General features: G+C 65.7%; 51 protein-coding genes (1 of these 51 running past the window's edge). 32 read left to right on the top strand and 19 right to left on the bottom strand.

All coding sequences use genetic code 11. The features are described from left to right. The 4 genes from PHN51_07980 to PHN51_07965 form a co-directional block, all read right to left on the bottom strand. Positions 1 to 2534 carry the 5' portion of a hypothetical protein gene (locus PHN51_07980; GenBank protein MDD2818718.1) on the bottom strand. Its footprint begins 208 nt before the window's first position, so the window shows 2534 of its 2742 coding nt (coding positions 1-2534); the start codon lies at positions 2532 to 2534; its stop codon lies beyond the left edge, outside the window. Between the two features lie 77 nt (positions 2535 to 2611). Continuing rightward, positions 2612 to 3331: a hypothetical protein gene (locus tag PHN51_07975; protein MDD2818717.1), complete on the bottom strand. Its 720-nt coding sequence runs from the start codon at positions 3329 to 3331 to the stop codon at positions 2612 to 2614. Positions 3332 to 4337: 1006 nt separating this feature from the next. Next, positions 4338 to 5993 (bottom strand): HEPN domain-containing protein, encoded by a 1656-nt coding sequence (locus tag PHN51_07970; GenBank protein MDD2818716.1) that lies wholly within the window; start codon positions 5991 to 5993, stop codon positions 4338 to 4340. Between the two features lie 99 nt (positions 5994 to 6092). After that, positions 6093 to 7316 carry a hypothetical protein gene (locus PHN51_07965; protein ID MDD2818715.1) on the bottom strand — a complete coding sequence of 408 codons (1224 nt, stop codon included), beginning with the start codon at positions 7314 to 7316 and terminating at the stop codon, positions 6093 to 6095. Positions 7317 to 7392: 76 nt separating this feature from the next. Here PHN51_07965 and PHN51_07960 point away from each other — a divergent pair, with 76 nt between their 5' ends. Continuing rightward, positions 7393 to 7737, top strand: a complete 345-nt coding sequence (locus tag PHN51_07960; protein MDD2818714.1) for a helix-turn-helix domain-containing protein — start codon at positions 7393 to 7395, stop codon at positions 7735 to 7737. 224 nt (positions 7738 to 7961) lie between these two features. Here the strand turns inward: PHN51_07960 and PHN51_07955 are convergent, their stop codons facing one another. The 9 genes from PHN51_07955 to PHN51_07915 all read right to left on the bottom strand — a co-directional run bounded on the left by PHN51_07955 (position 7962) and on the right by PHN51_07915 (position 18398). Next, complete coding sequence (locus PHN51_07955) at positions 7962 to 9683, bottom strand: copper resistance protein CopC (protein ID MDD2818713.1); 1722 nt, start codon at positions 9681 to 9683, stop codon at positions 7962 to 7964. Beyond that, a complete protein-coding gene (locus tag PHN51_07950; protein ID MDD2818712.1) occupies positions 9680 to 10417 on the bottom strand; it encodes a YcnI family protein in 738 nt (245 codons plus the stop codon). The genes PHN51_07955 and PHN51_07950 overlap by 4 nt, the downstream gene beginning before the upstream one ends. Positions 10418 to 10483: 66 nt before the next feature. Beyond that, entirely contained in the window at positions 10484 to 11074 is a 591-nt protein-coding gene (locus PHN51_07945) for a DUF5134 domain-containing protein (protein MDD2818711.1), read from the bottom strand. 334 nt (positions 11075 to 11408) lie between these two features. Then, positions 11409 to 13664 carry a heavy metal translocating P-type ATPase gene (locus PHN51_07940; GenBank protein ID MDD2818710.1) on the bottom strand — a complete coding sequence of 752 codons (2256 nt, stop codon included), beginning with the start codon at positions 13662 to 13664 and terminating at the stop codon, positions 11409 to 11411. Further along, complete coding sequence (locus tag PHN51_07935) at positions 13661 to 15649, bottom strand: cytochrome c oxidase assembly protein (protein MDD2818709.1); 1989 nt, start codon at positions 15647 to 15649, stop codon at positions 13661 to 13663. Before PHN51_07935 ends, PHN51_07940 begins: the two co-directional genes overlap by 4 nt. 73 nt (positions 15650 to 15722) lie before the next feature. Then, the gene (locus tag PHN51_07930) at positions 15723 to 15950 is read right to left on the bottom strand and encodes a heavy-metal-associated domain-containing protein (GenBank protein ID MDD2818708.1); all 228 of its coding nucleotides are present in this window, start codon (positions 15948 to 15950) and stop codon (positions 15723 to 15725) included. Between the two features lie 77 nt (positions 15951 to 16027). After that, complete coding sequence (locus PHN51_07925; protein MDD2818707.1) at positions 16028 to 16750, bottom strand: M56 family metallopeptidase; 723 nt, start codon at positions 16748 to 16750, stop codon at positions 16028 to 16030. A gap of 88 nt (positions 16751 to 16838) precedes the next feature. Further along, positions 16839 to 17222, bottom strand: a complete 384-nt coding sequence (locus tag PHN51_07920; GenBank protein ID MDD2818706.1) for a BlaI/MecI/CopY family transcriptional regulator — start codon at positions 17220 to 17222, stop codon at positions 16839 to 16841. A gap of 597 nt (positions 17223 to 17819) precedes the next feature. Next, positions 17820 to 18398 (bottom strand): DJ-1/PfpI family protein, encoded by a 579-nt coding sequence (locus PHN51_07915; protein ID MDD2818705.1) that lies wholly within the window; start codon positions 18396 to 18398, stop codon positions 17820 to 17822. 124 nt (positions 18399 to 18522) lie between these two features. Here PHN51_07915 and PHN51_07910 point away from each other — a divergent pair, with 124 nt between their 5' ends. The 5 genes from PHN51_07910 to PHN51_07890 all read left to right on the top strand — a co-directional run bounded on the left by PHN51_07910 (position 18523) and on the right by PHN51_07890 (position 23478). After that, positions 18523 to 19536, top strand: coding sequence for an ABC transporter substrate-binding protein (locus tag PHN51_07910; GenBank protein ID MDD2818704.1), 1014 nt, complete (start codon positions 18523 to 18525; stop codon positions 19534 to 19536). Further along, complete coding sequence (locus tag PHN51_07905) at positions 19533 to 20594, top strand: iron ABC transporter permease (protein MDD2818703.1); 1062 nt, start codon at positions 19533 to 19535, stop codon at positions 20592 to 20594. Before PHN51_07910 ends, PHN51_07905 begins: the two co-directional genes overlap by 4 nt. Continuing rightward, complete coding sequence (locus PHN51_07900) at positions 20591 to 21388, top strand: ABC transporter ATP-binding protein (protein MDD2818702.1); 798 nt, start codon at positions 20591 to 20593, stop codon at positions 21386 to 21388. The genes PHN51_07905 and PHN51_07900 overlap by 4 nt, the downstream gene beginning before the upstream one ends. After that, on the top strand, positions 21385 to 22239 hold the full coding sequence (locus tag PHN51_07895; protein ID MDD2818701.1) for a DJ-1/PfpI family protein: 855 nt from the start codon (positions 21385 to 21387) through the stop codon (positions 22237 to 22239). Before PHN51_07900 ends, PHN51_07895 begins: the two co-directional genes overlap by 4 nt. A gap of 402 nt (positions 22240 to 22641) precedes the next feature. Beyond that, positions 22642 to 23478, top strand: a complete 837-nt coding sequence (locus tag PHN51_07890; protein MDD2818700.1) for an AraC family transcriptional regulator — start codon at positions 22642 to 22644, stop codon at positions 23476 to 23478. Here the strand turns inward: PHN51_07890 and PHN51_07885 are convergent. Then, positions 23433 to 23861: a sulfate permease gene (locus tag PHN51_07885; protein MDD2818699.1), complete on the bottom strand. Its 429-nt coding sequence runs from the start codon at positions 23859 to 23861 to the stop codon at positions 23433 to 23435. The genes PHN51_07890 and PHN51_07885 overlap by 46 nt on opposite strands. A gap of 150 nt (positions 23862 to 24011) precedes the next feature. Then, entirely contained in the window at positions 24012 to 27560 is a 3549-nt protein-coding gene (mobF, locus tag PHN51_07880; protein ID MDD2818698.1) for a MobF family relaxase, read from the bottom strand. Positions 27561 to 28267: 707 nt separating this feature from the next. Between mobF and PHN51_07875 the strand changes: the two genes are divergently transcribed. Together PHN51_07875 and PHN51_07870 are read left to right on the top strand one after the other, a co-directional pair. After that, positions 28268 to 28708: a hypothetical protein gene (locus PHN51_07875; GenBank protein ID MDD2818697.1), complete on the top strand. Its 441-nt coding sequence runs from the start codon at positions 28268 to 28270 to the stop codon at positions 28706 to 28708. Between the two features lie 668 nt (positions 28709 to 29376). Beyond that, entirely contained in the window at positions 29377 to 29790 is a 414-nt protein-coding gene (locus tag PHN51_07870; GenBank protein ID MDD2818696.1) for a hypothetical protein, read from the top strand. A gap of 73 nt (positions 29791 to 29863) precedes the next feature. Here the strand turns inward: PHN51_07870 and PHN51_07865 are convergent, their stop codons facing one another. The 3 genes from PHN51_07865 to PHN51_07855 are packed head-to-tail and all read right to left on the bottom strand — an operon-like array spanning position 29864 to position 31538. After that, the gene (locus PHN51_07865) at positions 29864 to 30427 is read right to left on the bottom strand and encodes a hypothetical protein (GenBank protein MDD2818695.1); all 564 of its coding nucleotides are present in this window, start codon (positions 30425 to 30427) and stop codon (positions 29864 to 29866) included. After that, on the bottom strand, positions 30427 to 30975 hold the full coding sequence (locus PHN51_07860) for a hypothetical protein (GenBank protein MDD2818694.1): 549 nt from the start codon (positions 30973 to 30975) through the stop codon (positions 30427 to 30429). The genes PHN51_07865 and PHN51_07860 overlap by 1 nt, the downstream gene beginning before the upstream one ends. Continuing rightward, on the bottom strand, positions 30972 to 31538 hold the full coding sequence (locus PHN51_07855) for a hypothetical protein (protein MDD2818693.1): 567 nt from the start codon (positions 31536 to 31538) through the stop codon (positions 30972 to 30974). The genes PHN51_07860 and PHN51_07855 overlap by 4 nt, the downstream gene beginning before the upstream one ends. 191 nt (positions 31539 to 31729) lie before the next feature. Here PHN51_07855 and PHN51_07850 point away from each other — a divergent pair, with 191 nt between their 5' ends. From PHN51_07850 to PHN51_07800, 11 genes are all read left to right on the top strand, one after another. Further along, positions 31730 to 32968: an IS256 family transposase gene (locus tag PHN51_07850; GenBank protein ID MDD2818692.1), complete on the top strand. Its 1239-nt coding sequence runs from the start codon at positions 31730 to 31732 to the stop codon at positions 32966 to 32968. Positions 32969 to 33086: 118 nt separating this feature from the next. Beyond that, complete coding sequence (locus PHN51_07845) at positions 33087 to 34061, top strand: AraC family transcriptional regulator (GenBank protein ID MDD2818691.1); 975 nt, start codon at positions 33087 to 33089, stop codon at positions 34059 to 34061. A 225-nt stretch (positions 34062 to 34286) separates the two neighbouring features. Continuing rightward, complete coding sequence (locus tag PHN51_07840; protein MDD2818690.1) at positions 34287 to 35369, top strand: ArdC-like ssDNA-binding domain-containing protein; 1083 nt, start codon at positions 34287 to 34289, stop codon at positions 35367 to 35369. Next, a complete protein-coding gene (locus PHN51_07835; GenBank protein MDD2818689.1) occupies positions 35369 to 36277 on the top strand; it encodes a bifunctional DNA primase/polymerase in 909 nt (302 codons plus the stop codon). Before PHN51_07840 ends, PHN51_07835 begins: the two co-directional genes overlap by 1 nt. Then, positions 36274 to 36960 carry a DUF2637 domain-containing protein gene (locus PHN51_07830; GenBank protein ID MDD2818688.1) on the top strand — a complete coding sequence of 229 codons (687 nt, stop codon included), beginning with the start codon at positions 36274 to 36276 and terminating at the stop codon, positions 36958 to 36960. Before PHN51_07835 ends, PHN51_07830 begins: the two co-directional genes overlap by 4 nt. Beyond that, entirely contained in the window at positions 36957 to 37391 is a 435-nt protein-coding gene (locus PHN51_07825) for a hypothetical protein (protein MDD2818687.1), read from the top strand. Before PHN51_07830 ends, PHN51_07825 begins: the two co-directional genes overlap by 4 nt. 78 nt (positions 37392 to 37469) lie before the next feature. After that, positions 37470 to 38336 (top strand): hypothetical protein, encoded by an 867-nt coding sequence (locus tag PHN51_07820; GenBank protein MDD2818686.1) that lies wholly within the window; start codon positions 37470 to 37472, stop codon positions 38334 to 38336. After that, entirely contained in the window at positions 38333 to 39409 is a 1077-nt protein-coding gene (locus PHN51_07815) for a ParB N-terminal domain-containing protein (GenBank protein MDD2818685.1), read from the top strand. Before PHN51_07820 ends, PHN51_07815 begins: the two co-directional genes overlap by 4 nt. A gap of 76 nt (positions 39410 to 39485) precedes the next feature. Continuing rightward, complete coding sequence (locus tag PHN51_07810) at positions 39486 to 40181, top strand: hypothetical protein (protein MDD2818684.1); 696 nt, start codon at positions 39486 to 39488, stop codon at positions 40179 to 40181. A gap of 6 nt (positions 40182 to 40187) precedes the next feature. Beyond that, positions 40188 to 41369 carry a M23 family metallopeptidase gene (locus PHN51_07805; GenBank protein ID MDD2818683.1) on the top strand — a complete coding sequence of 394 codons (1182 nt, stop codon included), beginning with the start codon at positions 40188 to 40190 and terminating at the stop codon, positions 41367 to 41369. Continuing rightward, positions 41369 to 41635, top strand: a complete 267-nt coding sequence (locus PHN51_07800) for a DUF6112 family protein (GenBank protein ID MDD2818682.1) — start codon at positions 41369 to 41371, stop codon at positions 41633 to 41635. Before PHN51_07805 ends, PHN51_07800 begins: the two co-directional genes overlap by 1 nt. A gap of 8 nt (positions 41636 to 41643) precedes the next feature. Here the strand turns inward: PHN51_07800 and PHN51_07795 are convergent, their stop codons facing one another. Continuing rightward, the gene (locus PHN51_07795) at positions 41644 to 42012 is read right to left on the bottom strand and encodes a hypothetical protein (protein MDD2818681.1); all 369 of its coding nucleotides are present in this window, start codon (positions 42010 to 42012) and stop codon (positions 41644 to 41646) included. A 142-nt stretch (positions 42013 to 42154) separates the two neighbouring features. On the opposite strand from PHN51_07795, the gene PHN51_07790 reads away from it, so the two are divergent. The 13 genes from PHN51_07790 (at position 42155) to PHN51_07730 (ending at position 57632) form a co-directional block, all read left to right on the top strand. Beyond that, complete coding sequence (locus tag PHN51_07790) at positions 42155 to 42424, top strand: DUF6112 family protein (GenBank protein ID MDD2818680.1); 270 nt, start codon at positions 42155 to 42157, stop codon at positions 42422 to 42424. A gap of 30 nt (positions 42425 to 42454) precedes the next feature. Further along, positions 42455 to 43828: a conjugal transfer protein TrbL gene (locus tag PHN51_07785; GenBank protein ID MDD2818679.1), complete on the top strand. Its 1374-nt coding sequence runs from the start codon at positions 42455 to 42457 to the stop codon at positions 43826 to 43828. Positions 43829 to 43831: 3 nt separating this feature from the next. After that, the gene (locus PHN51_07780; GenBank protein MDD2818678.1) at positions 43832 to 45301 is read left to right on the top strand and encodes a PrgI family protein; all 1470 of its coding nucleotides are present in this window, start codon (positions 43832 to 43834) and stop codon (positions 45299 to 45301) included. Positions 45302 to 45317: 16 nt separating this feature from the next. Further along, positions 45318 to 46100, top strand: coding sequence for a hypothetical protein (locus PHN51_07775; GenBank protein MDD2818677.1), 783 nt, complete (start codon positions 45318 to 45320; stop codon positions 46098 to 46100). Beyond that, entirely contained in the window at positions 46097 to 47575 is a 1479-nt protein-coding gene (locus PHN51_07770) for an ATP-binding protein (GenBank protein ID MDD2818676.1), read from the top strand. Before PHN51_07775 ends, PHN51_07770 begins: the two co-directional genes overlap by 4 nt. 180 nt (positions 47576 to 47755) lie before the next feature. Beyond that, a complete protein-coding gene (locus PHN51_07765) occupies positions 47756 to 48769 on the top strand; it encodes a DNA-protecting protein DprA (GenBank protein ID MDD2818675.1) in 1014 nt (337 codons plus the stop codon). A 69-nt stretch (positions 48770 to 48838) separates the two neighbouring features. Further along, the gene (locus tag PHN51_07760; GenBank protein ID MDD2818674.1) at positions 48839 to 51850 is read left to right on the top strand and encodes a hypothetical protein; all 3012 of its coding nucleotides are present in this window, start codon (positions 48839 to 48841) and stop codon (positions 51848 to 51850) included. A gap of 151 nt (positions 51851 to 52001) precedes the next feature. Further along, the gene (locus tag PHN51_07755) at positions 52002 to 52592 is read left to right on the top strand and encodes a hypothetical protein (GenBank protein ID MDD2818673.1); all 591 of its coding nucleotides are present in this window, start codon (positions 52002 to 52004) and stop codon (positions 52590 to 52592) included. Next, entirely contained in the window at positions 52589 to 54406 is a 1818-nt protein-coding gene (locus PHN51_07750; GenBank protein ID MDD2818672.1) for a type IV secretory system conjugative DNA transfer family protein, read from the top strand. The genes PHN51_07755 and PHN51_07750 overlap by 4 nt, the downstream gene beginning before the upstream one ends. A gap of 46 nt (positions 54407 to 54452) precedes the next feature. Beyond that, positions 54453 to 54917, top strand: a complete 465-nt coding sequence (locus PHN51_07745) for a single-stranded DNA-binding protein (GenBank protein ID MDD2818671.1) — start codon at positions 54453 to 54455, stop codon at positions 54915 to 54917. 9 nt (positions 54918 to 54926) lie between these two features. Further along, positions 54927 to 55535 carry a hypothetical protein gene (locus PHN51_07740; protein ID MDD2818670.1) on the top strand — a complete coding sequence of 203 codons (609 nt, stop codon included), beginning with the start codon at positions 54927 to 54929 and terminating at the stop codon, positions 55533 to 55535. A gap of 50 nt (positions 55536 to 55585) precedes the next feature. Then, a complete protein-coding gene (locus PHN51_07735) occupies positions 55586 to 55723 on the top strand; it encodes a hypothetical protein (protein ID MDD2818669.1) in 138 nt (45 codons plus the stop codon). Positions 55724 to 55883: 160 nt separating this feature from the next. Then, on the top strand, positions 55884 to 57632 hold the full coding sequence (locus tag PHN51_07730) for a recombinase family protein (protein MDD2818668.1): 1749 nt from the start codon (positions 55884 to 55886) through the stop codon (positions 57630 to 57632). The last annotated feature ends 39 nt before the right edge of the window (positions 57633 to 57671 follow it).

Genomic DNA, 57671 nt, shown 5'->3' with positions numbered 1-57671 from the left:
TAAACAGCGGTCAAGCCTTTGCCGAGTGACTGGCACGCGGCGCTCCGCTCCGTCACGATCCGGCGCGCGGCCTCGGCCACGGTCGCGCGCCTACCGTCGTTCGGGTTGGTCGGCCACGGGAACGTGTCGAAGCAAGTGCTCGGCGTGTATCGCAGGTCGCCCTTGAGAGTCGACCCATTGGCGCGCGCCCATAGGTCGTGTGGCCGGGAGGCAAGCACTCCGAAGGAGTAGTCGTCGTCGAACGCGAAGGCCGCGAGCGCGTGCGACGGGCGCCACCCTGGCTGACCCCACGCGACGATCCAGCGCTTCCCCGTGAGGCCTGCCAGCGCGTATCTGGTGAGGGGCGCGAGGGCCGCCGTCATGCCTGGGCGCGTTTCGGCGAACTGCCACCAGCGTTCGCGGTGAGCCTTGCGGCTGACTCCATCTCGGAACGGCTTTACCTTCTCGCGAACGATGTCAAGGGCAGCGGGAAACGCCCCAGCCTCTTCGAGAGCCCTTCTCCCGAAGTCGATGATCCATCGGCTGGGGTCGGACGAAACCCGATCGACGATGTCCTCGCCATTGATGAAGGGGAACACAACGGTCGAATAGTCGGCATCGGTCCCGCCGAGCAGCGAAGCTGCCTCGTCCTCGTCAAGGACGAACCCCATTCCGTTTGGGAAGTACCCAACGAATCCGACGCCCGCGTTCCCGGCGAGCTTCACGGCTGCACGATGCTCTGTTCCTGCCGTCAACGACGGCGTGATGCCCTCAACTTCGCGACCATCGAGTAAGTAGGGAGGGGGCGGGACGACGCCCTTCTCCCAGCACACGATCGACACATGCACCTTTGCGTCGCCGGACCACGGCTTGGTGCTGGTGGCCTCGAAGATCGTGCCGCCATTTGCGACGATCCACACCAAGGAAGCGTCACGGTTCTTGGCCTGACTGATCGTGTTCGTCGCGACAAGTCCGGCACGTTGACCCTTGCTAAGGTGCGTATGCGCCTTGCGGAAGAAGTAAACGCAGTGGTCCTTCACGCCGACACCGAACTCGGACTTGAGCCCGTCGATGTACGCGTCCCCCACAACCTCACGCAGACGACGGTCACCGTGGAAAGGCGGGTTCCCAATGATCGCGTCGACTTTCGGCCACTCGATCTTGAGGCTATCGGCGCAGTCAAGTGTGTCGAGAGACTGCAACGGCAAGGGGTCCTCGGCTGCTCCGTACTGGCGTGCCATGAGTGCATGAGTCATCCACAGGGTCGCCTTGGCGATCTCGACTGCAAAGGGATCGATCTCGATGCCGTGGATGTTGCGGAGGGGGTAGCGAGGAAGCGTGGGAGGGAACATACCGGCGGCTGTGTAGAGATCGGAGATCCTGTCGGACAATCGTCGCTCGAGCTTGCGCAGCTCGCGGTAGGCGATTGCAAGGAAGTTGGCGCAGCCCATCGCGGGATCGAGTACATGGAACTGGGTCAGTTCGACCAGTAGCTTCACAGCCTTCTTAGGGTCGTCGACAGCCTCGATCCGCGCTGCCCACGGGTGCACGATGACCGGACGGACAATCGAGAGGATGTCCTCCTCGTTCGTGTAGTGCGCGCCGAGTTCCCATCGATGATCATGTCCGAGGCAGCCCTCGAGGAGGGATCCAAAGACCGTCGGGTTGACCCAGCGCCAGTCGTAAGCGGCCGCGGCCTGCAAGTGGCGTAACTCTCCCGGGTTGAGCGGTACCTCTGGAGTCGCAGCAAACAACTCGCCGTTCACGTACGGCACTGCCACGCTACGGCCCCGATCTCGTCGCTCAGCGTCCGGTTGGTTGAACCTACGGAACAGGTCAGTGATCTCGACGGCGCTGTCGCGAGTTGAGTCCGTAGCGAGAGCGTCAATGAGGTTAGCGAATACACGCTCGGGCACCAGTCCGAGGTCTTCGGCAAAAAGCACCCACACTGCCTGGACGATGAAGCGCCTGAGCTCCTCGGCCGGCGCCGCCTCACGATCGAGCAGTTGGAAGTACAGGTCGACCATGTGCTGGGCGGCCTCCTGCGTGACAGCTGCCCCGGGCCCACCGTAAACAGGAGTCTTGCCGGCGAGGAACAGGAGCGCTTCTGCCCGGCTTGGGAGTTCCTCGATCGTGAAGACGTCGCGCGGAGCATTCGGGAACCGGCCCGGCTCCCAGACCTCGAAGCTGCGGATGCTGCATAGCACGAGGAACGGCGGCGCAGGCGTGCCCGTGGCGGGGTCAGCGCTATTTCGCCAGTAGTCCAGGACCTGAGCACGGTGCGAGTCCAGGCGCCCCGACTCCTTTGGCGCCTTCATCTCGACGATGGTGACCCCGGGCCAGTAGAGGTCCATGAAACCGACGCCCTCGTCGCGTGGCCCGAACTGCTCGAAAGTCGCCCCAGCCTCGATGACATCCTCGGCACCGGTATAAGCACGGATGAGCTGGTTGAGGAAGGTTTGCGACCCGGAGCGCTCGGTCCCGGAATACCGACTCCATCTATCCACGAGCTGTTCAAGAGCCGCCTCAATCTCCGGCAGACTTCGAGCCTTCATCACACCCCCCCCCGTTGACTGTGAGCCTAACGTCAACCGTCTGCTGGGGCGTGGCAACGCTTGCCTCTGCCTCCACTTCAGAACGGGTAGTACGCGTTGGACGCCTCTCGTGCCTTGCTGAGCGTCTCCCGCATGTCAGCGCTCCAGGCGACGAGCTCGGAGCAGTGCGGACGTGGGACCTCCAGAAGTTGCCTCACGAGGTTGCTGGCGAAATCGACCACGACCTGTGCAACCGGTGCCGAGAAGTCCACAAAGCGTGGGTGCACGTGTACCTGGAAGTCCGCTCGATAGCCGACATGTGTGAAGTTACCGGGTGCGTGGACCGCACGGTTTCGCAACGCGAACATCCGCCCCAACTCCCCGCGAACGGCGGTGCTTTGCGTGTTGTCCAGCCTGAAGCTACGACAGAAGGATTGGTGAATGCGGGCCGCCGCACCCTCGACTTCGACGTCGGCAGCCATATTGTAGTGAACGACCGAGGACGTGAACGCTTCGAGCGAGAACGCGGCGTTACAAATGGCTGCCATGGACGAGCGCATCTCGAGTTGCAGGGCCTCACCGAAGGCGGTCTCACCTTCGACGGAGTAGCCCGGATTCCTTTCCCGTGCGGCCAGAGCATTGGCTAAGGAATCGCGCGCCATGGCCATCCAGTGCGGCCAGACTTCGTCGCGCAACTCAAGGTCGTGGAACTTGGGGATTCCAGACTCAACGATGTACGACAACCCTGCTGAGGGGTGTCGTACGACGCCGCCGAACGGGATGACCACGCGGGCCACCTGGCCTTCGTCTAACGCCACGGCGTTTCTCCCTTCACCTGTCCTCGCAACGTTCGACCCATCCGATTTCGGCAAGATTCGTCCAGTTCGAGGATAAGCATGGTCCCGCACGCTGACATCCGCCTGGCCACGGTCTCACCGAATTGGTCGAGGCAGGACGCAATCTGGTCGTCCTTAGCGTGCCTCCTACGTGCCAACGCCCATATTCCGGACCCAAATCCGTGAGGGAGTCCGCGCCATCAGCGTGCCACTTAGGGGGCATGAGAGAGCCACTAGCCAGCAAATTGGAGGGAACCTGCGCAAGCAAGAGTCGTTGCAGGACAACGACTCTCGCTGAGTGGGGCGTGAGGGGGCTCGAACCCACGAGTACCAGATTATTAATCTGGGTGGTTCCTTGTTTTCCTCGGTGCGCAAAAACCCTTTGTTTTCAAGCGTTTTGTGGTAACGGAATTTCGCTGAATCTTCCTCTTTGCGTCAGTGGGTTCGCATGGAAGCGTGCCGATGTTAACGACTGCAGGTGGGTTCGTTCCTCAGCCACCCTGGAGCGTCCTCGGATGAAGCGTGCGGATCACGCTCTTCGGCGCGCGTGTAGAACGTCCCCGAATTGCCACTTCTTCCCGAGGCTGGGGTACCTCCTTGCCGCAATAGGCCTTCCGATGACGATGGCAAGCGTCAGGTCCAGGCGCTGGGCTTCGCCGGTCCATTCCCGACGCACAAGCGTCGCTGGCTCTACCCCACACCTCTAGAGCAGCGAGTTCCGTGCGGCTGATGAAGCCACCGCCTCGGCCTATGGCTCGGCGAAGATCGCGCAAGACGCCGGGTTATTAGCGGGTTATTAGGGACAAAAAATGTCCGTTTTGCGTGGAGCCGCCTCGGGGATTTGAACCCCGGACCTGCGCATTACGAGTCGTTTGGCACATTCGATTTCTGTTGCTGCACCACAGCCCGCCCAAGATATACCCCTCCCTGTGTCGGTCGTCGCCAGCCGCGAGCCTTCGGCGTTGATCCGCTCGCCCGTGACGACTTATCAGGCACCGTTCCCGTCGTGGTCTGGATAGCGCGGTGAGGTCGGTACCTGGGGATCAGCGCGATCAGGATGAGGTCGTAACGGCGGCTCGTCCATTCGACCGGATGCATTGATTGCTGCGCGTGCCACCGTGCCCTCTGAAGCTTTGATGCGTGTTGAGTATTCGGCGAGGTCGCGTGTAGCGCCATGCAGCAGACGTTGGTCGAGCTTCTTGCCGGAGATCTCGTCGGGGCGGTCAAGCGCCTCAATGAGTAGGTATCGCAGGATGTCACCAGCGAGGAGGTGTGTGGGAATGAGTTCGCCACGGAAGTCGCGAGTCTTCGGTACATGGGTAGTGCCGTGGACGACTTTGGACCTATCCGAGTAGACCGCCTTCATGGTCTCGTACACCTTGTCGAGGTCGGTCGAACCAAGCGACCGACGGCGACCGTCGGCTGTGCGGGACGTCGCCAAGGCAACCCCGACTCGCTGCGCGAGCCGATGGGTGATCTCGTTGTTGTCGTCGCCGCCGACTAGCGCTTCTATTCCGATGCATGCGTCTAGCAGTCTGTCGAGCTCATCGGATCTGAGCATCGATTGTGTCAATCGTCGCGAGGCCAGCCGTACGCGAGGCGATGCCTGTGCCAGCGCGGACGCGACCGTCGGGAGCCCGTCGAGCCACCTCATTGGGAATGCCGGGATATCGGCAAGCCAGCCATAGTTGTCGAGAATCTCCGGGTAGCGTCGCATCGTCTTGACTAGCGATAGCTCTGGAAGTCCGCGACGATGCCAGCCGGAAGAGAAATCGCGCGGGACCAGGAAGACACTTGCGTATCCGACCACCTTCACACCGAGGATGCGCAACGATTCACAAGCCAGGTCCGCCTCGCTAAGGACATCGTCTAAGTCGAGGCTACGCCGCGAGATCATTGCTTCTAACGGACCTTGGTTATCCCGTTGGAACGTCCCGATCACTAGCGCGTGGGTCGCAGCACCGGTTATCGGGGACGGCACTGGGTCGAGCACATTCATCTGCCCTGCCATCGCGCGCGCGTGAAGCATGTCGTCGTCCATCCTCACCAAACGCGTTGACGCCGTGACCTCAATAGGGTCCACACCGTCAAGCGCTGTGAGCACCAAAGGAACGACGTAGTCAACTGAGAGGGTCGGAGCCAGCCAATAGCGCTCGATCTGGCAGTACAGGTCACGAAGGTCATCCTCCGCCGTCAGCCCGATCGTCATGGAGTGCGTCGCTATGTCGATCGGCAACGCACTCGCGAGGCTGCCGGCAAAGTACGTAACAGTGTCCGCAGCGACTCCATCCATGGCGGGCTTTAGACGCGGCGAGATAGTTGGATCCGCAAGCACGAAGGCGACAAAATTCCGAACACTCTCAAATGAGGTCGCATCGATCGGTCTGTGGCCCTTTCCGATGAGAGCTGCGTAGTCGATTCGACCGTCTTGTGGGCCAATCACTGGTGTGGAAACGGAGGGCCATCCGCGATTGGACCACGTCAGAGTGCCGTCGCTCAGTCGTGGCACCCACCCAGGATCGGCGAGGTAGTCCTCAATCGCTCGTATGACGTCCCGGATAGCCGGGAGTGCTAGTTTCCACATCTCGGGCCGCGACGGCTGGCTGGCCATCGCTGCAAGCGTGTTTTCGTTGGGATCGGTCACGACACAAGTCTGCCGGACGCCGATGAGATCTGCCGTCGGCGGCGGGATCCCCGCTGTAAGCCGGCTCCAACAGAACTCAGCGGGGACGGGTGCCGCGTCTCACGCGTCTGGAATCGGCGCGTCGTCCTTGGCCCACTCTGGTGACTCATCCTCGATCATCATGTCTCGCCACCGCCGGCCCCCCTGACGCGGAAAGTCTTCGGGAGGATCGTCACCATCGAATCGCCATTCCTGGTTGATGTCCTTCGTCCCTCCAACGGCGAAGACGTAGCCTGCAGGCGTCTGACGCCAGGCTCTCCATGTCCTGCGATCCTTGCTAACTCGAAACTGGATCTGGTGCTCGTCAGGCAACTTGGAGAGCAAGCTCAGTCGAAAGATGGCTTCCGCGTCGGACTCGTATCGACGGTGCTGGCTGAAGTACCCGGACTGCGTGTAGTAGACATCGATAAGTCCGTCCTTGGTCTCGTGAAATTCTCTGCGGTCGAGTTGAAGCCCTGCAGAATCGAGACCGACAACACCCGCGAAGCGCTCAAGGCGAGCCTTACGTGCACGTTCTGCGCGCCGGTTAACGCGGACAGCGCGACGGAATTCGCGCATGGCACGCCACGCGCCTCGGAAGGAGGTTTCTCTCGCCAGATCTCCGATCCAGTGAAGCTTGAATCGGGTCGCATAACGAAGACTTCCAAGGAAGCCCAGAACGATCGCAAGTTGGACGCGCCGAGGGACAGAACGATCCTCGCCTTGCCATCGCACGCGGAGCAGGGTCAACTCACAGGCCATGCGAAACCCCCAAATGTAGACAAACGGAATGAGGGCGATCGGCAGCCAAATCGACAGCGCGAAGGTGCGAGCCTCTTCGGTCCAGTCATACGACCCAAAGTTCCAATACACCTGAAGTGCGACGTAGATGGCGACCCCGAGAGTGATGGAGGCGACTATCGCGTTCAGGCACCCGGTCAGCTTCGCCGTGCTCGCTTGCCGTGCGCCGACAGTCACAAGCATTACGAGAATGAGGAGGAGCGATTGCAACAGAATTTCGGCCCACAGCGGGAACAATGCGAGGCTGAGGTAGACGACTAGCAGCGCCGAGATGCCTAGCACCTCCGTGGCTACTTTCCGCATGATCTGCTTTCCGCCGTCGAACTTGCCCGCGGCAAAGACGAGCGGCAGCCCGGCGAAGACAATGACGATGACCGTGTCCTTCGTCAGCTCGACCGACCACAGTCCGAGGCGGTACGCGCCATAGACGACTAGCGCGGACCTTCCCAAGCGATTCTCAAACAGCCGCCCGGCGCTGAAATCGTTGATTCGCCGGGTTCTCAAGGGCTCTGAGCGACGCGGACAGCGGAACCGAACCCCGGATAGGCAGGACTCGCGAGGTGCAGTCGCGAAGAGTTCGGTGAAGTCTCAAACACGGTTGACCTCTGAGCGGCGTGCGGCGCTGGTCGCCGACTACGAGGCGGGGATGCCAGTAAAGGCTATCGCTGCGAAGTATCGGGTGCATCGTGGAACGATCCCGGGATTGGTTTCGCGTGCTGGAGGTCGTCTCAGAACGCCTGGCTTGGATGACGATAGCCGTCGTCGAGCGGTTGCCCTTTACGAGGCGGGACTGACGTTGGCGGAAGTCGCCGAACGACTTGACGTTGACCCAAAGACAGTGCGCGTCGCCATCGTCGCTGACGGTGGCACTATTCGTCCGCGAGGACGCCACTTTACTCCGCCAGTTCGTGAAGCGAGTGAATGACTTCTCGGCAACTCAGTGCGGATGCGAGTGTTCGGCCTCCGCAATTGAAGGGCTTGGTCAGTCGAGCGGTTTCTTCGACGCTAGGAGGAGGAGCGTTGTTCGCTATCTTGATCGACGCGCAACGGTTCTGACGTCTCTCGCCGTCTACGAAAGGTGTGGACGTGAACCCCCGCCACGACAGTGATGTTCGATCGTCATGAACATGAGAAGCCTCGGCGATCTGCTTAGTTGACGGTGACAGGTATCGTGACGATCGGCTGAGCGAAGGTGGATACGCGGGCGAGTACCTGTATCTCCCATTCACCTGCGACGGGCATGTCCAGGTGGGCGGAGTATTCACCGGTTTCAGGGTCGAGTTCGGCTACGGACTGGAACGGTCCGAGGTCGTGCTCAGGTTGAGTGGTGCGAATGGTCACCTCGTCGGGGGCGACTGGTTTGCCGTCGTATTCGAGCGTGAAGGTGATCTTGTTGTCGCCGGTCAGTGCTGGTTCGAGTTCGCCCCTCAGCGATAGCCCTTGGGCGTCCGCGTCAATCGTGACGGTCTGAGCGGTGGCTGCCGTGATCTCGGTTGGTGTGTCGTGGTGGTCGTGTGTGGGGCTGAGGTTGGTGAGGAAGCCGGTCAGGAGCAGGACCGCGATGAGGAGTGCGGCTTCGTAGCTGAGGGTTCGGGTCAGGGTCTGCCATTGCATGCGTGCGGTCGGTCGTGACGCGATCCGTGGGAGGAGTCGGGTCCTGTTGTAGGCGGCGATCGCGATCACGGGGATGACGATCCCGATCTTGAGCAGGAGGGTGAGCCCGTAGCTGGTCGTGATCAGAGCGTCGACGCTTCCGACGATCATGACGCCCATGACAGTTCCGCTGACGGCGAGGATAACGACGCTCCAGACCGCGACGCCGGAGAACCTCTGCACGACCTTCGCGGCGAGAGCAGGTGAGGTGCATGCCTCCTGGGCGTTGGTCACGCGGGTTGCCGCGAGGAACAGGAGTAGGCCGAGGACTCCTCCGGTCCAGAAGGAGCCGGCGAGAAGGTGTCCGAGGTCGGCGGCGATGATCAGCGCCCGTGGTTCCATCAGTTGGGTATGTCCGACGAGCACCGGCGCGGCCAATGCGAGGAGCGGCAGCAGCACGGCGAGCAGGCGCATCCCCCTGTTCCCCAGCTGTCGTGTCGATAGCACTGTGGCTCCGACGAGTCCTGCGCATACGATGATGGCCGCAGCGACCGGTGCCCAGAAGACACCCGACCACCATGCAGTCGGATCGATCACCGCGGTCAGTGGGTTTCCGGTCACGTTGAGCGCTGACGTGGGAATGAGCAGCAGCGAGGCGGTCCCCGCTCCGATGCCGGTCAGTCGCAGGATGTTTCTGGACCGGCGATCGGACGGCGTGATGCTGCGCAGCACCATTCGCTCGAACAGGATCAGGCCGGCGAAGACCAGGAGCGAGAGGTATTGCAGTGCTGTCAGGGCGCTGACGGCGAACTGGGTATCTTGCGGGGTCGCGGTTTCCACGATGGGAGCCGTCGCGCTGTCCGCCTGGCCGTCTCCGATGGTGAAGGTGATCGCGCCGGAGATGGGGTGCCCGTCTGCTGAGACGACGCGGTAGCTCAGCGCATAGGCTCCGTCGGCGAGGTCGGCGGGGAGCACGGCGATGACGCTGGTGTTGTTGACGTGCGCGTCGAGTGTGAGGGGGTCTTCATCGCCGGGAAACAGGCGGATGCTGCCGTCGATGAGCTGTACGGGCTCGTTGAACGTCAGCACCGCCTCCGCGGGAGCCTCATCGAGCACGGCACCGTTCTCCGGTGTCGTGGACAGCAGCTCGGCATGCGCGGACGCCGCCTGTGCTCCCGTGAGCGCCAGCAACCAGCCGAGCAGGAGGGCTGCCAGCGCACGGAGGACCAGGGCGGAGCCGCGTCGCGGTGCGCGTTTCCCGGCGATGAGAGTGCTCACGCCTTCTTGCGTCCCCTCAGCAGGGCGATCACCGCGACGATCAGGCCGAGGGCCCCGACGGCGAGCGAGGTGACCACGAGCGGCGTCTGATCTGCAGGAGCTGCCGCGGATGCCGAATCCTCGTCGTGCGCATCGACGGTGTCCTCGGTGCTGTCGCCGTGCCCGTGCGATCCAGCGTCGCTGGCTGCGACGACGTCGACGCTCGGGGCTGGTGCATCAAGCTCGTGGCCGTCCTGCCCTTCCTCCGGGATCTGCACCCAGGCGGTCTCACCCTGCTCGCACGTCTGCACAGTCGGGAAGTACAGAGTGGTATCTGCGGCGTCCTCCGGGATCTGCAGCGAGAGCTCGAACGCGTCCCGCTGCCCATCGGGCAGGGGCGTCGAGGCCGTGTAGACGACCTGCGCGACCCGTTCGGTGACCTCGTTGCCGTGACTGTCAGTGATGGGGGTGTCGAGCTCTTCCATCACCTTTTCGACGGAGTAGAGACTGTTGCGGGTGGGGGTGACGGCGTTGATGCCCTCGGGGATCTGGATCGCTACCTCCGTCGTCGCAGACCCATCGCATCCATGCGGCACCCCGAAGGTGAGGATCGAGTACGATCCGGCCTCGACCGGGCCTTCGGCAATGCTGACGTGTGCGTTCGCGGCGACCGCACCGCCGAGAACCAGCGCGGCAGTAGCCGCGAGGGCTCCGGTTCCGATCAGAAGGGGCCTCTTGCTGCGTCGTGTACTCATGGTGTCTCTCTTTCTTGTTGACCCGCCGACAGCGCCGGCGGACTGATGGTGGTGGTCAAAGGGTGTTCAGCCGGTGATCATCGGCCAGCACATCGCTGCCATGCCGAAGCTCATCAGCGCCCCGGAGGCGACATCCCCGGTATGTCCGAGCCAGGTGGTACGCCCGCGCAGGCAGCGGACGAGCTCGACGAGGAAGACGACCCCGGACGTCGTCAGCGCCGCGGTGACGGCAACCCCGGTCAGGGCCGCCCACGGCTCGAGCCCTCCATGGTGATGGTCATGCGTCGCACCGTCGGTTCCGGAGGGCATCGCGAGGAGCATCCAGACCATCGCGAGCATCATGACCGCGTGTGCCACCTGATGCCACACGCTGTGTCCGCCAACGGCAGCCCGCGTGATGCGACGCCGCGCCTGGAGGAGCACCACCGCAGCGAACCAGGCCGTGCCGGCCGAGAAGAAGAGCGTCTGCGGGAGTGACGGCAGTACGGTCCACCACGGCCAGCACATGGCGATCATCACGAGGCTCATCACCAGGTGCAAAGCGTTGCCCACGATGAGCAACGGCTTGCGGTCTGTGAAGAGTCGCAGTGTGGCGTACGCGGCGGTCGCGGTGAAGGCGAGTGTCAGCGTCCATTGGAGCACCGGGTCAGACAGCATGCCACACACCTTATCTCTACAACATGTAGTAGATACACTAGCGGGGTGGCGATCGCGAGGTCAAAACGCCTGCGCACAGCGCCTCCCCGGGTGAGCCGGTCCAGGCTCCCGCGAGGGCGCTACCGCCTGCGCAATCGCCCGCGCAGGCGTTCGACGCCTTTGCGTACCCCCCGAAAGGCGACGGAGTCCCATTCGTCGCGCAGGGTGGGATCTGAGAGCTGTGGGGGCCGTGGTGGTGCGGTGAGGGCGATCCAGAGCACGAGGAGGTAGAGCATCGCAGCAAGGGACAGCGGTAGGAAGAACTCCATCGGGATATCTGTCTCCTGCCGTTCTCCTACCGGGTGCTGCGCACGCGCTGGATGCGGAGGCTGTTGTAGACGACGAGCACAGAGGACAGGGACATCGCGGCGGCGGCGATGAGAGGGTTCAGGAACCCGGCTGCAGCGATGGGGATGGCGGCGATGTTGTATCCGAAGGCCCAGCCGAGGTTGGTGCGGATGGTGCGGAGGGTCTTGCGGGAGATCGCGATCGCATCGGGTATGACGTGGAGGTCGTCGCGGACGAGGATGATGTCCGCGGCTTTGAGGGCGATGTCGGTGCCGGACACGAGCGCGAGCCCGAGGTCGGCGGTGGCGAGGGCGATGGCGTCGTTGATGCCGTCGCCGACCATCGCGACCTTCTCTCCGGCTGCTTGGAGTTCGCGGACGACGTCAGCCTTCTGGGCAGGGGCGACACCGGCGTGGAAGCGTTCGATGCCGAGTTCGGCCGCGATGCGAGCACCGGCAGCAGGGCTGTCGCCGGTGAGGAGCACGGTGGTGAGGTTCTGGGCGTGCAGCGCTGTGATGGCGTCCGCAGCTCCAGGCTTGATGGTGTCGGCAAGGGCAAGCAGCCCGATCAGCTGCCCGTCGCGAGCGACCAGTGCGACGGTGTGCCCGTGCTCGTGGGCATCCGAGAGAGCGGCGACCGCCGGGGTGAGGTCGACGCCGTGCTCGCGGAGCAGGTCGGCGTTCCCGACGAGGAGGGTGCTCCCTGTGATGCGGGCGGTAGCACCGAGACCGGGGAGGGCGGTGAAGTCCTCCAACGGGTGAAGGTCAGTAACGTGGGCGCGGGCGGCGTCCTGGATGGCGTGGGCGATCGCATGCTCGGAACCCTGCTCGACGGACGCGGCCAAACGCCACAGCTCATGATCGGCGATTCCAAACGGGGTCGCGGTTTCGACGGTCATGCGTCCGGTGGTGAGGGTTCCGGTCTTATCGAGAACGACGGTGGTGATGGTGCCAGAGGCTTCGAGGGCGTCGTGGCCTTTGATCAGGATGCCGAGGGTCGCTGCCCGCCCGATCCCGACCATGAGCGCAGTCGGCGTCGCGAGCCCGAGTGCACAGGGGCAGGCGATGATGAGGACGCTGATCCCGATGCCGAACGCCTGCGCAAACGGAGTGCCAGTAAGAGTCCACGCGATGGTGACGATGATCGCAAGCGCGATGACGGCGGGGACGAACCAAGTGACGATCCGGTCGACGAGGTTCTGCACGCGCGCTTTGCGCGCCTGGGCCTGCTCGGTGAGCGCAGCCATCTGAGAGAGCTGGGTGTTGGCGCCGACCGAAGTCGTGGTCACTTCCAGGCGCCCGTCAGTGCTGATGGTCCCGCCGGTCACTAAGGCTCCGGGGCCGACCGGCACAGGCACGGGTTCCCCGGTCATCATGCTCGCATCCACCGCAGCGGCCCCCGCGTGGACGGTGCCATCAGCGGGGATCGTCTCTCCCGGGAGGACGACGAACGTATCGCCGACGCGGAGTGCGGTGGCCGGCTCGATCGTCTCGACGCCGTCGCGGACGACCCGAACGTGGGTGGCGGCGAGGGCGTTCAGAGCGCCGAGGACATCACCGGCCTTACGGCGTGAACGGGTTTCGAAGTACCGGCCCGCGAGCTGGAAGGTCGTCATCCCGGCGGCGACGTCGAGATAGATGGAGTCCGCACCTGCGGGGGTGACGCCGAAGCCGAGCCAGTAGCCGGCGGCTTCCGTGGTGCCGAACCCGAGCAGCAGGGTCAGGATCGCCCACCCGAATGAGGCGGCGATGCCGAGCGAGACGAGCGTGTCCATGCTGACCGCACCGTGACGGAGGTTGCGGAGCGTCGCCCGGTGGAACGGCCACGCCGCCCATGTCACGATCGGCAGCGCCATCAGCACACACACCCATTCCCAACCGGGGAACCTCCATCCGGGGACGAGGGCCAGGACGATCGTGATGTCCATGAGCGGGACGGTGAGCAGCGCGGACACAGCCAGGCGCCTCCGGAGCGACGAGATCCGTACCTCAGTGGCGCGCGTCGACCAGGCGTCGTCGCTGCCATCGCGCAGGTGCGCGCCGTATCCGGCGTTCTCGACCTGCCGGATGGCCGTCTCGACATCGTTGTCGGGAAGGCCGGTGATGATGGCGCGTTCGGTGGCGTAGTTGACGCTCGCTGTCACCCCGTCGAGCTTGCCCAGTGCGCGCTCGACGCGTCCCGCGCAGGCCGCGCAGGTCATCCCGGAGATGTCGAGCTCCACCGGAGCGAGGACCACAGGTGTGGTGGTGTCTGTCGTCGTCATGAGTGGGTGTCCTCTCGGACGGTCGGTCGGGGGCCGAGGCGGGTCGCGTCGCGATCGGTGAGGCGTTGGAGCATCTGGTTGTAGGCGTCGTACTCGTCATCGCGGCCGGTGTCGAAGTGCCGGTCCTTACGGCGGGCGTCCCTGGCGTCTTGCCTGCTCCATTGGATGCCAAGTGCGACGATGACGATCATCAGCGGGATCTCCCCACCCGCCCAGGCGACACCGCCACCGAGATACTGCTGAGCCTGCAGGTCGGCCCAGGGCAGGTCGAGGTAGCGGTAGAAGGTCTCGGCGATGATGTTAGGGCTGGTCATCAGGATCACCCCGAAGAACGCGTGAAACGGCATCGCCGCCAGCACGTACCCGAGTTTGCCGATGTGCGGCAGGGGGCGTGGTGGCCGGTCGACGCCGATGATGAGGCTGTAGTAGAGGTAGCCGACGATGAGGAAGTGCAGGTTCATGAGCTGGTGCGCCCAGTGGAACCGCATGTAGTCGCCGAAGATGCCGGTGAGATAGAGGCCGTAGTAGGAGCCGATGAAGACCACGAACACGATCAGCGGGTTGTAGAGGAACTGCAGCACCCGCCAGTGCAGCACCCACGTGATCCAGTCGTGCAGGCCCGCGGGCTTGGTTCGGTCCGAGCGGGATGCCCGCAGCAGCAACGTGACTACGCCGCCGAGGACGAGAAGCCCGGGGGCGAGCATATTCAGCGACATGTGCACGATCATGTGCACCCCGAAATCCGGGGCGGAGTACTTCCCGAACCCGGAACTCGTCGCGACGATCACCACGGTCCACCCGCCGATCCACGCGGCTGTCCGCCCGAGAGGCCACCGGTCACCCCGCCTGTGCAGCGTGCGCACGGCGACCAAGTAGACGATGATCGCCGCTGCGGCGATACCCAGGAACAGCAGGTTCGGTCGCCACTGCCCGAACAACACATCCAGCGTCGGAGCGTCGGGGACCTCGAAGCCCATGAAGACCTGCTCGATGCTCGTCGGCACGAAATACTGCGGCGGCGGCTGCCGTGTCATCGCCACGCCCACACCTGTCCACCCCGCCACCGCCACGGCCGCTAGGGAGAGGAGTCCGGTGATGTGCCCCGCCCGCAGCCGTCCCCGTCGCGCGAGGGTCGCGACGGTAACGAACGCCACCGCGATCGCAACCAGGCAGGCGAAGCCGGCGAGGATCAGCCACCCGGTCAGCGAGGCGGTGATGCTGCCGCCGGCGAGCTTGAACACGGCGATGACCACATCGGAGACGATGACGACGGGGAGTGCGACGGCTCCGATCCGGAACAGTCGCCGCAAGGTCAGCGGCGAGACAAGCCGCCCGGAGACCACGCGCACGACGGCAACCACGACCGCTCCGAAGAACGCGTTCACGGCGACGGTCTGGAAAATCGCGGCGTCGCTGCCGAAGTCGTGGTCCGGTCCCACGAGGACTTGCCCGGTGACAACAGGTGCGAGCACCGCGATTCCGGTCGCCCACAACGGGATCAGCAAACCCGTCCACCGTTCTGCGAAGAAGGAGACGAAGAAGACGATCAACGCCGCCAGGAAACTGATCGTCCACGCCTTCGGCGCATAACTCGCCTCCCACAGATACGGCAACGCCCCGGGAGTAGCCAGTCGCTCCAACGGAGTGCCGTTGGAGTCGAGCGCTTCGAAGACCACCAACGCACCCGCGCAGGTTGCCCACACACCGGAGGCGACGCGCAGCACCGAGATCTCGAAACCATCCTCGAGATACCGCGCTTTACGGGCTGGAGCGTCTCGCAGAAACAGCACATGCACCAGAGCCCCACTGGTGACCAGGGTTCCGAGCTGGGCACCGGAAAGCAGGATCGTGGTGACCACGGCGACATCGACACCGGGATACCCGACATGCAATCGGTCGTACGGTTCTTCCCCGAGCATGACCGCCACAACGACCGGGAAGACGACGAGGGCGAGGGCGGCCCCGCCGATCAGGAGCGCGGCCACCGCGCTCCTGGGCCTGCGGATTCGAGGATCCGAGATGGGCACGAGTGCCGCAGCGGGGCTGGCGGTGATGGCGTCAGGCATTCGTGGTCGTGGGCCAGGACCGCACCGTGTAGCCGGCGTCCTCGACTGCCGACTCCACCGCATTCAGATCAACGGGCGTTTCGTGGCCCAGGTTGACACGACCGGAGGCGGCATCGACCTGGACATCGATGATGCCGGGAAGGGCGGAGAGCTCCGCAGTGACGGCACGCTCGCAGTGCTCGCAGGTCATCCCGTTCACCCAGAACTCGAACTCGGCCATGACCACTCCTCTTGACGCCGGACCACTCCCTTAACTCTACATCGTGTCGTAGATCCGGGTGGCTGGCAGAGACCAGGTCAGGCGCGCACGAGGGTTGCGCGTCGCTGGCTGCGCGGTTTCTTCCAGCGGCGAAGGGTGAGACGATCGGCGCGAAGCTCCAGGCCAGGATCGGCTGTCGTGCGCCCCATAGTCGCGAGCGCGTTCGCGAGGTGGACGGCACCGGCGCGGCGAGCGGCGGCATCGTCCGCGATGAGTTCAATGAGCAGCAGCGTGGCCCTCTTTAGGGCGCGCCCGCCCGCGAACTGCCGGGGGAGGCAGAGGGCGTTGACCTCGGCGATCCGCACGGCCCACCCGTGATATTGACGTAGATGAGCACGCTCATGCTCGATCACAGCGCGAAGCTCGGGAGAGCTCAGAAGGTCTCTGAGTGCCGTGGAGAGAAAGATCTCAGGCTCATGGGAAGGAACGGCACATGCGACCGGCTCGTCGGAGTTGAACCAGACCAGGGTCGCACCATCCGAGTCCTCGCGGGAGACCGCGACCGGCGCGAAGCGACCGACCGCTTCCCGCCACGAGTCGGCGAGCGGCTCCGCGGACGCGGAGACGAAGGCGATCACCGCGGCGATCACCCCGAGACTCAACCAGCCGGCGAGCGTCAGTACCAAAGCTTCGCCCGAACTCGCCGGACTCACCCCGCCGACTGCGCACATCAGCGCGGTGGCGGCGGAGGCCACGGCGAATCCGATCCCGGCGAAGAAGGCGCAGAACCAGAGTGTCAGCGCGATACGCGGATGCCGCACCTGCCACCGTCCCGCAGTCAGGACGAGAGGCGCGAGTAGCAGAACTAGCACTGCTGCGACGAGGAGGGAGGCCGTGGCGATCAACGTCTCACCTGCGCTTGCGCGAGGTTTTGCCAGTGAGCGCGCTACGGAGCAGATCGAGATCCTCTTCGGCAAGGTTTCCGGCGAACCGCAATAGCGCAGCCTGCCGATCGCCAGCACCGTCCAAGGCGGTCATCATCGAGCGACCGACATGCTCGTCCCCGCTTCGTGCCGCATGGAAGCGAACCTTCCGGGGCGAGTCACCGGAACGGACGACATCGCCCTTCTTCTGCAACCGTTCAAGGGCCGTCATCAACGTCGTATACGCAGGAACGTGCCCAGTGAACACGGCCTGGATGTCACGGGCGCTCAACGGTTCGGATGCCCCCCAAAGGATGCGCATGACCTCGCCTTCAAGCTCACCTCGTTCGCGCGTGCGCTCGCCCGCCATCTGGCACCTCCGTGTTCGGCCTGCCTAGCCTCAACTCTACATCCTGTCGTAGAAACCCGTCTCGTCCATGCGTCTCGGTGGACTTCGTACTGGACGTCAGTTCGCTCGCATTCTCCCCGGTCTCCTGCGGTCATGGTGGCATCTTTTCCATTGAAGGCTAAACGGATATTGCTGGGCTATGTGTCCCCGACCATTCCCTCGGCGAGCCGACAGACGCGAAGGTGTGCCGATACTCGCTCGGCGAGGTCCCTGTTGCTCGGCGGAAGTGCTGCCGGAAGTTCGCCGGTGTCCCCAGTCCGCAGACCCGGCTGACGTCGTCGATGCTCACATCAGTCGTCTCTAGAAGTTTGCGCGCATGGTCGATGCGCGCGGCATTCAGCCATTTGATCGGTGAAACGCCGTTCTCTGCGGCGAAGCGGCGTTCGAATGTGCGCACGGGCACCCCCGCGTGCGAGGCGAAGTCCTTGACGGTGAGCGGTTGATCGAGGTGCGCGAGCGCCCAGTCCTGGGTCGCCCCAACCCCGCCGGCTGATCGCGGTGGGCCGTCTGGGCGGCGGATGAACTGTGCCTGGCCGCCATCTCTGTGGGGTGAGGCGACTATCGTGCTGGCGATCTCATTGGCGACGGCCGCTCCACGGTCATCGCGGAGCAGATGGAGGCAGAGGTCAATCCCGCTGACAACGCCTGCCGAAGTGATGATGTTGCCTTCATCGATGTAGAGGGGGTCGGATCGACATGAACGGCAGGGTACATCCGGGCGAGATCTGCCGCGAACTGCCAGTGGGTCGTGGCTCGGCGTCCGTCAAGCAGTCCCGCGGCGGCGAGCACAAACGCGCCGGTGCAGATCGATGCGATACGCGCTCCGCTGTCGTGCGCACTCTTCATTTTCGCGAGGACATCGCGCGAGGGGGTGTCGAGAAAGCCGCGAAAGGCCGTGACGATGACTGTGTCTGCGGTCGCCAGAGCGTCCAGCCCGTGCTGCACCGTCACCGACCATCCGTGATCGGTTTCGACTGGCCCTGGCGTCTCGGCGCACAGCATGAGTTCATACCCGAGGGCGGGTGCGCCGAAGACTAGGAACGGCATGCTGACTTCCACCGGAAGCGCATGCTCCATCACGAGCACTGCGATGCGGTGCGGCTTCTTCTGCTTGGAAAGCATCGAGGCATGGCTCATGTCGTAAATCTATCGCAACACGGCATTTATGCCACTTGTCCCAGCGCGAGGCTTGAGGCAATGATGGATTATCTCTACATCATGTGGAGATCATCTCGTATGTGGACACAGCAGCAAGGAACTCATGACCCTCAACCGAAAGGCAGCCACCGGTGTGGTTGCCGCCGCTACTATCTTCGTACTCGCCGGGTGTACACCTCCTGAAGCCCCGCAGCCCAGCGGAACACCGTCATCCGAAGCGCAGGGCTACCCCATCTCGGTCGAGAACTGCGATCGCACACTGAGCTTCGACTCGGCTCCCGAAAAGGTGCTGAGCCTGTGGCAGGCGCCGACCGAGATGATGCTCGCGCTGGGACTGGGAGACCGGGTGGTGGCTCGCGCAGGCGACTACGCGACGTATCCCGAGTCCGTGGCGCCGGAGGTGGAGGACATCCCGTCGATCGGGTCGGCGATGGGATGGCCCGACAAGGAAACCGTGCTCAGCTATGACGCGGATCTCGTGCTCGGCCAATCCTTGGTCGGCTATGCCTTCGATACGTCGATGGGATATGCCTCAGTCGAACAGCTGGAGCAGAGTGGCGCGCAAGTCTACGGGGCGAACGTCTGTGATGCCGATTCTGGCGGCGCTGTGGATATGACGCTGGATACCCCGCTCGACGCGCTCCGCGACCTCGGGACGATCTTCGGGGCGAGCGATCGCGCCGAGGAACTCATCAGCTCCCTTGAGGAACAGCGTCAGGCGGTGATCGACGCGGTGGCCGGGCAGGAAGAGGTCACAGTCGCGTTTTACAACGGAGGTGAGGGACCGCTTATCGTCCTGGCCGGTGGCATCTACGACGATGCGATCGCCACAGCCGGCGGCACAAATGTCTTTCCTCGGGACGCGGTCTACGTCAGCAAAGAAGAGTTCGCCGCATCTCAGCCAGACGTGATCCTGGTCGGGACGTTCGAGGGCCAGGACTACGAGACCCTGAGCGCCTTCCTGCGGCAGACCTTCCCCGAACTCACTGCCGTTCAGGAGGACCGGCTCGTTGAGATCCCGGTCGCCGACACGGACGCCTCGATCTCTGTGATGCGAGGGCTCACGCAGATCGCGAACGGGCTGCACGGTCTGGACCTGCCGGTCCCCGCTTCGTGACCCGCGCTGACATCGTGGTGCGCGGACGTCGTCGGCGTCCGCGCACCACGATCCTCGTGCTTGCCGTCGCGGCGGTCGTTGCGGTGGTTCTGTCTGTCGCGGTCGGGTCGGTTCCGATCCATCCCGGCGTCGTCGTCGGTGTGGTCGCGGATCACCTCATTCCCTGGGATACCGGAACTTCGTTCACCGCGACCCAGGCGCAGATCGTGTGGGAGTTCCGGCTGCCGCGCGCACTACTCGGCTTCCTCGTCGGGGCTGCGCTGGCCGTTGCGGGCGCGGTCCTCCAAGCGGTCGTACGCAACCCGCTCGCCGACCCGTTCGTGTTCGGGGTGTCCTCCGGCGCGTCGGTCGCCGCTGTTGCGATGCTTACCCTCGCGACCGGGTCACTGGCCACAGTCTCGGTGCCGGTTGCCGCGTTCTTCGGCGCGCTCCTCACGACGCTCCTCGTTTTCCTGCTGGCGCAGCGCCGGGGACGGGTAACCCTGAACCGGCTCGTGCTGGCAGGAGTTGCAATGTCTTACCTGCTGAGTTCGGTCACAAGTTACCTCGTTCTCCGGGCGAGCACCCCCGGCGGCGGTGTGAGTGAGGTGCTGTCGTGGCTTGCGGGGAGCCTCGCCGCAGCGGACTGGGGCGACCTCGGCCTCCCCGCAGGGGTGTTAGTGGTGGCGACCGTACTATTGGTGCTGCTTTCCCGGATTCTCAACGCATTCCTGACGGGCGACGAGACCGCGGTGAGTCTGGGGGTGGACGTGGGGCGTGGGCGCCTCGTGTTCTTCGTCATCACCTCGCTCTTGGTTGGTGTTGCTGTCGCGGTCAGCGGTGCGATCGGTTTCGTCGGTCTGATCATTCCCCACGCGATGCGCTTCATCGTGGGCACCGACCATCGCTGGGTGCTGCCGGCTTCGGCGCTCGCCGGTGGGTTGCTGCTCGTCGTTGTCGACATCGCCGCACGGCTCCTCCTGGCGCCGACGGAGTTGCCCGTCGGTCTGCTGACGGCGGCGGTTGGCGCACCCTTCTTCCTCTGGCTGATGCGCAGATTGGGACGGGTGGAAACATGAACTCAGAAACCAGCACCGCCACGGTGCCGTTGCATGTCGAGGCGGTGAGCGTCGATATCGCCGGGCGCCGCATCCTCCACGAAGCATCGCTCAGCGCGGACGGCGATGTGCTCGGGCTGGTCGGCCCGAACGGCAGCGGAAAATCCACGCTGCTGCGCACCGTCTACCGAATGCTGCACCCCGCATCGGGACGCGTCACGGCGGGTGGCCGCGATGTCTGGGTCATTCCGGCGCGCGAGGCCGCACGGATCACCGCAGCTCTGGTGCAGGACGCGCCCAGCGATCTCGAACTGACCGTGGCAGAGTGCGTCGCTACGGGGCGCGTGCCGCACGGCCGTCTGCTCGGCGCAGAGACCGCAGCCGATCGTGCGGCCGTGCAGAACGCAATGATGGCTGTCGGAATCGAAGCCTATGCGGACCGTGATGTCGCCACGCTCTCCGGCGGTGAACGTCAGCGCGTTCAACTCGCCCGCGCACTCGCCCAAGAGCCGAGCATCCTCGTGCTCGATGAGCCAACGAATCACCTCGATGTCCAACACCAGCTCGAACTGCTCTCACTCGTCCGTCGGCTCGGGCGCACCACACTGGTGACCCTGCACGACCTCAACTTGGCCGCCGCATACTGCGACCGAATCGTGGTCATAGATCACGGAACGGTCATCGCCGCAGGCACACCCGAACACGTGCTTACCCCAACACTCCTGCTCGACGTCTTCGGCGTGCACGCCGCCGTCCTCAGCAACCCACTGACCGGCCGGCTCCAACTGGCATTCACCGAAAGGAAAAACCTTTGACCACTCACGATGCTCAACATGAAGCCACCGAAGCACACCTCCACGAGATGCGAGACACGTTATCGGGCACCGCGGACGGCGCGATCCGTGACCCTGACGCACAAGCGGCCTGGGACCGCTCCGTCGCAGCCCACCACGCCCTCGCCGCGCTGCCTGGCGTGACAACCGATGCGAGCGAGGACATCGTCATCGTTCTCCACCCCGACTTCGACACCCTCGACGTACTCGGCCCGCACTACTTCCTCTCATCGATGATGGGCGCGAGGATCCACTTCGCCACTACCGGGGAGCTCACCAAGCCAGTTCGCAGCGCTAGCGGCATCCCTCTGCAACCCACGACCACACTTGTCGACGCCCCGGAGAACCCGACCGTTCTCCTTGTGCCCGGTGGCGACACGAGTGTGCTCCTCAAGGACTCCGCGGCCATCACCGCAATCCGTGAACTCGGCGCGCGGTCAAATCTCGTGGCGAGCGTGTGCACCGGCGCGATCGCGCTCGGGGCAGCCGGGATTCTCGACGGCCGACGTGCGACCTCTCACTGGTCCGTGCGACATCTGCTTCCGGGGTACGGGGCCACGGCCATGGACGATCGTGTCGTCACCGACGGCAACGTCCTCACCGCTGCCGGAGTCACCGCGGGCATGGACCTCGCGCTCACCATCGTCGGGCGCCTACGGGGGCCAGATTACGCCCGATTCCTCGAACTTGGAGCAGAGTACGCCCCCCAGCCTCCGTACGGAGCAGGAACACCGCAGGCCGCGGGCCCTACTCTCACTGCACTCGCTCGTGACTTCTTTGCCCCGGTCGAGCAGTCACTTCGATCACGCCGGACGCATCTGGGGGAACTATGACCGGCCCTACATCACGACGCAGCAGATTCGGGCAGCAGGCCCACTGGCGAAGCGCCGGCGCTGTTCGAATGTCGTCCCTATCTACCGCTCGCCCCTGGCGACGAAGTGACCATCACGCTCGCGCTTGTCAGCGGACATCGCTTCCTCATCCTTGCCGAACCGCCGGATCAAGCTTACGGGTCGCTGACATCGTGGGAACTGCGCACCGGCTGCACTCCTTCCATCGTGCATCAAGACACTCGTTAGCTTTCGCCTGCGTGTAGCCCTGGTCGCTCTCACCTCAGATGAACCTTGACCGATTCCGTCCCTGCACCCCAGCGCCGCACCACGCCTCTGTTCTCGCCACTGGTCGCCCAGACTCGGTCTCACCACAGTCCGATTGACCCGGTCGCGTTTGACTGCGTGAAAGTGATCGTCGTTCGCAGTGGCAGCTCCCTGCTGCTCAGTGAGTTCGGCGCGCGGCATGTGAAGATCGGCGATGTCGTTCTCCTCGCTGCCCACACACTCTGCGGTGCAGAACCGGAAGGCAGCGTTATGACGACCACGATCTACCTCGACCGTGACTATGTGATCGATCAGGTCTTCTGGCAATTCGCTGCGCAGTTCTGCGACCGTCACAACGCCCGCGACTTCTTCGATGCCCATTACTCGACACCCGCGCAGATTGTCCGGATCGGCGAGGATCGGGCCGGGATGATCATGCCGTGGCTGGATGAGCTCGTTTCCCTCAGCGTGGACGGGCCGCAGCCTGAACGGTTCCTCCGGGCACAAGCGCTGCTCTTCTCGGTGCTCGATGTCGTCGTGCCATTCATGACGACGCCCGTCAGCAAAGCCAGTGCTGGTCGACGCGGCACTATGGTCCCCGCTGCGCCGCGACATCGTCAGTTCTCGCCGCTTCGCGTCGAAGCCCGACACGTCGCGCAGCTCATACGAGGCGATCCGGCGCGCCAATGGACCGTGCCGGAGCTGGCGGGGGCCGTTCACCTGTCGCCGTCACAGTTGAGGCGTGTGTTCGTGGTGGCGTTCGGGAAGGCACCCATCGCGTATCTGACGATGGTGCGCACTGAACGGATGGCGCATCTGCTGCGCTCGACCGTGTTTCCGGTCAAGCAGATCGCCGCAGAGGTGGGGTGGGCGGATGCTGACTTCGCGGCCCGCCAGTTCCGTCGGGGCCTTGGGGTAACGCCAACGGCTTACAGGCAGTTCGTGTGTGCGCCCGATTCGGATGACACGGCGTAGCCGCGTCCTGATCCAGCAGTGGTTGATCGGACCGCTTGCTTGACCGGCTCGGTGGATGCTCGTCGTTCGGCGTGAGCGGCCACGGCCTCGCGCACGCGGATCCGGGCGAGCAGGATCAGGCTGATGGGTCCCATGAAGATGAACTTCATCGTGTTCCACAGACACAGGAGAACCAGGAGGTTGAGCCATCCGGGTCCGCCGTCTGCGATGAGGGTGGTGAAGGTGCTCGCGGCCAGGAGGTAGGGCACGGCAAGGAGCATCGCGGGTACGCCCCATTTGAGTCCTCGGCGGGTGCGGATGGCGTCGAGGAGGATGTTGGTGGGCATGTAGCGGCGCAGGAATGCGCGGGTGTTGACGCTGAGGGTCCAGAGCTGGCGGATCATGACGGGGGTTCCTCTCACAGGCACGACGGATCGTCGAAGGCGGTGCGTGTGTGAGTGGCCTTGCGGCCTGCCCCGAGGAGCGTCATATCAAGGAGAAATCCGCCTCGCCCCAGGATATGACGCACCAGCGACTTTCGGAAGGGCGACCGGTCACAGGCCCCGGCGCGTCCCTTCGCGCCGCACCGTCCGCGAAAGGTCATCGCTGCCATCGACGCCCGCGAGGTCTCGGAGCCTCGCGAGAGCGGCTTTCGCTCGTGCCGCGTCGATCTTCTGCGCATCGGTATCGGGCGCTGGGCCGAGCGGCGTGCGTGTGGTGATGCCGTAGCGATCGCGGTACGCGGCGACGGTTCGTGCTTGCCGTTTCCACGCTGCCGCAGCCCTCGTCTCTGCCGGTGTGTCTCCGAGCGCGAGCACCCATTCCTGCTGTTCGGCAATGGCTTGGTCGAGGATGGCTTCGGTACGCTGCTGGATCAACTCGCGCCGCTCCGTCAGTGCCCTCCGCATCGCCGCGGACATGGGCCCGGTTGCTTCGGGGATGAGGCCGGCGATCAGACGGGGTGCCTTGCGGGTACGACCAGAACCAGCCGGCCTCTCAGTGGCGCGGGCGAGACGGTGGTGCAGGACGGAGGCGATGTCATCGGCGCCTCCGAAGCCGCGGGCCGCGACCAGCCGCGGCATGAGGGCGTCGACGTTGTGGTGGTTCGCCTCCGCCCGCCGAAGCTCTGCGGTGAGGGCGCCGAATGCGTCGGAGCGGATCGTGTCTTCTGCTTCGTCCGGGGCGAGACCGGATTCGCGGATGAGGGTGGCGAAACGGTCGTGTTGGGCGGCTTGCGCGATCGTCTCATACTCGGCCACGAGCTGCCCCACCGACCCCCAGGCTTCGTGTTCGGCGGTGATCGTCTCGTGCGCGGAAAGCTCGGCACCGACGTGCTGCAGCACCCCGTAAAGAACACTCCGTGCGGTCACATCAGGATCATCCGCCGGGTGCGGAGTGGTGTGGTTGTCGTCGGGGCGGTCGGTGGCGACGTAGACGAGGTTCGCGTGCCGGCCGCGAGTCATCGCGACATACAGGTTCTCCCGCGTCGTAGACGGATCAACGAGCACATGAGAGGTGTCCATGGTGATGCCTTGCGCCCTATGCGCCGTCACTGCATAACCCAGATCAACATGATCGGAGACATAGTCAGCGGGGAGGATCACGGTGCCGCGACTGTTCGCGCGGCGGGCGGTGAGTGATCCGTCGTCGCGAACGTCGGTTACTGTCCAACGGTCCCCGTTGCGCACCCACCCTCGCGGAGTGTGGAGTCGGCGGTCGTTCTTCCTCGTGATGATCGTGTCGCCGACCCCGGCACGGGCGTCGCCTTGGAGGGCGACTTCACGGCCGGCGTTCACGGTCCCGTCGAGGATGAGGTCGGCGCGGGCGCGCTGGTTCAGTGCGTGGACGGATTCGTTCGAGTCCGCGATCAACACCGTCGAAACCCCGGCAAGGGTATCGGTGCGCCAGGCAGTGTAGGCAGCGTCGATCATCGCTTCGGTGTTCCCGCCGGTGATGCGACCGTGAGCTGCGTAGGCGTCGATGGCTTCGGGGCGGCCGTGGCGAAGGTCGAGGGAGGCGGTCTTCTCCCACTCGTTGACGAATCGGTGCACGTCGACCAGTTCGGGAGCGTCGTCGCGGTCATGGACGAGGAGGGAGAACGCACCGCCGGCTGCGACGGATTGCAGCTGCGCCCAGTCACCCACCAACAACACCTTCGCACCCACCTCCACCGCGTGCGCAGTGACGCGATCCAGCGAAAGGATGCCGGCGAGGGAGGCTTCGTCCACGATCACGAGCTGCCCCTTACGGAATGACGCGCCGGTGTTCTGGTGGTCTTGCCACCATTTCGCGGTGTTCTCCGTCCGGATACCGAGATCATCGGCAAGGACCTGCGCGGCCACCGCTGACGGTGCCAGCCCGACGACGCTGCCGCGCCCGTGCTCCCGCTCCCACGCCGTGCGCAGGGCGCGCATCGCCGTTGTCTTTCCCGCCCCGGCCGGGCCGACCAACACATCGACTGCACGGCCTGATGTCGCAACGGCGGCGAGGGCTGCGGCTTGGTCGTCGGCGAGGAGTCGGCCGTCGCGATCCGGGCGGCGAGCGACCTTCTCGACCACCTCGACAGGCACAGTGGGCGAGGTCATGGTGCGAGCGCGCTCGAGAAGCCGATCCTCGGCCGCCAGGATGTCCGGTGACGAATACACCGTCGACGCGATCGGACGGAACCTGCTCGCGTCATCAGAGCGGCGGAACACTGCCGGACTGGACGCGAGTTCGGGGGGCGTGAGTTGCAGGGAGGCACGTTCCGCCGCGTCGACGACGATTCCGACGACTGCTTCGCGATCCCTCGTGCTGGCGAACCGGTAGGGCATGGTCTGGCGTGCGGCCTCGGCGGTGAGGTTCCACCTGCGCCAGGTCGACCGCTTCTCACCGACCGCCTCAACCACACTGCGACCCAGCGAGGCGATCACGTCCAACGGCACATCGTCAGCGCGCAGCAGCAACGGGACGTCGTTGGCGGTGACGGTTCGGGCCCAGCGGGTGGCGTCTTCACCGAGCAGGTGCGACGCGCGCTCCCGCCACTCGCCGGTGAGGTCCGCGAGCGAACGAACCTGCTTCTCCGGTCTGGTCGCCAACGTCGCCTGCGCCCGGAGCTTGATGACGGTCGCCAACGACGGTTGCCTGCCGTGACGGGCAACGTACTCGGCGATGAGACGGTTCTTCTCCTGGTTAATCTGCCGTGACCTGCATGAAAACTCTGCCACCAGTTTCTCCGGCACCGTCGCGATTGCCCAGGCAGGGTTGCGGTCGCGCCCCATGTCGCGCGCCCGCCACTCGACACCGAACGCGCGGGTGAGGTGGTCGGCGAACACGGCTTCGTGGAGTTCTGAGAGCGCGACGGTCGCGGCGTGTAGCGGGCGGCCGTCGAGGGAGCGCCATTTGCCGTCGTGGACGGTCTGCACCTTGTTCGAGATCACGACATGGGTATGCAGATGCGGGTCGCTCGCCCGCGAATCGTAGTGATCGAACGCGGTTGCGATCGCACCGCAGACATCGGCTTGCGCAACCGCCCCGTTGCGTCCTGCGGCACCGACACGGGTTGCCGCAACCTCGCGTTCGATGAACGCAACCATCTCTGCAACCGCCGCATGATGCGCGTCCGCAATCAGCGATTGCGTCCCCGCATCCGATACCGCCCACAGCACGGATGCGGACTTCGGAATCGAGAACGTGAAATCGAACCCCGCAACCGCCTTCCGTGCACCGTGTGCGCTCTCCTCAGCCTCGATCGCGGCGACCGCTTCCGCGCGCCCGGTCACGGGGAGATCGGCGTCGAGACGTGCGGAGCGGTGCTTGATTCGCTCGGCCACGGTCGGGTACTTCCGGTACGGGCTGCCGAGCGCTTGGCCTGTCACGGGGTCGCGGCCCTGCCCGATCAGTCGTTGAAGCTGCTCCTCGGAGACTTCATCTCCGACTCCGAGCGCGCCGTGGCCAAGCGCGGTGACCGCTGATCCCATCCAGCGCCCGGGCGGTGTTCCTTCTTCGGTGTAGTACCTCGTCAGCGGTGTCGAGAGCATCCGGCCGCCGTCACCGGTGGCGACGGTGCGCAGGAGGTACTTGTAGCCGTCGCCGGCGGACATCACCCGCATCGAAACCGTCACCAGCCACCGCCTTTCCTCACCCCGAAGGTGAGCTCCGCAGCCCGCGGCGAGGTGACTTTTGGGGTCACATTCGGACGGCGGCGCGCCTCGCTTGCAAGACGCGTGACAACCCGTTTGAGCGAACCGCGAAGGGGTCAGACGAGCGAACTTCTGGGCGCGGCACGCGGGGGCGTGGCGAGCGGCCTGGGCGTAGGCCGGTGGGGCCGACCGTGCACCTCGTTGGTGACCAGCTCGGAGCAGCATCACGGCTCCGAGGATCACCGACCCAGGAGGCTCGCCGATGGCAAATAGGGTTCCAAGCGACCCGGCCGCGCCGCTACGCGTCGGGTCGCTGTTCTCCGGCTACGGCGGACTCGACCTTGCCGTGGAGGAAGTCTTCGGAGCGAAGACGATCTGGTTCTCTGAGATAAACGAACCCGTCTCCCGTGTCTTCTCCCACCACTGGCCCGACGCCCCCAACCTCGGCGACATCACCACCATCAACTGGAACACTGTCCCGCCGGTGGACATCCTCTGCGGCGGGTTCCCCTGCCAAGACGTATCCACGGTCGGGAAGATGGCCGGCCTGAAACCCGGCACTCGATCCGGACTCTGGGCGCACATGGCAGCAGCGATCGACGTTCTGCAACCGGAACGGGTGGTGATCGAGAACGTGCGCGGGCTGCTATCTGCACCCGCGATCCGCGCGATTCCCGAAGGAGACAACGATGAGCAGCGCAACCCCAAAGACGCAACCCCCAGCGACGCAGCCTCTCGCAGTGTGGAATCCGATTCGTGGCATTTGGGAGAAACCGCAACTCGACCTCTTCGGGCAGCGGGAGCAGTTTTGGGAGACCTGGCCGACCTCCGGTATGACGCGCAATGGATCGGTTTACCCGCTTCCGCTATCGGCGCACCTCATCCCCGATACCGGGTCTTCATCCTCGCCCACCGCGCTGTTCCGGACCCCACTCGCGTCGGACGCGTCTCGGGGCGGGGAGACCCTGCAACAGGTGAAAGCACGGCGGGGCACGATCGCTCTGAGCCATCAGATTATCGACCTCGCCCTCCACGGACCACACGGATACCCGCGCACCCAGGAGCCCGAGAGCCTGTGGTCGTTGATCGGGCAGCTCTTCGACGCTGGGGACGATACGCCGAAGCCGTGACCAGATGGGAGCGAATCACTGGCCGCTCCGCTCCGTCACCGGCGCTTCTGAGCGACAAGACCGGTCCGCGTCCGGCGCCCCCGTTCGTCGAATGGCTTATGGGGCTACCGGCCGGATGGGTGACCGATGCGTGTCATGGGCTGACCGCCAACCAACAACTTGCGTCGCTCGGGAACGGTGTTCTCCCGAGGCAAGCTGTCGCGGCTTTGGGAGCGGCCCGGAAGATGCTCAACTTCTGAGATACACCAGCACTGTGAGGACCTGCTTGTTGCCAGCATGCTCACCGACGCGGAGCATGGCGAAGCTGCTGCCGATATCGCGCTCGATCCGTACGCGAGAGCCAAGGGATTGGGAACGATCAGCGGCTCCGGCTGCCCCCTGCGGCGCGGTGCTCGGGCGTTTGATGGGTCGGATGTGCCCGGTAAACGGGGGCGTTAGTGTTGGGAATGCGTTAGCGAACCGCGGTGATCTGCCGGTTTGCTGCATGGGCTCCGTATGGCGCTCTCGCGGCGGTCCCGTGAGCGGGTGAGCATCAGTGCATGTCTCGTGTAAGTCCCACAGCTGGCCGGTCGCGACAGCCCAGCGGTTCCCGGTTGCCGCGACCCGTGCGCTGGGGATCCGTTTGTCACACTGTCGCGCGTCACGGTGTGGGGACGTCCCGCCTGGTCGTGTATTCGCCGGTGTCGTCGGAGCGTGAACGGTTCTGGGCACGGTTGGCGAGTGCTTTCGTGCCGGCGGCCCTGAGCATGGGTCTGCTGCTGTGGCTTGTGCTTATCGCGGTTGGCGCGTCTCCTGAGGCGTCGGCGGTCGGGATCGTGCTGGTGGGGGTGTCGGCCGGAGTGTTCCTTTGGTGGAAGGCACGTCCGCTTCGTGGACGGGTGGCAATGGCGTGGTCGAGCCGATTCGTGTTCTGGCCTCGTCGTGATGATGAGGATCGTGAAGAGATGATCACGACGCTGTCGTTGCTGATGGAGCGCGCAACAGAGGATCTTCGTCACGGGAGGATCACGCGAAGCGTGTACGACCGCGTGTGGATGGCCGTCTACGAGGAGACGCATGCACTGTCTCCCGCGCGAGATTAGTAAGCACGCGGATTCGCGCTGGGAGCTGGCGCCCGTGACCATCGATGGGTCCACTGGTAGGGATTCGGCGACGCTAGAGAAGTGCTTCTGCGGCGGCGGCGGCAATGGATCTGTGTGCGATTTGGTCCCACGAGGTCGCGTAGTAGCTCTCGAAGGGTGTGGTGGTGATCCTTTGGTGTACGCGTTCGGTGAGTGTCACGGGGTCGGTGTGGGGGGTGGTGATGATTCCGGTGATGCAGATGTCGCGGCCGTGGCGCATTTCGATCTCAGCGTGGTGTGCGCAGATCGCTGCGGACAATGCGTTGACGGCGCGGTCAGGGGTCGGTGAGTCAGACGGGACTTCGACGATGTAGAAGATGTGCCGCACCAGGGGGTGCGTGCGCAGCGGCTTCGTGAGGATGTCATGCGCTGCCCGGAGCTGACTCCGGAGCGCTTGCCGAGGGTGGTTCGTGTCGGGCACGCGGATTCCCACGATCATGGTTCGCGCTCTCCGGTCGTCGAGTGCGTCGTGATCGTAAGGAACGGGCATGGCAAGATAGGCGAGGCTGTCGAGCGAGTCGCCGTAGAGGAGCAAACGAGCCTTCCCAGACTGCGGGCCTGCCGGGGACGAGCGGGTGGTGTGTCGGATGGTGTCCATTATTTGAGGCACCTGCCTTGCCACTCCTCGTCGTCACTGCCCGGGTGGATGCGGGTGGGGTGGCTGGTGATCTGCCCGAGTGCGATCGTGCCTTCGCAGGTGAGGGCGAGGAGGTCACCGGGGGCGCAGGTCTGCGGAAGCAGCACCCTGATGGCGGTCTGCGTGTGCGGGGAGCGCAGCAGGGTCGTCTTGCGGTGCCGCGCGTTCGGGCACTGCAGGGGCAGGACGTCGAGGACGCGGGAGTCGAGGGCGGCCAGGTCGCAGTCGACCGTCAGTTCCAAGGGGTGCCGCAGCCCGCGGCGCGATGTGCGGGCGAGGATGGTGGTGACGATGACGGTGCGGTACTCCTCTCCTCGCGCCGACGCGCTGCTGGGCGCGATCAGGACACAGGGGGTGCCGCGCTGTGCTGCGAGGGCGGTGAGTGATTGCGCGCCGATGCTGATGTCGCGGTCGGCGAAGGCGGTGTCTGCGGGCCAGGGTGGGCAGTCCTCGTACAGGGCGGCAAGAGCCATCGCCCGGGACGAGATCAGGGTGTGCATGATGCTCATCGGGTCACCGCGAGTTCCCGGACCTGATCTGCGCGTACGAAGGCTTCCTGCGGGCGTGGGCGCACGTCGCTGAGCGTGACCGCGCCGGCGCAGGGGACGGCGAGAAGGTCGCCTTGGTGGATGTCTGCGGGAAGGGTGACGATCGGGTACGGCCACGGCGCAGACCCGGTTTCGCCGGGGATGAGTTCGATGGTGGTGTTCTTCGCCGTCGACGTGCGGCCGATGAGCCGGCACTCGTCCCAGTAGGGGGCCACCCGGTCGAATCCGCAGTCGGTGAGGGCGACGCGTTTATCGGTGTCGGTGTCGACGCGGAGGGTGACCTGGAAGACCAGGACGGTGACGTCGTTGCCGATCCCCTGGGCGTGCGCCTGGGCCGGTTTCGGGTGCGGCAGGTCCCCGGTGAGTAGCGCCGGGGTGCCGGTGATGTCCACCAGTCGCCTCAGGGACACTCCGCCGATCACGACATCCGAGACCGTGGGGACGGTGCGCTCGGGCCAACGTCGGGGTTGGAGAGGGTCGGGGATGCTGCGTCTGAGGGAGGGGAGGATGGCGGTGAGGGTCATGCCTCCACTTCTACGCGGCAACCACCGGGCAGGGAACAGCCCCTCACGGAACTCATGCGCCTTCTCGGCCTGCCGCTAACAGCACCACGCAGAGGGCGCGGCCACTCGCGTCCGTGCCGGGGACTGTCCGACTAACGGTGTATCTGGGTGTGGCCTGACCGAAAGGTAGGGCGATGACCGATGTCGTCGAGATGATCGATCCTGTGACGGGAGAGATCATCGATGAGCAGCAGCTCGCGGAGCAGTTGCTGAAGCAAGCGAAGGAACAGGGGGTCGACCTCGTCGGCCCCGAGGGGCTGTTGAACGGGCTCACGAAACGGGTGCTGGAGACAGCGCTCGAGGCGGAGATGGCTGAGCATCTCGGCTACGAAAAGCACGGCAACACGATTGGTGAGAACGCCCGTAACGGGGTGCGATCGAAGACGGTGCTGACCGAGGTCGGTCCCGTTGAGATCGACGTTCCTCGGGATCGGGAGGGGTCGTTCGAACCGAAGATCGTCAAGAAGCGGCAGCGGCGCCTGACGGGGGTGGATGAGATCGTGTTGTCGTTGACTGCTCGCGGGCTGACAACCGGTGAGGTCGCAGCGCATTTCGATGACGTCTACGGCGCGGCTGTGTCGAAGGACACGATCTCGAGGATCACCGACAAGGTCATCGAGGAGATGACCGAATGGGCCAACCGGCCGTTGGATCGCGTCTACCCGGTGGTGTTCATCGACGCCCTGGTCGTGAAAGTCCGGGACGGGCAGGTGCGGAACAAGCCGTTCTATATCGCCGTCGGGGTCACCGTGAACGGCGAACGCGACATCCTCGGAATCTGGGCCGGCGATGGCGGTGAAGGAGCGAAGTTCTGGCTCGGCGTCCTCACCGAGATCAAAAACCGCGGCGCCGAGGATGTCTGCATCGTCGTGTGTGACGGGCTGAAGGGACTACCGGACTCGATCAACACCGTCTGGCCGCTCGCGACGGTGCAGACCTGCATCATCCACCTGATCCGCAACACGTTCCGATTCGCGTCCCGCCACTACTGGGAAGAGATGGGCAAGGACCTGCGCCCGGTATACACGGCGCCGACCGAAGCGGCCGCTCGTGAACGGTTCGCGGAGTTCGACGCGAAATGGGGCCAGCAGTACCCGGCGATCAGCAAGCTCTGGCACAACGCCTGGTCCGAGTTCGTGCCGTTCCTCGACTGGGACGTGGAAATCCGACGGATCATCTGCTCCACGAACGCGATCGAGTCGCTCAACGCCCGGTACCGCAGAGCTGTCCGGGCGCGCGGGCACTTCCCCAACGACGCCGCGGCGTTGAAGTGTCTCTACCTTGTGACCAGATCGCTTGACCCGACCGGCCGCGGCAGGGCACGCTGGGCAACGAGATGGAAGCCAGCGCTGAACGCGTTCGCGATCGCATTCGAAGGCCGAATCAACTAATGACCGCCACACCAGATACACCGTTTATCGGACACACCCTTAGAGTTCGGGCAACCTTCGTATGGGTACCGTTAGGGGTACTCGGTTCTCGGTCGCCTGTGGCCTTCGATTGTCATCTATGACCAGTGATTTTCGGGGGGAAGAGGTTGCGCCGCCCATTGGCATGCAGGCTGCGTCGGCGTCCGCGTTCTCGCCGTTGCTCGCCCGGACCCAAGTCGCTCACGACCCGATTGATCCAATCGCTTTCGATTGCGTCAAGTTCATTGTTATTCGGGCGGGCCGAGCTCGACTCTTTAGTGAGTTTGGCGCGCACTTTGTCAGCGTCGGTGATGTTGCTGTCCTGGCGGCGAACACTCTGTGTGGCGCCGAACCAGATGGATGGGTAGCGACCACAACGCTCTATCTCGACCGAGACTACGTCATCGATCAAGTGTTCTGGCAGTACGCTTCACAGTTCCAGGAGCGGCCTGACGCGAGCCAGTTTCTTGATACGCACTATGCGGAGCCCACTCAAGTCCTCCGCATCGGTAAACACCGGGCCGGGCTTATGATGCCATGGCTTGACGAACTCGCTGCGTTGAGCGCCGAAGGAGTGCCTCCTGACCGGTTCTATAGGGCGCAATCGCTAGTCTCCGCCGTCTTCGATGTCTTGGTTCCGTTTATTGTGGTCACCAGCGAAGGAACAGGAGTCGCGCGGCGAAACTCGTCGGTTCCCACCGCGCCACGTCATCGCCCCTTCCGCCCTGTACGACCTGAGGTGCTGGTTATTGCACAATCCTTGCGCGAGGAACTGGATCGCCACTGGACCGTGGGCGAGCTCGCCTCAAGAGCGCATCTCTCTGTGTCTCAACTGCGCCGAGTATTCGTCGATGCGTTTGGCAAGTCACCGATCTCGTACTTGACGATGCTGCGTGCCGAACGAATGGCTCACCTCCTGCGCGTGGAGGACGCACCTATCTCGGAGATCGCCGCCAGGGTGGGTTGGAACGATCCTGACTTCGCTGCACGTCAGTTCCGCAGGAGCATCGGTGTGTCCCCGTCCGAGTACCGCAGAATCAGCAGTGTTGCTCCGGCACACTCCAACCCTGAGTGAACGCGCGGATGTCCGGGCGAAACGCTCATGTTTGGTGCGCAGATCCTCGGGTCGCCAGAGAATGATGTAAACCGAGTTTGACCACGTCGGGTTCAGCGATGCACCTGGCGGTCGCTCACAATCTGTCCGTCGTCCGTCTCGATTGCGTTCCCTGAGTCCCTTCGCGCACCTTCTGGTCGCAGAGGTCACCCGCCGTGTGCAGGTGCCTGCGGAAGGAGGTCGACGATGGCAACCACTGAGGAACAGCGGGCGGCGCGGGATGCGAAGCTCGATGCTTTGCATGAACAGCTCACCGACGGGGTGGAGTCGTTGGTGTCAGGTGAGGACTGGAAGCAAGCACTGGAGTTCGCCGCCAGGTTCCGGGCCCGCTCGTTCAACAACACCCTGCTGATCTTCGTGCAGCACCAGAGCGCGTTCGAGGCGGGCAGGGTGCCGGGACCGGTGCCGACGTATGTGGCTGGGTTCAAGCAGTGGCAGGCGCTCGGGCGGAAGGTCGAGAAGGGCCAGTCGGGGTACATGATCCTCGCCCCCGTCACCGGCAGGTTCGCGTCGTTCACTCCGAAGGTGGCGGAATCGTGGCGCAGGCTCGGCCGGTTCGAGAAGCCGAAACCCGGTGAGGCGGTTCGGTCCCGCATGGTCGGCGTTCGGCCCGCGTACGTCTGGGATGTCTCCCAAACCGCCGGCGACCCGATCCTCACACCACCATCGCCGCGACTCCTCGAAGGCGAAGCACCCGACGGGCTCTGGGACGGCATCGCCCGGCTGGTGGAGGCGGAGGGGTTCGCAGTGTTGCGAGTGCCACACGAGGGCATGATCCACGGCGCCAACGGTCTCACCGACTTCAGGGCGAAGACCGTCGCCGTGCGCGAGAACATGCCCGAAGCGGCACAGGTGAAGACCCTCGTTCATGAGCTCGCGCATGTCCTCCTACACGGACCCGACAATCACGATGCGTCCGGTCATCGTGGGATCGGTGAGGTGGAGGCGGACTCTGTCGCGTTGATGGTCGCTGCCGCTCACGGCATGGACACCTCCGATTACACGATTCCGTATGTGTCGGGGTGGGCGGCGACGGTGCCCGAGAAGCCCCCGGTCGAGGTCGTCCAAGCCACCGGCGAGCGGGTGCGGAAGACGGCTGCGGGGATTCTCGATCAACTCCCCACCGAGCAGATCAGCAACGGTGACCCTCCCGGTCTGAACCGTGATGCGCCGTCCCCGAAATCTGCTGCGTCTGAGCGGGCGCCCGATGTTGATCCGCTGGCGGAGGGGCCGCGCCGGGTTGCGGCCGGGTCGGTGAGGAGTCTGTGATGGGTGCGATCGACGTGTTCGCTGAGGTGAACGGGATGCCGCTCGCTGATGCGGCCGCGCGGTTCGCGGCTGCCGGGGTGTCGGTGTTTCCGTGTGTGCCGGGCGAGAAGCGCCCGCTCGTGCGCCGAGGGTTCCACGACGCGAGCACCGACGTTCATCAGGTCGCTGGGTGGTGGTCGAGGTGGCCGTCCGCGAACATCGGCATCCCGACCGGTGCTGCATCCGGTATCGAGGTCGTCGATGTCGACGTGCACGCGACCGGCACCGGATTCCCCGCCTTCCGCACCGCGCACCGTGAAGGCCATGCGGCGGGGTGGGCGGCGCTCGTGCGCACCCCCTCCGGCGGGCTCCACGCCTACTATCCGGCAGACTCCGACCGTGTGCAGTCGTCGTGGCAGGCAGCGCGGGCGCATGTCGATTTCCGGGGTGACGGTGGCTACATCATTGCCCCGCCGTCGAAGGTGCTGCGCCCTGGCGGGGTGCGGGCACCGTACCGGCTGATCGTCGCGGCAGGTAGTCCTCCGGCTCCGGTGGACGCGGCGCGGCTGCGCGAGTTCTTAGACCCTCGCACCCCGATCCCTCTCGACCGTGCGCGCGCTTCTCGGTTTGAGCGGCGGGGGTCGGATGCGAAAGTGCTCGCCGGCTGGGTGGCGGGGCGTGGTGAGGGTGAGCGGAACCGGGGCCTGTTCTGGGCCGCCTGCCGACTCGCAGAATCAGGAGCCCCTCCCGATGTAACCCTCGACGCACTGGGCCCGGCGGCAGAGCACGCGGGGCTCAGGCCGCGGGAGATCATGGCGTCGATCCGCTCCGCCTACCGCACCACCCACCCCACAACGCGCACGTCCGTGGAGCCCGTGGCGGATGAGCGGCGTGTGGTGCGCGGATCACCAGGGCGGGTGATCTCATGAGCACCATCGAGACTGTCTTGCCGCGGGGTCGCCGGTTGGCTGCGGTGACGGCGATCACGGGAACGGTGTTCATCGCCGCCGGCGCATTCTGGCTGTCATTCACCGCGCTTGCTGATCTTGCGCGGCGGTCTGGGATTGATGCGGGCCAGGCGTGGGCGTGGCCGTTGATCGTGGACGGCATCATCGTCGTCGCAACCGTCGCCGTCGTCGCCCTCGCCAACCAATCCCGTCCGACCTGGTACCCCTGGACGCTCCTCGCCGCCGGCGCCGTCGTGTCGGTCACGGCGAACGCGATCCACGCGATCATTGCCGCCGACACCGACGTCCCGGCGGTTCTTGCAGCGTCGGTCGCTGCGATCCCGCCGCTGGTGCTGCTGTCGATCACGCACCTCACCGTCATCCTCACCCGCCCCACCACCACGCCGGATACAGACGCGATCGAGGAGGTGCCGGCAGAGACCGCCGCTCCATCACAGGCGGTCGCCGTACCGGAGGTTGAGCAGGCGCAGGCAGTGGAGATGCCGGTGGTGTCAGTGAGTGAGCGGCGGGCGGAAGCGACGCAGTTGCGGGAGGTGGAGGGGTGGTCGAACAAGCAGATCGCCCGGCACCTGGGCGTGCACCCCTCCACCGTCGGCCGCTGGTTCACCCCAGCCATCAACGAAGAGCAGGAGGAGACCTCGTGAACGACCACACAGAGACCAGCCGCACCGAGCTACCGGAGACGCTGCCCGAACGGGGCGACGGTGCGGGGGCGGAGCGGTCGGCGTTCGCCGTGCACCGCGACCCCTCACTCTCAGGAACTACTACTGACCCTGGTTCGCGTGTGGAACGCGGGATCGCGTGGGTACGTCCGACTGATCTGATCGCGTCGAGCACCGCCAGGATCGCTGGCCGCGGCATCAACTTCCAGACCGAACTCGCGCACCGTGCCCGCCGCGCGCCAGGCCACGCCTACCGGGCGACCCGGAATCATGCGCGCGACATTCGGGATCGCCGAGCGGAACGCGCGGCACCTGCGGAGTCGGCGGTGTTCGAGTCGTTCGATGTGTTCGAGCCGCAGGATCGGCCCCGCTCGTCGTCGTGGGTGCGGCCGTCCGGGATCGGGCTGGGGTGAACCGCCATGCGCAGAAGACGGTGGCGCGACGGGGTCGGTGGGGAGCCGGTGCGCACCTGCCTGTCAGGAGGTGCCACCATGCCACAACCCCACACCCCACGCCGTGACGCTCGCGGGTCTGGGTTCGAGAACTCAGAACGACTCCGCGAACTCCTCACCCGCCTCAACACCGAAGGCCCCGACGCCTGGAGGAATGACCCCGAGGCGGCGGCACTGATGCACCACGCCGCCCAAAAGTACGCTGCCCTCGCACGCAAACACGGCCTCGACCCGTGGGAGGCCGCGACCGCGGCATTCGAGGCGATGCGCACGCCCTCGGTGCGACGGGCAGACGATCCGTGGGCGGTCATCACCCGCGCCGTGCAGATCACCTGCATCGCAGAAAACCGAGCCAACGGGCTGCTGTGCTCTGTGCATCAGGCGCGCAGGCCCAGATACTCGAGTTTCCATGACGCCGAACGCTTCTCCGACCGCGAAAACCCCCTCACCGACTACCACCCCGCGTTCCGCGCCGACCCCCTCGCGCACGATGACGATGACGACGCCGACGAGATGGAGGTGTCGGGGTCGACGGGCGTGGAGTCCGCCGTCGAGGACACGATCGCGCTGCTGTGCTGGTACCGGTGGGAACCAGTGGTCGCCCGTGCAGCGGTCGAGTGCATCTGCGCACGCCTCGCAGAGTCCGTCTCTCGTGCGGGAGCGTACGAGTCATTACGGCGCGATCGGCACGCCCGCGCCCTGCTCGACATCCCCGCACCGTCCTGGTACCGGCTGCTGCGGATCATCCTCGGCGCCCCCGATCTGCACCTGGCCGGGACGAACGCAGGTCGTGGGGTGTTGCTGCGGCTACTGATCGGTGAGCCCTTGGCGCACCTCATGGATGACACGGACTTGGCTGCGGCGATCAAAGTCGCCGCACCTGGCGTGACGCGGGGCCGGTCATGAGCGAGCCGGGGCATATCGAGCTGGAGCGTGCCGTGGATTCGATCTGGGCCGGCCGCCGTCACCGCGAAGACTACGGCGACCTCGACTCGCTGGTCGAGTCGATCGCTCGGGATGGGCTGTTGCAGCCGATCACGATCACCCCGGACGGGATGCTGATCTGCGGTGCCCGGCGTTTGGCCGCGATCCGCCGGCTCGGGTGGAAGACGGTGAACGTGTGGGTGCGCTCCGGTATCTCTACGACCCTCGGGCAGCTCCTCGCCGAACAGGACGACAACCTCCTGCACAAGCCCCTCACCCGCACCGAGGAAGCCACCCTCTACGCCGAACTGAAAGCGCTCATGGTCGAGGATGCGACGGGTCGGCAGAAAGCGTCACGGTTCACCTCGAAACAGGAAAACCCCAGGTCACACGGTGGGGCCACGGTGGCCCCACCGTCGGCTGGGGGTATCGGGAAGACCCGCGAGCAGGCCGCGCTTATGGTCACCGGCCGCAACGCGTACACCTCGCTGGAACGCATCAACGAGTTGCAGAACCTTGCCGCTGACACTGCGCAGCCCGACGACGTACAGCAGCGGGCACGGGAGGAACTTGACCGGATCGATGCGGGCGGGTCGATTACCGGAGCGCAGCATCGCATCCGCGCCGCGCAAGCCCTCGTCGAACTCGAAACCCTCGCCAGCGACCCCGCCCAACCGGCAGGCATCCGCGACACCGCAGCCGCAGGAGCGGCGCGTCTCCGGGAGCTCGAAGACACCGCACGGCCGGCAGATCTGGAACGTCTCGCGGTGCTCGCTGTCGAGCGTGCGAAGACTGCGACGAAGAAGCGCCCCGCCCAGCTCGCATCAGCACGACTCCACGCGGTTGACGAGCAGCCGCGGGAGTTCCTGCCGGTGCGGTCGTTCGTCTACCTCTGGGATGAGCTCTCCACCTGGACCGAACGCTACGACCCCGAAACCATCGGCCCGGCCTTGTCGGGTGAGCAGTGGGCGATGTTTGAGAACGCCGTCACCGCGACCATCGCGTTCCTGGATACCGCCCGCATTGCACGAAACGTGCGCCGCGAAACCGCCTGAACCCTCCGCCGTCTCCCTGCTGAGTGTTTTGGTGCACCTGTCTGGTGATCCGAATCTCGTCGGGAAGGACACCAGGATGGACCCCACCGCTCGCCGCCGCCGCACCGTGCTCATCGCCGCCATCGCCGGCGGCCTGATCCTGCTCCTCCTCATCGGCGTCGGCGTCTACGGACTCATCCGCGGACCCCAGACCGCCGAACCCAACGGAGTCACCCCGACGGGTGAACCGACGGCAACGAGCCCGGCGCTCGTCCCGACAGAGCCAGAGCCGGTGGTCGCGTTCGGCGGCCCGGAGGAGTTCGCGGTGGCGGTCGCGGAGGCGCTGTTCACCTGGGATACGGCCAGCGGGTATGAGCCTGCCGATTACGCGCAGATGCTCGCTGATGTCGCCGCCGACACGGAGGCGGACGCCGCAGCCTCGGATGTCCGTTCCTATCTGCCGACGCCGGAGGCGTGGGCGCAGCTCCGCACCCACCAAACGCGGCAGTGGCTCACCATCGACACAGTCGAGATCCCCGCCGCATGGGAGGACGCGGCGGCGCAGGCGGCACCGGGCCAGATTCCCGAGGGCTCGGTCGCGTACACGATCACCGGCACCCGCCACCGCACCGGTTACTGGGGCACCGATCCGGTCACGACAACACACCCGGTTGCGTTCACCGTGTTCCTCACCTGCACCCCCGAACGCGCCTCCGCGCCATCGCTGGCTGAGCCGATCACCGACACCTGTCTCTTGTTGCGGTTGTCGCAGCTCAACAACCCTTTGCGGTGACCGGCCATGCTCAAGAAACTCCTCGCCACCCTCACCGCCGCTGCCGTCTGCTTCGGCCCCGCTACCGTTCTCCTCTCCGTCGCCGTCCTCGCCAGCCCTGCCATCGCCGCGTGCGCACCAGGGTCCTTGATCGTCGGACCGATCCCGGACTCACTGACCGCGACCACGCGCAACGGTGAGACGGTGACACTGAACCGGCAGCAGCTCACCCACGCCGCCACGATCATCACCGTCGGTGGACAGACGGATGGGGTGGGGCGTGCAGGGGTGGTGATCGCGTTGATGGCAGCGCTCACGGAGTCGCACCTGCGGATGCTCACCAACACCGGCACCTACCCCGAATCCGCGAACTACCCCAACGATGGGGATGCAGCCGATCATGATTCCCTCGGCCTGTTCCAGATGCGCCCGCAAGCCGGCTGGGGCACCGTTGCGGAGCTCATGGACCCGAACTATCAAGCCCGCGCGTTCTACGGCGGACCGGCCGGACCCAACTACCCCTCACCGCGCGGGCTGCTCGACATTCCGGGGTGGCAGCAACTCGACCCAGGCGAAGCCGCGCAAGCCGTTGAGGTGTCGGCATACCCGGACAGGTATCAGAACTATCAGCCCGTCGCCGAAGCGATCCTCACCGCCCTCACCCGCCCCGCACCATCAAGCGGCGGTGGCAACGGTGGTGATGTGGTGGTGCCTGAGACCACCAGGGTCGTGTTCCCGTTGCCGGAGGGCTCCTGGGTGCGGACCAGCCCGTTCGGGTGGCGCACCGACCCGATCACGTTCGAGACCGCGTTCCACTCCGGCAGCGACTTCTCCGCCGCCGACGGCACCCCGATCTTCGCCGTCGCTGATGGGATCGTTACCCACGCCGGATACACCGGCTCCTGGGGCGGGCTCATCATTGTGGAGCACACCGTCGGCGGGGAACGGGTTGCCTCGTATTACGCGCATATGTGGGAGCACGGCATCCACGTCACCGAAGGCATGACCGTCACCGCAGGGCAGCACATCGGCGATGTCGGCTCCTCCGGGAAATCCACCGGAGCGCACCTGCACCTCGAAATCCGCCCCGGAGGCACCGGTCAGCCCGCGATCGACTCCGACCAATGGCTCACCGACCACGACGCCGAAGGCATCACCGGCGGCAACGCCTCCCGTGCGTCCTGCACCCTGAGCGGAGGTGGACGCTGATGGACGTATTCCCCGACTTCGGCGGCGTCGGCGCGGCCGACGACCTCCGCACCGTCATCGGTGCACTCCTGATGTTCGTGCTCATCATCGCCGTGCTCATGCTGATCGTCTCCGTGATCGTCTGGGCCATCTCATCTTCGATCGGCAACCCGCACACCGCCACCAAAGCCCGACTCGGGGCCTGGGTTGCGCTCGGCACCGCAGCCCTCGCCGGAGCAGGCGTCGCCTGGGTCAACTTCCTCCTCGCCGTCGGCGAACGTCTCTAGTTTTGCTCCTAGCCGGCCGTCGGTCGGCTGATGGTGATCTCACCGCTGGTGAGCGCGTTACGAAGGCACTCAGCGATGCGTTGCGCATCATCCTCGGTCGCTTCGGGCCTGAGAGTGATGCCGAGGCCGGAAGGTGGCAGGTCCGCGCTCATAACCGTGGCCTCAATCATGGAATCAGAGTCACATCGGTCGTCCCCGGAGAAACGTGGGTCAGCGACCCCGACCGACCACTGGTTGCCGTTTGCGTCCACGGTCCTCACGTCGGGAACCTGCGAGCATCCCGCTAGCAGCATGCCAGTGGCGACAGCACACATTGCCAGAAGGTACCGGCCCCTTCTCGTGACTCGAGTAACGGCAATCACATCAATAAGACTCACCCCTGGCCCCGTTCCTTCGTTTGCCGACATCTGGGCAACGCGAATCCGCCTGTGACCACTTAAGCCTATCAAGGGGCCTCATGGTGCACCTGGCTGACAAGTCCGCCATTCCCCGGCGCTTGTGAGCAGAAGGAGCATCCCTGTGATTGATATTGATCCGAACGGTACCGGGCTTCCCGGTATCGAGCAGCTGCGCATCATCGTCGGCGCGGTCATGACCGTCGGCCTGATCCTCTCCGTCCTCGCCCTGATCATCTCAGCGATCGTGTGGGGTTTCGGCGCGAACTCCTCCAACCCGCATCTTGCGTCGCGAGGGAAGGTCGGCGTGCTCGTGTCCTGTGGGGCGGCGATCATCTGCGGTGCAGCGGTGACGCTCATCAACTTCTTCTGGGGCGTCGGCCAAGCCGTCTGACCCCATCGCGTACGAGGGAAGGAGGATGCGGTGAGTGTGTGTGATGTGCCGGTGATCTCGGCCGTGTGCGACTCCGTCGGCCAAGGAGCCGCGACGTTGGTAGCGGCCCCGTTCGACTGGCTCGCCCAGGCGATGGGCGGGGCGGCCGCGTGGCTGTTCGAGGCGGTCTGGGCGGTGTTCGACACCACCACCCTCGTCGATGTCACCGACGAAGGCTATGTCGGGGTCTACAACATCCTCTTCGGGGTCGCGGTGTTCGTCGTGCTGATCTTCTTCTGCCTGCAACTGATCACCGGCCTCATCCACCGCGACCCCACCGCCCTCACCCGCGCCGCCCTCGGAGCCGCGAAAAGCATCCTCGGTTCCTTCGTCGCCATCGGCCTCACCGGTCTGTTGCTGGAGATCACCGATCAACTCGCGGTCGGGATCGTGCAGGCCACGGGGAACACGATGGAATCCATCGGCGACCGGATCACCCTGCTCGCTGCGGGGTTCGCGGGGATCAACATCGCCGCGCCCGGTGTCGGGGCGATCGTCACGATCTTCCTCGCCGGCCTCGCCATCAGCGCGGCTGCGATCGTGTGGTTCTCGCTCCTGATCCGCAAAGCCCTGCTGCTCGTCGCGATCGTGTTCGCCCCGATCGCCTTGGCGGGGTTCTCCTGGGATGCGACCAAGGGATGGTTCGAGAAGTGGGCGACGTTCGTGATCGCCCTGATCCTGTCGAAGCTCGTGCTGGTGGTGATCTTCCTCGTCGCGATCACCCAAGTGAGCGCGCCGATTGAGCTTGATCTGGCGTCGATCAGCGACCCCATCGCCGGGGTCGTGCTGATGTTCATCGCCGCGTTCGCCCCGTACATGACGTACAAGTTCGTCACGTTCATCGGTTTCGATATGTACCACTCGATGAGCGCGGAGCAAGAAGCTAAGTCCGCGCTCAACCGTCCCGTCCCTGTGCCGTCCGCTCCGAAGACCGACGGGGCGAAGAAAGTGCTCGATGGCGCCGGCGACACACCCACCGGAGGCGGCGGCAGTGCGGGACCTTCCGCCGGTGGGGCTACACCAACTGCGTCCAGTGCGGCACCCGCCGCGACCGGCGGTGCGGCTGCTTCCGGGAGCGCCGGAGCCGGAGCTGGTGCCGCGGGAGCCGGGGCGGGCGCGGCCGCGGCTGGGCCTGCGGCAGCTGTCGTCGTCGGGGCCCAGGTGGTGGGTGCGGCGGCGACCGGGGGCCCGAAACTCGGCGGTAAGGTCGGCGGTGCCGCAGAGGGTCACGCGGCAGGGGCCGGTGAACCCGCGCAACCCGCACCGCCACCGCCCGCACCGAGCCACACCCCGACCGCACCACCGGCGCGACCGACGCCCTCGACGCCTCCGCCCTCATCGAAGCCGACTGCCGGGAAGGAGTGACCGATGTCGACTCAGCCGAACACGAGCAGTGCGGGGTTTGGGTTGCGGGCGGTGCAGTTCTCCCGTCTCACTCGCCGCGGCATCCTCCTCGGCCTCTCCCTCCCGCAACTCATCGTCCTCGCCGTCGGCGTGCTTTCCATCGTCGGCGCCCTTTATGCCGGGGGTGGGATGCTGCTGGCCTGGACCGCACCTATCTGGCTGCTCTGTGCAGCCCTCGCCTGGACACCCATCGGCGGCAGGAAGCTCATCGAGTGGGTGCCCGTCACTTTCCAGTGGGTGGCCCGCACGCAGGCACGGCAGACGGTGTTCCAGCGGCAGGTCGTGAAGCCCCGTCCTGCGGGCACGCTCGCTCTTCCTGGTGATGCGGCGTCGTTGCGGGAGTGGGAGGACCCGGAGACGGGGGCAGCGATGATCCACGACCCCCACGCCCAGACCCTCACCGCGATCGTCGGCATCTCACATCCTGCGTTCGTGCTCCTCGACCCCGGCGAACAGGAACGCCGCGTCGCCACCTGGGGTCGGGTACTCGCCACGACCTGCCGGTCCGGTCGGATCGCCCGCCTTCAAGTGTGCGAACGCACCCTCCCCGATGGAGGTTCCGGACTGATCGAGTGGTGGCAACGCCACGGCACTGACGACGGGTCTTGGGCCTCCACCGTGTACCGCGAGCTCATCGACCGTGCCGGACCCGCCGGGGAACGCCACGCCACCACCATCAGTCTCGCCCTCGACCTCAAAGCTGCCGCCCGCCAGGTCCGCACCAACGGCGGCGGCATCAAGGGAGCCGCCGCCGTCCTCCGCCAAGAGATGACGACGCTCGTGACGGCGCTGCGGGCGGCGGAACTCACGATCACCGGGTGGCTCACCCCCGCACAGGTCGCAGTGATCCTCCGATCCGCTTATGACCCCGCCACGGCCGCGATCCTCGAACGGAACACCGACATCGGCCGGTCGCTGGCGACGGCGGGCCCGGTTGCGGTCACGGAGACCTGGGATCGCCTGCGGTCGGATTCCGCGCACCATGCGGTGCTGTGGGTGTCGGAGTGGCCGAGGTCGCAGGTGTATCCAGGGTTCCTCGCCCCGGTGTTGCTGTCGTCCGGGATTCAACGTTCATTCTCGCTGGTGTGCACGCCAATCCGGTCGGATCAGGCGGCACGGGACATCAGAAAGAAGAAGACCGAGCTGATCTCGGACGCCGCGCAGCGGCAGAAGATGGGACAGATCGAAGACGCCTCCCAAACCGCCGAATACAGCGACATCCTCCAACAAGAAGCCGACCTCACCGCAGGCCACGGCGTCCTCCGCTACACCGGCCTCATCAGCATCAGCGCGCCCACCCCGGAAGAACTCGATACCGCGGTCGCCGCGATCGAGCAAGCCGCGATCCAAGCCTCCTGCGAGACCCGGCGTCTCGTCGGGCAGCAGGCCCAAGCCTTCACCGTCGCAGCCTTGCCGCTGTGCCGCACCGTCTGAACGACAGGAGCCCGTCATGCCGACCTTCCAGAACCCGACCACGGACGCCGCGGAAGCGTCCGAAGCGCTCCGCGGGCTCGCGCACGCCTCCCGCGTGTTCGAGGACCCCGCTGACACCTATGCGGTGCTGGGTGATCTGCTCGCCGGGGTGCGCTCCCTCCGGCAAGTGCTCGACCAGCTCGCCACCACCCACGTGACGAACCGAGTGCGCGCGCACGACGACGCCGGGGATCAGACCGCCGGCGCAACCTACGCGCTCGCCGCGACCGCCGAGCTGCAGCAGGCCGCGGCGTTGCTGGATGGCGTGCATGAGCGAGTGGATGCGGCGATGGCTGCCTCGGGACGGATCGCCTGGCACCCCGCGCCTCTAGAACCAGGCCCGGTGTCGCGGTGGGTGAGCGTGGTGTTCCTGCAAGGACAGGACGCCGACGACGTGCTCGCGATCATCGACCGCGCCGGCACTGATGCCGCGATCGAGCACCTGGCCGGGTTCGACATGGGCGAGGAGACCACGCAGGCCGCGCTCATCAACGGATACGTTTACGACACCACCCCCACCGGCGCCCTCGACCACACCACCACCGCAGGCGTCTACACCCTGACGTACAACCATGACCACGGGCACGTGTCCCTGCTCCGAGCCCACACGGAAACACGAGAGCCGGATGCTGAGGCTCCGTCTGCGCGGACGACGCCGACCCGTCCACGGGCGCGGCGCCAAGCGGCGGTGGACGAGGAGGAAGACGACTGGTTCGCGCAGTCACAGTCCTCATCCGCGTTGCGGGGGCGGGCACTGTGAGCGATCGCCAGAAGCTCCATACCGCGGCGTTGGTCGAACCGGCCGGTGAACGCCGCAAGCAGCGAAAGGCACGTAAGCACGCCGCCGCGAAGATCGAAACCAGCGCCCGTCGCACCGAGCAGTCGGCGGAGCGTGAACGGCTGGCGGCGGAGCGGGCCGAACGCCGCAACACCACCTACCTCCCCGCCGCCGGCGAACCAGGGGCAGCGGCGTTGCGGACGCCGGGGCGGTTTCGGTTGCCGCGACATCAGGACACCTCGGCGACGCTCGCGGGCGCATACCCGTTCCTCGCCGAAGGCGGCCTCGGCGCCGACGGCGTGTTCATCGGCCAAGACCTCTACTCCGGCGGCTCCTTCGTCTACGACCCCTGGACCCTCTACGCCCGCGGCCTCATCACCGCACCCAACATCGTCCTCGCCGGGATCGTCGGCTCCGGCAAATCCTCCCTCGCCAAATCTCTCTACACGAGGTCGATCCCGTTCGGTCGCCGCGTGTATGTGCCCGGCGACCCGAAAGGCGAACATACCGCGGTTGCGGAGGCGGTCGGCGGGCGGGCGATCGTGCTCGGGCATGGGCTCCGCAACCGGCTCAACCCCCTTGATGAAGGCCACCGCACATCCGGGGTCAGCGATGCGGAATGGGCGGCGCAAGTCGCGTCCCGCCGCCGGGAACTCATCGGCGCGCTCGCAGAGACCGTCCTGGATCGGGTGCTGTCACCGTTGGAGCACACCGCGATCGACCTCGCCCTCCAAGACACCGTCCGCACCGCTGACGTGCCAATCCTGCCGATGGTCGTCGACCGTATCCTCGCCCCTGACCCCGCGACCGACACCGACGGGAGGCTGGCAGAGGACGGCCGGCTCGTCGGCCACGCCCTCCGCCGCCTCGTTGCCGGTGATCTTGCGGGGCTGTTCGATGGGCCATCGACCGTGCGGTTCGATCCATCGCTGCCGATGGTCAGCCTGGACCTGTCCCGCGTCGCGGAGAACAGCACGTTGATCTCGGTGCTGATGACCTGCTCGTCGGCGTGGATGGAGTCGGCGCTGATGGACCCAAATGGCGGGCACCGGTGGGTGATCTACGACGAAGCCTGGCGACTCATGGCCTACCCAGCCCTCCTACGCCGCATGGACGCGCAATGGCGACTCGCACGGCACTACGGGATCGCGAACATGCTGATCTTCCACAAACTCACCGACCTCGACAACGTCGGCGACTCCGGCTCTGCGATGCGAGCCCTCGCGAACTCGCTTCTGGCGAATGCGGAGACGAGGATCATCTACCGACAAGAACCCGACCAACTCGGAGCCACCGCCGCAGCCCTCGGACTCACCGGCACCGAACAGAAACTCCTCCCAGGACTCGGCACCGGACAAGGACTCTGGCGCATCAAAGAACGCTCCTTCGTCGTCCAGCACCAGCTCCACCCCGCCGAGCTCGCCGCGTTCGACACCACAGCACGAATGAAGGGCTAAACGCTCACGTTCAGGATTTCTGAACCCTGATTCCGCGTCATTCCGCCAGTTTCAGCCGATTTGCGGGGCGTTGTGAGGGTGTAAGTTCCCCGCACACTGGCCTGCTCTTGGTGACTGTTTCGGCGTGCTGGTTCGCACCTATCCCTCGATTGATTCGCCATGACCGAGGGAGCAGCACTGATGGACACGATCAACGAGCTGGCAGCAGAGGAGCGCACCGCGAGGATCATCCTCGGTATCGCGTCCGAACCAGGCGACGCGGTGACGGGGAGGATGATCCGCACCGTCGGCGCATCCGAAACCGTCGCCCGTCTCCCCGCCGATGAAGCCCCGCCCGGGCCGGATGGTGACACCTGGCAGCGACGCCTCGCACCACGCCTCGACGCCGCACAGACCCAGCGGGTGCTTGCCGAGACGGAGCGGCACGGAATGAGGGTGCTGATCCCCGGCGATGCCGAATGGCCGGCAGGGATCGACGCGCTCGGCGATCGTGCACCGGTGGCGTTGTGGGCGAAAGGCAACGCAGGGCTGCTGACCGGCCCGCTGTGGGATCGCCTCACCATCACTGGCGCTCGGGCGTCCACCGGGTATGGGGAGCACGTCACCACGGAGCTGGTGCAGTCGGCGGTCGCGGACTCCCGGCTGGTGCTCTCCGGCGGCGCGTATGGGATCGATGGTGCCGCGCACCGTTCCGCGCTCGCATCGGGCGGTGCGACGGTCGCCGTGCTTGCAGGCGGCCTGGACCGGCCGTATCCGGCAGGGCACACTGATCTGCTGACCCATGTCGGCAAAGACGGCCTGTTGCTGTCGGAGTTGCCGCCGGGCGCGGCGCCGACGAAGTGGAGGTTCCTGCAACGAGGCAGGCTCCTCGCCGCGCTCTCCGGCACCGTCCTCATTGCGGAGGCCGGCTACCGCTCCGGGACCCTCCACACCGCCGCCCGCGCCGCAGAGCTCGGCCGCCTCGTCGGGGCGATCCCTGGCCCGATCACCAGCGCAGCGTCGTCAGGCTGTCACCGACTCTTGCGGGACGGCCTCGCCACGGTCATCACCGGCTACGACGATGTGCGCGGCCTCCTCGACGGGGTGCGGGATGGAGCTCATCGGGCGGTACGCCGCACCGCGGGGCTTGAGGTCGACCCCCTCGACACCCCGACTCCCTCTGCTCAGCGTGAGGGGCCGGGCCTGGACCGGTGAGGCGGGTGGTGCACCTGGTGTGAAGGCGGCCGGCTCGCGTCGCTGATGGACAACACCAGGAGGTATCTCGTGTCAGGATCACTCGCCCACATCACGCAGCCGGAGGCTGCGCCACCCAGAACGGGGGTGCGGCGCTGGCTCTCGGTGCTGCTGGCCCTGTTCCTGCTGGCAGGGTCGCTCGCACTGAATGCGCCGGCGGCTCATGCGGGCAGTCTCGGGGTCGGGTACGACATCGGGAACGGGTTCCTCGGCGCGTACAACACCGACGTTGATGGCCGGCAGGCGTACTGCGCGGACCTCGATGCGGCTTCACCGTTCGCGCGTACCTCCGGGCCGGAAACGATCACGTCGCTGGACTCGCTGTCCCGGCAGCAGCTCGCGGAGCTGAACTATGTGCTGGATCGGTGGGGGCAGTCAGGCGATCCGAATACGACTGCGGCGGTCGCTCTGTTCGTATGGTCGATCACGAGTGCCGGCACCTACAACTCCCACGGCATGTCCGGCGACATCTACTACGTCGGGCGGGCGCCCGCGTCCGAGCGGGGCACGATCCTCGCGAACCTGGACATGATGCGCCAGAACGCCGCCGTCTACGCCGTCACCGACCCCTCACTGTCTCTGTCACTGGACATGGCGGATCAGTACGCCGGCACCCTCACCGTCGCAACCCACCCGGCAGGGCTCACAGGCACGGCGATCCTGTCGGATGCGATCTTCGCTGACGGTTCATCGGCCCGCACGATCGGCGCCGGGACACATCCGATCACCGGCACCCCCGCAGACGGCGTGCCGTCGTACCGTGTCGGTGCTTCCATGAACATCGCCGCGGCGGGGTACGGTGCCGCGCTCGATCTCTACACGACTCCCGGCGCGCAGCGTCTGATCGCCGCCGTCGCAGGGTCATCCACCGGGCTTTCGGCGCGGGCGGAGTCGCCGGTGATCGCGCTGGACTTCCAGCCGGAGATCACCACCCAGGTCGCCTCCCGCTACGTCGCCGAGGGTGATGTGTTCGTGGACGGGCTCACCGTGTCGGTGTCGAAGGGCGCCTGGATTCACCTCGACGGGATCCCGATCGAGGTGACCGCGACCGGAACCCTGTATGGGCCGTTCGATGAGCAGCCCACCGAAGCAGACACCCCACCTGCCGGAGCGCCCGTCACCGGCGTCGAGACGGTGACGTTGACGGGTGCGGGGTCGTATACGTCGCCGGGCACGATCGTTGCTTCCGAGTCGGGGTTCTACACGTGGGTGTGGAGCATCGACAAGGCCGCGCACGGTGAGCACGCGAAGTACCTCACCGACTCGTTCACCGACCGCTTCGGACAAGTCACCGAGACATCGGTGGTGCCGTTCCAGCCCGAAGCTGTTTCGGAAGCAGATCAGCGTCTCGCCGTCCCCGGCGACGCACTCACGGACACGATCACCGTCAGTAGCAGCAATGGTGCGTGGTTGAAGAAGGACGGCGCGCACATTCCGGTGGTGTTCGAGGGCACCGCCTACCAGGTGCCAGGCACACTGCCCCCGGCGCAGAGCGCCGACATCGACCCGAACGCAGTGCCGCTCGGCACGGTGACAGTCACCGCAGACGGTCCCGGCGTGTACACGTCTCCGTCGGTGATCGCGCCGACGGGCGGGTTCGTGACATGGGTGTGGGAGGTCAAGAAGTCGTCGCAGCCCGAGTGGGTGCGCGACTACCTCGCCAACGACTGGCAGGACGAGTACGGCATCACGGTGGAGACGACCTCGGTGCGGTGGCCGGTCACGGTGACCTCGCTGATGCGAGAGTACAACGTGCACCCCGGCGGACGCGCCTTCGATGCGATCACCGTCACCGGGTTCCCGGCGAACCACGGCGACTTCACCGGCGACGGCTACTGGAACGCCGACGTCGACGAACTCCACCACACCGTCTACGGCCCCTTCGCCACCGACACGGAACTCACCGATGATCTCGACCTCACCGGTGCTCCGGTGCTGACGGCGCTTACGACGCCGGCGAGGAACGGGGTGTACAAGCTCGGGTACACGGATGAGGACAAGATCGTGCCGACCGAGCCCGGCTTCTACGTCCTCGTCACCACCTTCACCGGCGACGACCGCGTGCAGCCGTATGCGTCGTCTCCGGCGGATGTGCTGGAACGCTTCTACGTCCCACCCACCAATACGGAGGTTCCGGTGTCGGTGGTGACGCAGGCGACACCGGAAGCGTTCGTCGGTGAACCGTTCTCGGATACTGCGCTCGTGCAGGGCACGAAGATTCCCGACGGTTCCTATCTGGTGTTCCGCGCTTACGGACCCCACCCGGCAGACCCCGGAGCCGTGTGTGAATCGCCGTTCTATGAGAGCGAGGAGATCCCGATCACTCAGGCGGGTGTCTACCGTTCTGGCACCACCACCGTCACTGAGCCGGGGAATGTGTACTGGGTCGAATCCCTCTACAACGCCGACGGCGAGATCATCGCCGAAGGCGTCTGCGGTGCGCCGGGTGAGACGACGGTGGTGAAGGAGCAGCCAGAGGAGCTGATCGTGAAAACGAACGCCGTGGCGACCGTGCAGCTTGGTGATCCGGCGCATGATGTCGCGACCGTCACCGGCACCGTCCCCGACGGGGCACGCCTGATCTTCGAGGCGTACCGGCAGGACAGTGACACCGCGACTTGCACCTCGGAAGACCTCGTTTTCACCTCCACCACGATTGATCTGGATGGGCCGGGTGAGTATCGCTCTGACGAGGTGATCTTCGAGACGGTCGGCATCTACTACTGGGTGGAGACCGTCACCGATGAGGACGGCACGATCCTGCACCGTGGGGTCTGCGGCGCACCGGATGAGACCACCACCGTCACCGACACTCCGGACGAACCAGGGACACCGGGCACGCCGGGTGAGCTCGCTCACACCGGCGGCGGTGACTGGTGGCCGCTCGGTCTTGCCGGTGGGCTGATCGCCGCGGTCACCGGCGGGGTGCTGCTGTTCGGGCGTCACCTCGCGATCGCCCGCGACCGTGCCGGGTACGTCCGCGAGGAAGACGAAGCGTTCGAGGAGTTCAAGGCCCAGTTCGAGGGAGCAAAGGAGGACTAACCCCAGGCTGCTGACCCGCCGGCACCCCCATGGCGGGCCGGCACGGGAGGGCACGAACCACCCCCAGGTTCGTGCCCTCCCACCTGCGTTCCCGGGGCGGTACGAGCGCACCTGCCTGGCGACACCACTGCACTCCACCGAGAGGAACCCTGTGACGCCGAAGCCCCGCTACCGCCGCACCCACCCCGACCACCAACCCCCGAAAGCGCCGAAGCCACCGAAGACTGAGCCCGGTGGACCGGTCGTCGTGCCGGTGGTGGAGTTCACCATCACCGATGACGGTGCGATGACAGTCACCGTCGACGGGGCGACGTACCTGCCGGAGCCGTTCGCTCCGGGGTGGCGACGCGAAGCGTTCCCGACGATCCTCGACGCCCTCACCGCCCGATATCGGTCGCCGCTGCGGGTGCAGGTACACGAGGCGGACGGGTCGACGTTCACCGACATCATCACCCCGCCCCGCGAACGCCCCGCGCCGAGACCGTGGGAAGTACCACCCCCGGACGACGTCATGGCGGCGCCGGTGCGCGCGGTGCCGCCCGTGCTGCATCAGGTCGAAGGGGCGGGGTTCGTTCCAGGTGAGGATGTTGCCGTTGCGATCATCCACGCCCACACCGACGCCAGCAGCAACGGCACCGCCCGCGCTCTCCTCACCGCAGAGCAGGCAGCGTTGGCGGTGACGGGTGAAGTGATCCTCCTCGGGCGCATCTCCGGCACCCTCAGCATCGTGAGAATCCAATGAGTACTCCGCGGCAGGGTGGGGCGCTTGGGGATGAGCTGGCGAACCTCGGCATCATCGCCCTCATCGCCGCCGCCGTCCTCGCCGTCATCCTCCGCGTCGCGGGCACCATCACCGCCTGGGTCACCGGGATCAAGCAGCCTACGGGCGGGATTGAAGCCGGCCTCGGCGTCATCCTGCACCCCACCGACCCCGGCAGCGCACTCGGTGCCAACGGGCTGAACCCGGTGGCGTACTGGGTCGTCGCAGGTGTCCTCATCGTCGCGGTCGGTGGTGCGGGGTGGTGGGTGTGGCGGTTCTTCCGTGAGCACGCACGGCAGACGAAGGTCGACCCGTACCGGATCGTCGGGATCGCCACCCGCACCGACGTCACCACCGCAGCCTCAGAGAAGGCACTGCTGCGACGGGCCGGGCAACTCCGTCCCTCCATCGAGGAGCCTGCCGTCACCGATGTCGGCTACCTCCTCGGCGCATCGAGGAATGTGGGTGTGTGGGCGAGTGTGGAGGATTCGATCCTGCTGATCGGGCCACCCCGTTCTGGGAAGGGTCTGCATGTGGTCATCAACGCGATCCTCGATGCCCCCGGCGCAGTCGTCACAACCTCCACCCGCCCCGACAACCTCACCGCGACGTTGAAGGCGCGGGGCGCGGAGGGTCGGCCGGTGGCGGTGTTCGATCCGCAGCACCTCGCCGAAGGCGTCCCCGCAGGACTCCGGTGGTCGCCGATCCGGGGATGTGAGGACCCGTTGACGGCGATGATCCGCGCCACCGGCCTCGCTGCGGGCACCGGCCTGTCCGCCGGTGGCGTCGAGGGCGGGGACTTCTGGGAAGGGAAAACCCGCACCGCACTCCAAGCCCTCCTTCACGCCGCCGCCCTCGATCAACGTGCGCCTGCCGAGCTGTTCCGGTGGACCCTCGATCCTGCCGCAGCGTCCGATGCGGTCGCGATCCTCACTGCGAACCCTCGGGCGGCGACGGGGTGGGCGGATTCGTTGCAGGCGATGATCGACTCAGACCCCCGAACCCGCGACTCCATCTGGCAAGGCGTGTCCCTGTCCCTTGCCGCGCTCGCCGATCCTCGTGTTCTTGATGCGGTCAGTCCGGGCCCGGAGGAGCGGTTCGATCCGGAGGAGTTTCTACGCAAGCGCGGCACCGTGTATCTGCTCGCGACGGGGGCGGGGGCGAATAACAGTGCCGCGCTGGTGTCGGCGTTCGTGGAAGACCTCGTCGAAGCCTCCCGCCGCCTCGCCGCACGCTCACCCGCAGCCCGCCTCGACCCGCCCCTGCTGCTCGCGCTGGATGAGATCGGCAACCTTGCCCCGCTCCCGTCGCTCCCGACGTTGATGGCAGAAGGAGGGGGTACGGGGATCACGACGATGCCGGTGTTGCAGTCTCTCGCGCAGGCGCGGGAGAAGTGGTCGGATAACGCGGCCGGCGCGATCTGGGACGCCAGCATTGTGAAAATCATCCTCGGCGGCGCATCCAACAGCCGCGACCTCCAAGACCTCACCACCCTCATCGGAGAACGCGACGAGATCACCGACTCCACCACCATCGGCGACCACGGCTCCCGCACCGCGCAGCGTTCCATTCGTCGGGTGTCGATCATGCCGCCCGACGTGATCCGCACCCTCGCATTCGGCACCGGACTGATCCTGCTGCGCGCCGCACCGCCGATCGTCGCGAAACTCCGGCCCTGGACCCGCCGCAAGGACGCGAGCGAGCTGCAGGGTCAGCGGCGTGTGGTGGAGGAACTGCTGCAAGCCGGCACCCCAGCATCCACGGGAGATGAGGGGCCGGTGGGCGCACCTGAGTGACAGAGCACCCCGAAGTGCGGGGTGTCGTCATCACGAGGAGTGTCCAATGGCTATCCATACGCAAGAGTCCCTGTCCGGGTTCATCGCTTCCGAACCGCACCTGTCGTTCACCGAGAAAGGTGATGCGCGGCTATTCGTCAAGATCGGGCAGGAACACTACCGCCGAGAAGACGACGGCTCGTTCACGCAGACCGAGACCACATTCCACGACCTCGTCGCCTTCCGGAAGACCGCCGAACGCGCCCACCAGCGCTTCGCCAAAGGCGACAAGTTCATCGCCGAGGGCTACACCCACCACTACGACCGTACCGACGACAACGGGCAGGCCGTCAAGGTCGAAGAGTTCGTCGCGAAGAAACTGGGCCACGACCTCGCCCGCACCCGCTACACCGTCGACCGCCCCCGACGCACACCAGCAACCGACTCACTGGATGCCGGACTCGAGGATGCTGCCCTGTCACCCGACGCACAACTCCGCGCGCCCGCTGGTGCCGCCACGGTCGGGAGGTGAGGGCGGGTCATGGTCGATGAGCTGCCCGAGATGGGCAATGTTGATCCGGGGGAGGTGGCGGAGGACGAGTTCGATGAGAGCTACGACCCCGACACCGACACTTCCGGAACTGACGATGAGGGGTCGGCGGGTCCGCCAGGGCCGGTGAACTGGAATCTCCTCACTGCCGATGCCGCGGAGGAAGAATGGCTCGCGCTCAACGAATGGGTGCACTGGCTGCGCCACACCTACGGCCTCCCCGTTGCCGTCTGCCCGCCGTTCTGGCACCGCCACCCGGCATTGGTGTGGGAACTGTCCGCGTTGCACATCCACTGGCTGTGCGCGATCCACCCCGAAGCGAAGGGCTCCGCGATGCTCGTCTGGCATCGCGACTTCGCCGAAGCCCGCGAACGCCTCCGCGACTGGACCGCAGCCTGCGGCACGCGCCTGAACACCGACCGCCCCACCCGCCAGATCATCTGGCCCGGCGAGAAACCCGTCGAACCAGTCGAAGACGTGGTGATCCCGAACCGCGAGGAAGACTTCGTGGAATACATGCACGCCGACGTTGAAGCACGGCGATGGGCTGAGGATCAGTTCATCGCTGGACTTGTTCTGAGCACAGGAGAAGTGCCGTGAACAGGCAGCGGCGCAGGCGCGGTGAGGATCGGCGCTTCACGGTAGAGGCGGTGCCGCGCAGCCAACCTGATCTGCACAAGCTCGCGCAAGTGTTCCTCGGCATGGCGGTTGGCAGGGCGAAGGCCGAGGAGTCATCCGCGCCGGATGCTGATGATCCTGGGCGTTCTGAGCCTGGCAACGTAGAATAGAACCCGACGCCACAGCCTCTCCGGCTGGGTGCGCAGTCTCTTTGCCCTTGTGGCTTACCCCGGTTCATTCCGGCGGACGTGTTTCCCGTTTACGAGTCGCACCGCGTGACGCTTCGTCGTCGCGTTGGCTCCCACCCATCGGTGAGAGGAAACACGACTCATGACTCTGGCACCCCCAGCGCCACCCACCAGTCTCGACCGTCTCGGCGAGACCACCACCCTCGCCGTCTCCTACCTGCGTGTGTCCACGAAGGAGCAGGCAGAGCGCGGCGGCCGCGACGAGGGCTTCTCGATCCCCGCGCAACGCGACGCGAACCTCCGCAAAGCCCGCGACCTGAACGCGATCGTCGTGGAGGAGTTCATCGACGCGGGCGAGTCCGCGCGGAAGGCCGACCGGCCCGAGCTGATGCGGATGATCGAGTACGTCAAGACCCACCAGGTCGCGTACTGCATCGTCCACAAAGTCGACCGGCTCGCCCGCAACCGCGCCGACGACGTGGCGATCCACCTCGCCCTCAAAGACGCCGGCGTGATGCTCGTGTCCGCGACGGAGAACATTGACGAGACCCCATCGGGAATGCTGCTGCACGGCATCATGTCCACGATCGCGGAGTTCTACTCCCGCAACCTCGCCAACGAGGTCGCCAAGGGCATGACCCAGAAAGCGGCAACCGGTGGCACCGTCGGGCGGGCACCCATCGGATACCTCAACGTCCACCAGCGTGACGAGCTCGGCCGCGACGTTCCCACCGTGATCCCGGACCGGGACCGTGCCGCTTTGGTGCGGTGGGCGTTCGAGGCATACGCCACAGGGAACTACTCAACCTCAATGCTGCACAGCGAACTGATCGACCGCGGCCTCACCAGCGTGCCGACTCCGAAACGACCCGCGAAAGCACCAGGGCTGTCCACGATCCAGCAGATGCTCTCCAACCCGTACTACAAGGGCGATGTCATCTTCCGTGGCGTCCGCTACGACGGACTCCACGAACCGCTGGTGAGCACGGAACTCTGGTACCGGGTCCAGAACGTTCTCACCGCGCACCAAGTGTCCGGGGAGAAGACCCAAACCCACGAGCACTACCTGAAAGGGTCCGTGTACTGCGGTGACTGCGACTCGCGGCTGATGGTCACGCACGCGAAGAACGGCAAGGGCATCGTCTACCCGTACTTCATCTGCGCCGGGCGGCACTCCAAGCGCACGAACTGCACCCGCCAGGCGATGCCGATCGAGCACATCGAACGACAGGTGGAGGACTACTACCGGCGTGTGCAGATTCCCGAGCACATCGTCACCGCGCTGCGGCAGATGCTCGTGCGCCAGTTCGATGACCTCCACACCGCGAACAAAGCCGAACGCCACACCCTCGCCGTCGAGCGCGACCAGCTCCGCGACGAACGCCGCAGCTTACTCCACGCCCACCACGCCGGAGCCGTCCCACTCGACCTCCTCAAAGAGGAACAAGACCGCATCGGCCGCAGGCTCGCGTTCCTCGATGCGCAGATCGACGCGGGCCAGATCGAGTACGACCAGGCCAAGGCGCACTTGGAAGACTGCCTCGCGCTAGCCGGTGACATGCACGCGATCTACATGAGCATTGACGACTCACTCCGACGCATCTGCAACCAAGCGTTCTTCGAGCGCATCCACGTCTACGAGGTCGAGAACGTGGACCGTGTGGAGGCGGAGCCTGGTGAACCATTCGACTGGCTGCTCGACCCGAACCTCCACGCCGCAGCGCTGGCCTACGAGGCCAGGCTGCGTGCGGGGGAGGATGTCAAACCTACGGACGTCGGAAGTTTGAACATCGACTATTGGGTGGACCACATTAGGTACGAACCCAGAACGACAAGGATCTTGCGTGCCGTCAACGCCCGACAGGCTCCCGAGAACGACCGCAATATCTGATGTCGATTGGGAGCCAATACAAGCAGCAGCGACACGCCA

It is taken from the genome of Candidatus Nanopelagicales bacterium (genome assembly GCA_028687755.1).
GTDB lineage: Bacteria > Actinomycetota > Actinomycetes > S36-B12 > S36-B12 > UBA11398.
The sequence above is the reverse complement of the archived record's forward strand: the minus strand, read 5'-3'. Positions and strand labels throughout refer to the sequence as shown.

What these genes read in the sequence shown, in the direction of transcription:
- PHN51_07750 (MDD2818672.1), top strand. Translation starts at nt 52,589, where the DNA reads ATGAGTACTCCGCGGCAGGGTGGGGCGCTTGGGGATGAGCTGGCGAAC.
- PHN51_07865 (MDD2818695.1), bottom strand. Translation starts at nt 30,427, where the DNA reads ATGGACACCATCCGACACACCACCCGCTCGTCCCCGGCAGGCCCGCAG.
- PHN51_07860 (MDD2818694.1), bottom strand. Translation starts at nt 30,975, where the DNA reads ATGAGCATCATGCACACCCTGATCTCGTCCCGGGCGATGGCTCTTGCC.
- PHN51_07945 (MDD2818711.1), bottom strand. Translation starts at nt 11,074, where the DNA reads ATGCTGTCTGACCCGGTGCTCCAATGGACGCTGACACTCGCCTTCACC.
- PHN51_07950 (MDD2818712.1), bottom strand. Translation starts at nt 10,417, where the DNA reads ATGAGTACACGACGCAGCAAGAGGCCCCTTCTGATCGGAACCGGAGCC.
- PHN51_07765 (MDD2818675.1), top strand. Translation starts at nt 47,756, where the DNA reads ATGGACACGATCAACGAGCTGGCAGCAGAGGAGCGCACCGCGAGGATC.
- PHN51_07810 (MDD2818684.1), top strand. Translation starts at nt 39,486, where the DNA reads ATGGACCCCACCGCTCGCCGCCGCCGCACCGTGCTCATCGCCGCCATC.
- PHN51_07740 (MDD2818670.1), top strand. Translation starts at nt 54,927, where the DNA reads ATGGTCGATGAGCTGCCCGAGATGGGCAATGTTGATCCGGGGGAGGTG.
- PHN51_07910 (MDD2818704.1), top strand. Translation starts at nt 18,523, where the DNA reads ATGACCCTCAACCGAAAGGCAGCCACCGGTGTGGTTGCCGCCGCTACT.
- PHN51_07830 (MDD2818688.1), top strand. Translation starts at nt 36,274, where the DNA reads ATGAGCACCATCGAGACTGTCTTGCCGCGGGGTCGCCGGTTGGCTGCG.
- PHN51_07745 (MDD2818671.1), top strand. Translation starts at nt 54,453, where the DNA reads ATGGCTATCCATACGCAAGAGTCCCTGTCCGGGTTCATCGCTTCCGAA.
- PHN51_07780 (MDD2818678.1), top strand. Translation starts at nt 43,832, where the DNA reads ATGTCGACTCAGCCGAACACGAGCAGTGCGGGGTTTGGGTTGCGGGCG.
- PHN51_07855 (MDD2818693.1), bottom strand. Translation starts at nt 31,538, where the DNA reads ATGACCCTCACCGCCATCCTCCCCTCCCTCAGACGCAGCATCCCCGAC.
- PHN51_07920 (MDD2818706.1), bottom strand. Translation starts at nt 17,222, where the DNA reads ATGGCGGGCGAGCGCACGCGCGAACGAGGTGAGCTTGAAGGCGAGGTC.
- PHN51_07805 (MDD2818683.1), top strand. Translation starts at nt 40,188, where the DNA reads ATGCTCAAGAAACTCCTCGCCACCCTCACCGCCGCTGCCGTCTGCTTC.
- PHN51_07730 (MDD2818668.1), top strand. Translation starts at nt 55,884, where the DNA reads ATGACTCTGGCACCCCCAGCGCCACCCACCAGTCTCGACCGTCTCGGC.
- PHN51_07885 (MDD2818699.1), bottom strand. Translation starts at nt 23,861, where the DNA reads ATGATCCGCCAGCTCTGGACCCTCAGCGTCAACACCCGCGCATTCCTG.
- PHN51_07775 (MDD2818677.1), top strand. Translation starts at nt 45,318, where the DNA reads ATGCCGACCTTCCAGAACCCGACCACGGACGCCGCGGAAGCGTCCGAA.
- PHN51_07840 (MDD2818690.1), top strand. Translation starts at nt 34,287, where the DNA reads ATGGCAACCACTGAGGAACAGCGGGCGGCGCGGGATGCGAAGCTCGAT.
- PHN51_07940 (MDD2818710.1), bottom strand. Translation starts at nt 13,664, where the DNA reads ATGACGACGACAGACACCACCACACCTGTGGTCCTCGCTCCGGTGGAG.
- PHN51_07915 (MDD2818705.1), bottom strand. Translation starts at nt 18,398, where the DNA reads ATGAGCCATGCCTCGATGCTTTCCAAGCAGAAGAAGCCGCACCGCATC.
- PHN51_07835 (MDD2818689.1), top strand. Translation starts at nt 35,369, where the DNA reads ATGGGTGCGATCGACGTGTTCGCTGAGGTGAACGGGATGCCGCTCGCT.
- PHN51_07900 (MDD2818702.1), top strand. Translation starts at nt 20,591, where the DNA reads ATGAACTCAGAAACCAGCACCGCCACGGTGCCGTTGCATGTCGAGGCG.
- PHN51_07800 (MDD2818682.1), top strand. Translation starts at nt 41,369, where the DNA reads ATGGACGTATTCCCCGACTTCGGCGGCGTCGGCGCGGCCGACGACCTC.
- PHN51_07930 (MDD2818708.1), bottom strand. Translation starts at nt 15,950, where the DNA reads ATGGCCGAGTTCGAGTTCTGGGTGAACGGGATGACCTGCGAGCACTGC.
- PHN51_07845 (MDD2818691.1), top strand. Translation starts at nt 33,087, where the DNA reads ATGACCAGTGATTTTCGGGGGGAAGAGGTTGCGCCGCCCATTGGCATG.
- PHN51_07820 (MDD2818686.1), top strand. Translation starts at nt 37,470, where the DNA reads ATGCCACAACCCCACACCCCACGCCGTGACGCTCGCGGGTCTGGGTTC.
- PHN51_07815 (MDD2818685.1), top strand. Translation starts at nt 38,333, where the DNA reads ATGAGCGAGCCGGGGCATATCGAGCTGGAGCGTGCCGTGGATTCGATC.
- PHN51_07850 (MDD2818692.1), top strand. Translation starts at nt 31,730, where the DNA reads ATGATCGATCCTGTGACGGGAGAGATCATCGATGAGCAGCAGCTCGCG.
- PHN51_07875 (MDD2818697.1), top strand. Translation starts at nt 28,268, where the DNA reads ATGAGCAGCGCAACCCCAAAGACGCAACCCCCAGCGACGCAGCCTCTC.